Source organism: Chitinophaga arvensicola, assembly GCF_900110835.1.
GTDB lineage: Bacteria > Bacteroidota > Bacteroidia > Chitinophagales > Chitinophagaceae > Chitinophaga > Chitinophaga arvensicola.
The window spans coordinates 3,351,711-3,409,381 of the sequence record NZ_FOJG01000002.1 but is presented as its reverse complement, the minus strand read 5'-3'; the positions used below and the strand labels follow the sequence as shown (position 1 = coordinate 3,409,381).

The following is a 57,671-nucleotide window of genomic DNA, read 5'->3' as shown; positions in this document are numbered from 1 at the left end:
GCTTCCTTTCAAGACCACCAACCACCATTAATTATTATTCTTTTATCAAAAACCACCAGACATTGGAAAGAATATACTTCGACAATGCAGCAACCACATCGCTGGACCCGGCGGTATTGGAAGCAATGCTGCCATTTATGACGGAAAAATTCGGCAACCCTTCCTCTATCTATTCTTATGGACGGGAATCAAGGCTGGGTATCGAAAATGCACGTAAATCAGTCGCCAAAACATTGAACGCGCATCCGGGAGAAATCTTTTTTACCTCCGGCGGAACAGAAAGCAGCAACACCGCCATCAACGCGGCAGTAAAAGACCTCGGTTGCAAGCATATCATTTCTTCGCCGATTGAGCACCACGCCACCCTGCACACCGTAGAGTACCTGCACCACCACGATGGGGTAGCCCTTTCTTTTGTCAATGTGCTGCCTAGCGGCCATATTGATATGGACCACCTGCGTGAACTCCTGCAAAACTCCACAGAGCGTTGCCTGGTGACCCTCATGCACGCCAACAATGAAATCGGCAACCTGCTCGATATGCAGGCTGTAGGTAACCTCTGCAAAGAGTTTGATGCCATCTTCCATTCCGACACCGTGCAAACCGTAGGTCACTATCCGTTCGACCTGCGCAACACCCCCGTACATTTTATTACCGGCGCCGGACACAAGTTCCATGGCCCTAAAGGAGTGGGTATCCTTTATATCAACGAAAACGTTAAAATAACGCCTTTCATCCAGGGAGGCAGCCAGGAACGCAATATGCGCGCCGGTACAGAAAACCTGTATGGCATCATTGGTTTCGCCAAAGCACTGGAACTGGCTACCTTACACCACGACGAACACAGTGCCCATATCAATGGCCTGCGTATGTACATGGCAGAACAGCTGCAAAAACACATTCCGGAAGTGACCTTCAATGGTGATCTCCACGGCCGCAGCCTGTACACCGTCCTGAACGTGGCTTTCCCTAAGTCAGAAAAAACGGAGATGATCCTGTTCAACATGGACATCAACGGCATCTGCGCCTCCGGTGGCAGTGCGTGTACCTCCGGCGCCAATGCCGGATCTCACGTTATTCGCGCCATCAATAGCAATCCTAACCAGATTGCGGTTCGCTTCTCTTTCTGTAAAAATAACACCAAAGCAGAAGTAGACCAGGTAGTAGCCAAACTGACCGAACTGATGTAATCAGCAAAATACCTCATAGCGAAGCCGTCCAGCTACCATGCCGGACGGCTTCGTCGTTTTAGGGCAGGTATCAGCCTACCTCAGATGGCAGTTCCATACCGGTTTACAGCATGATTGTGTATATTTTACATTGATCCCGGTTTGTAATGTTCCGAAATCGTACAACCGGTGTATCAAAACCGTACACGGCGCATAGGCTATGTTATTTACGCTATTTGATTATCAATCATTTGAATACTGGTATTTTTTTTGGCCGGAAATCACATGCTCAAGAACTACCTTACCATCGCCTGCCGCAATTTGTTAAGGAACAAATTGTTCTCTATGATCAATATTATTGGCCTCGCATCGGGGATGGTCATTGCCCTGCTGATTGGCCTGTGGATAACCGACGAGCTCCAGTTTGATCACTATTACGAAAAGCACGATCGCCTGGCACAGGTAGCCGTACAACCCAGCGATAAAGGAATTATCTATACCAATCTGATCATACAGATGCCCCTTGGCAATGAGCTTCGCACGAAGTACGGGAAAGATTTTAAGTATAGCTCGCTGGTAGCCGGGAGAGGGGCGCATGTGCTGGCGGCAGGTGATAAAAAGTTATCCGGTGTGGCAATGTATGCAGAAAAGGATTTCCCGGAAATGTTTTCGCTGCAGATGTTGAAAGGTAACAGAGGCGCCCTGAAAGATCCTTCTACCTGTTTGCTTTCACAATCCAAAGCACTCGCAGTTTTTGGGCAGCAGGATCCGATCAACAAAACTATTCTTATAGATAATAACGTGACATTGAAAGTAGGCGGTGTTTATAAAGACCTGCCGGAGAACACCTCTTTCTATGAAACCGACTGCATCATGCCCTGGGAAAATAAAGCCAACTGGTTTAACTCAGACGACCCGCAGGGCAATTGGTATAACCATTGCGGACTCCTCTATGTACAGTTGGAAGATCATGTGACGATGGAGCAGGCAGCTGCTTCCATAAAAGATGCACCTGTGAGCCATATCCAGGGATATGTGGAAAATGCCACTTTGTTCCCCCTGGATAAACTGCATTTATACAATGAGTTTAACAATGGAAAGATGTCAGGTGGCCGGATCCAGCATGTATGGCTCTTCGGGATCATCGGCGTATTTGTGCTGCTGCTGGCCTGTATCAACTTCATGAATCTGAGCACGGCCAGGAGCGAACGAAGGGCAAAAGAAGTGGGTATCCGCAAAGCCATCGGCTCCCTGCGCGGGCAGCTGATCGGGCAATTCATCTGCGAATCATTGGCTGTGGCCTTCTTATCGTTGTTGCTGGCACTTGTGCTGGTGCAACTTTCACTTCCTCTTTTCAATGCCCTGGCAAACAAACATATGTCCCTGCCCTGGAGCAATATTTATTTCTGGGGATCTCTTTTTGCCTTCACTTTTCTTACCGGCCTCGTAGCGGGCAGCTATCCGGCCTTTTATTTGTCGGCGTTTCAGCCAATCCGCGTACTCAAAGGTACTTTCCGGGTCGGCCGTTGGGCCGCTGTACCACGGAAGGCATTGGTAGTTGTACAGTTTACGGTGTCCGTTACCCTGATCATCGGAACCATCATCGTTTTCCGCCAGATACAATATGCAAAGGACAGACCCGTTGGCTACGACCGGGCAGGACTTATTGCTGTTGAGATGAATACTGACGATCTGCACAATCATGACGAAGCCATCCGCAGGGAATTGCTGCAGAGTGGTGTTATAACAGATATGGGAGAAACCAACAGCCTGCCTACGGAAATATCTTCCGGTAACGGCGGTTTTTACTGGAAAGGTGTTGAGCCCGGGAACAACTTTAACTTCGGGACGCTCAATGTAGACTATGACTATGGTCGTACTGTTGGCTGGAAGGTAGTAGCAGGGCGCGACTTTTCCAGGAGCTTTCCCGCAGATACAGCCAGCAGCATGGGAGGTGTTATCCTGAATGAATCGGCCGCAAAATTGACAGGACTCCAGCATCCTGTCGGGGAAATTATCAACTACAAGGGTACCATCTTTGCCAATGTTCCCCATGTTATTGTAGGGGTGGTAAAAGATATGGTGATGGAATCTCCTTATGGGAAACCTGCACCGGTCATATTTTTTTGCGGGAACAGAAGTTGGATGAGCAGCATGGTGCTTCGTATCCATCCGAAGATACCTGTACGCCAGGCGCTTGCTAAAATTGAGCCGGTGTTCAAAAAATATAATCCCGGAAGTCCCTTCGATTTCCGTTTCATCGATGATATCTATGCAAAGAAATTTGCCGACGAAGAACGTATTGGCAGGCTGGCAGGTATTTTTGCAGCCTTAGCTATCTTTATTTCCTGCCTTGGCCTGTTCGGGCTGGCTTCATTCATGGTGGAACAACGGGTCAAAGAGATTGGTGTACGTAAAGTACTGGGGGCAACGGTTTTCAATTTATGGAAGCTGTTGTCAAAGGATTTTCTGGTCCTGGTTATCTTCTCCTGCGTGATTGCTATTCCGCTAACCTGGTATTTCCTGCACGCCTGGCTGCAGAAGTATGAATATCATACGAACATCAGTTGGTGGATCTTTGCCGCTACAGGAGCCGGCGCCCTGATGATTACGCTATTGACCGTGAGTTACCAGGCTATTCAGGCTGCTCTGGCTAACCCGGTGAAGAGTTTAAGAAGCGAATAATTTTGAAAGAAGCGATGGGAGTATCCCAAAAAGAAAAGCGCCGGTATTTCCTGCGCTTTTCTTTTTGGGCAGAGCGTTTGCAAACTAGTGCATGAACTCCTTGATATCCTGCATGATCCTTTTGGCGATATTATCTGCCGTAGTCTCATTCTGACTTTCTGCATAAATGCGGATAATAGGCTCTGTATTGGAAGTACGGAGATGTACCCAATCCTTGTCGAACTCTATTTTCAGTCCGTCTTCTGTATTCAGCGGTTGGTTTTTATACTTCACCTTGATTTTTTCGAAGATGGTTTTTACATCTACACCTTTATCCAGCTCTATTTTGTTTTTAGAGATGAAGTAGTCGGGGTAGCTGTTGCGCAATGCTTTGATGCTTTTTTTGCTGTGGGCCAGGTGGCTCAGGAATAACCCGATACCGATCAGGGCGTCGCGGCCGTAGTGCAGGTCCGGAACAATGATACCACCATTGCCTTCCCCGCCGATTACGGCATTGGTATCTTTCATTTTCTTTACCACATTTACTTCACCTACAGCAGATGGCGTGTATTGGCCGCCATGCTTCAGTGTAACGTCTTTCAACGCCTGTGTGGAAGACATATTGGAAACGGTGTTACCCTTTCTCTTGCTTAATACGTAGTCTGCTACCGCTACCAGGGTGTATTCTTCCCCGAACATGCTGCCATCTTCGCAAACAAAGCAAAGGCGGTCTACATCCGGATCTACAGCAATACCCAGGTCGGCATTGGATTTATTTACTTCGTTGGACAGGGCCGTCAGGTTTTCTGCCAGTGGCTCGGGATTGTGGCTGAATTTGCCGTTTACTTCGCCAAACAATACTTCCACTTCTTCCACACCCAATGCTTTCAGCAAAGGAGGAACAAATAAAGCACCGGTAGAATTTACCGCGTCTATTACTACCTTGAAATTGCGGGCCTTGATGGCAGGTACATCCACTAAGGGGTAGTTCACCACCAGGTCAATATGCTTTTGCAGGTAAGAATCGTCTACCGTGTAGGTACCGAGCTTATTTACATCCGCAAAATTGAAGTCCTCGCGCTCTGCAATGTCCAGCAATGCAGCACCGTCTTCGCCGGAAATGAATTCGCCTTTGCTGTTGAGCAGTTTCAGGGCGTTCCATTCTCTCGGGTTATGGCTGGCGGTAAGGATAATACCGCCGGCGGCATTTTCCATGGTTACCGCCAGTTCTACGGTGGGGGTAGTGGATAAACCCAGGTCTACCACGTCAATACCCAGCCCGTTCAGGGTGGATACAACCAGGTTTTTTACCATTTCGCCGGAAATACGGCCATCACGGCCTATTACCACCTTACGGTTGTCTGTTTGCTGGCTGAGCCAGGTACCGTATGCCGCTGTGAATTTTACCACATCTAATGGAGAAAGTCCCTCGCCGGGCTTACCGCCTATGGTTCCGCGTATGCCGGATATCGATTTGATCAGTGCCACAAGATTCAATTTTTAAAGGAAGGCAAATATAAAAAAATCCATTCCAGAAATCCTAATTATGAAAAGATGATGCCTTATCCCCCCGGAACATCCCTGTTTTTCAATTTTACCCATTCACTTTTCACTATATTTGCAGCTACGCTTTTTAAAAAACAGCTATACGTTACATGCAATACTCGTGGAAGAATATACCCCGGTATATTCGTTATGTGTTTGTTCAAACGCTTTACCTCTTCCTGCTAATGGTGATGTTCAGGGCTATATTTTACCTGTTCTTCTTTAAAACAACCATTACAGAGCATGCAGCGATCATCAGGGCATGGAACCTGGGACTCAGATTTGACCTCCGGTTAGCGTTGTACCTGATGATTCCCGTACTACTGCTGGCGTTGATTACCCGTAATAAATTTTTTACCTCCCCGGCTATACGTAAATCCAATTTTATCTACTTTTTCCTGGTATACCTGCTGCTCACACTGCTGTATATCCTGGATCTGGGTCATTACGACTACCTCGGGCAGCGGCTGGATCCTTCCGTATTAAGGTTCCTAGCCAAAGGAGAACGGGCAGACAATGCCCGGATGGTGTGGCAGAGTTACCCGGTAGTGAGAGGCGCCCTTGGTATCTTTATATTTATGTTCCTGGTATACCGCCTGCAGAAGGCTACCTGGAAAAAATATGCTGCGCAACCGGTTATTTACCTGCGCAACTGGCCCTATACCGGCTATTTCATAGGAATGGTGTTGCTGTTTGCCGCCGGTATTTATGGAAATATTGCTTATTTCCCGCTCCGCTGGAGCCAGGCCATGTTTACCCGCGACAATGGCGTAACCAGCCTGGGACTCAACCCCATCTTGTATTTTGCCTCTAACTTTTCGGTGAAAGGAGATACTTACGATCTGCAAGCCACTAAAAAATATTACCCTGCGATAGCATCTTACCTGAAGGTAGACTCTACCGATGTGAATGGACTGAACTATGTGCGTACCATTGCTGGTGACAGCGCTAAACCCCGGCTCAATGTGGTGCTGGTAATGCTGGAATCTACCGGCGCCGCCGTTACCAGCATGTACGGAAACCCTATGCAGGCCACCCCTAATATGAAGCGCCTCGCCGATAGCGGTATCCTGTTCAAAAATTTCTATGTGCCAGCCATCAGTACGGCAAAGACAGTATTCGGGGTGCATACTGGTTTACCTGATATCACTGCCGTGAAAACGGCCAGCCGTCATCCCAAAATGCTGGATCAGCGTATCGTGATGGATCAGTTCAAAGGTTATGACCGGCTGTACCTCCTTGGAGGAAATACCAACTGGGCCAATATCCGCGCGGTGTTTACCAACAATGTGGAAGGCGTACGTATTTATGAGGAAGGCATGTATAAATCGCCAAAGGCCGATGTATGGGGCGTTTCCGACTACGACCTGATTACAGAAGCCAGTGGTATTTTTAAAGAAAATAATGATAAGAAGAAGCCCTTTGTAGCTTTCCTCCAGCTGGCAGACAATCATCCGCCTTACACCACCACCAGCGGCGCCGGCGATTTTAAGAAGCTGACGGAGAAAGATATCGACATGAAAAAGTTCAAACAATCGGGCTTTGTGTCGATCGATCAGTTTAATGCCCTGCGGTATGAAGACTATAACGTAGGCCACCTGATAGACATGGCCCGCAAGGACGGTTACCTGGACAATACCATTTTCGTGTTTTTCGGCGATCACAACTGCGTGCTGAATCCTTACAGCTTTATGCCGTTACCGGAATATGAACTGTCTACCGGTGGGGTGCATGTCACTGCGTTTATGTACAGTCCCAAACACCTGGCGCCGCAACAGATCAATACGCCCGGCAGCCTGCTGGATGTATATCCTACGGTGGCAAAGATGGTGGGTATGCCTTACCGGAACTATACCCTGGGTGTAGACCTGTTCGATAGTACCCGGGTGAATGATAAATATGTGTTCATCACTTATTTGCGTAACCAGATGCCTTTTTACGCTACATTAGGCGATCAGTATCTGTATGAAATCAATCTGATCACCAATGCTACGGCAATGTACGACCTGAAGGGCGACCCGTTGAAAAATATCCTTGCACAGCAACCGGATACAGCGAAAAGCCTCGATAATTTAACACGTGGCTTTTACGAAAGCACCCGATATTTGATGTTTAACAATAAAAAATAGCTGCCTTGTTGCTGTCTATAGCTGCACAAAAATATGGAAGTAGATAAACTCTGGTTTAAAGATTGGTTTAATTCGCCCTACTATCACCTGTTGTACAACAACCGGGACGACAGGGAAGCCGCGGCATTTATTGATAAGTTGCTTACCTACCTGCACCCTGCAGCAGACGCGGAAATGCTCGATGTAGCCTGTGGAAGGGGACGTCATGCCAAGTACCTGGCAGATAAAGGCTACTATGTAACGGGAATCGATCTGTCTATCGAAAGTATTAATATAGCTAAAAAGCTGGAAAGCGCTCACCTGAGCTTCTTCCAGCATGATATGCGCCTGCCTTTCCGCGTGAACTACTTTGATGTGGTATTCAATTTCTTTACCAGTTTCGGCTATTTCGAATCCCAGCGCGACAACGACAATGCGTTGAGAACCCTGAAGAATGCCCTGAAACCGGGAGGTAAACTGGTACTTGACTACCTGAACAGTAACTATGTGGCTGCTCACCTGGTAAATGATGAGGTAAAGGAGAAGGACAACGTGGTATTTGATATCCGCCGGGAACTGAAAGCTCATAAATTTATGAAGCAGATCAGTATCCTGGACAAGGAAAAAATGCGTCGTGCTACTTATACAGAAAGCGTGAACGCCTTTACCAGGGAAGAGTTTGAAGTCATGTTTGCCAAACAGGGACTTGAGATAACAGAAATATTCGGCGACTATCACTTTAACAGCTACGATGAACAGCGTTCGCCGCGACTGATCATCATTGCTACAAAATCATAGCCATGCTTGAATCTATACTCCGGGGAGATCTACGGTTATTTTTTCATATCAACGGGCAGTGGTATAACGGATTCCTGGATGTGGTGCTGCCTTTTCTGCGGGAACCTTTTGTCTGGGCGCCATTGTACCTGTTCCTGGGTTTATTTGTAACCATTAACTATGGCTGGAAAGGGCTTTTCTGGATCATGTTCTTCCTCTTGTGTTTTGGATTGGCAGACCAGAGTAGTCTGTATCTGAAAAGCGCTATCGGAAGGGTGCGTCCCTGCCGTGATCCGGTAGTATCGCATTATGCACGGGTATTGGTGAGCTATTGTCCGACGAGTGGAAGCTTTACATCCAACCATGCCGCCAATCATTTTGCGCTGGCTACATTTTGTTTCATAACTTTAAAACACGCATTTCGCCGGTATACCTGGATATTCTTTGCATGGGCCGCTGTGATCGGTTATGCACAGATTTACGTAGGCGTGCACTATCCGCTCGATGTAGCAGGAGGCGCATTACTCGGCATTTTTATCGGATTGCTGAGCGGTAGCTTTTTTCAACGCCGCATAAGACTGGAGTCCGAACTCGCATCATGAACTGGAATTATTTAATACTGATACTGGCCGCGACCATTGCTGGTGGGATTATACCCATGACAGTGAAACGCATCAATGCCAACTTTTCTATTTACCTCCTGGCGTTTACCGGGGCTTTCCTTTTTGGGATTATTATCATGCACCTCCTGCCGGAAGTGTATGAGGAGCTGGGTCATCAGGCCGGCTTGTATATTGTGCTGGGATTTTTCCTGCAGGTATTCCTGCAGCAACTCTCACATGGTATGGAGCATGGTCATACGCATATGCCCCAGGAGGGACATCGTCATATTGCTGTAATGCCGCTGCTGCTGGGCCTTTCCATCCATGCGTTTATGGAAGGGCTGCCACTGGGCTTTAAGTACAACGACCATTCTGCGCTGCCGTCACTCATGGTGGGGGTAGCCGCCCACAAAATTCCGGAAGCCTTAACACTGATCACCGTGATGATGCATGCCCATAAGAAAAGGTCTGAACTGTGGCGGATCCTGATCATATTTGCCCTGGTAACCCCATTGGCCGCAATACTGGCAGGATGGCTGGGCAGCCGTTTTGAAGTGGTGCAACATTACCTTTTATATGTGGTTGCGTTGGTAGTGGGTGCATTTCTGCACATTTCTACCACGATCTTCTATGAAAGTGGTACCAAACATCATGAACTCAGCAGGAAAAAGGTATTGGCAATAGCATTCGGTTTGCTTTTGGCATTTCTCACCCTGATATTTGAATAATTTTTTATTTTTAGGCTTTATATATGGAAGTCGTCATTATCCTCATCCTTATTTTATTGAACGGTCTGTTCTCGATGTCCGAGACAGCATTGATCTCGGCCCGGAAAATCCGATTGGAGAACCAGGCCAATAAAGGGGATGAAAAAGCAAAGGCTGCTTTAAAGCTGGCCAATAATCCGGACACTTTTCTTTCTACCGTGCAAATCGGTATTACCCTGATCGGCATCCTGACGGGTATCTATTCAGGTCAGAACATCAAAACAGATGTGATGGCCTGGCTCAATACTTTCCCTCTCATACAACCTTACAGCAGCATTGTTGCCACTATCCTGATTGTAGTGGCCATCACCTATTTCTCCATGGTATTGGGAGAACTGGTGCCTAAACGGATCGGGCTGGCCAAGCCGGAAGCGATTGCCAAGTTTATGGCAAAACCCATGCAGGTGCTTTCCTGGCTCACTTATCCTTTTATCTGGTTACTCACCGCTTCCTCTGCGGCTATTATAAAATTATTCAATCTCCGGTCAGACGAGGCACATGTCACGGAAGAGGAGATCAAAGCGATTATCAATGAAGGCACCAATTCAGGCGCCATCGAAGAAACAGAACAGGAGATCATAGAAAGGGTATTTCACCTGGGCGACCGGAATATTACCTCGCTGATGACCTACCGCAATGATATTACCTGGCTGGATGTTAACGAAGATCCGGCTACTTATCAGCAAACGATTCACGATAGCCTGCATTCGGTGTACCCGGTATGCGACGGGCAGATCGATAGTATCAAAGGGCTGGTGACGATCAAGGACCTGTATTCCGTATCCGGTAAATCAACACCGCTGACAGACATTATCCGGAAGCCTTTGTTTGTACCGGAAAACAATACCGCCTACCAGGTACTGGAAAAGTTTAAGGAAACGCACTTACACGCGGCCTTTATCGTGGATGAGTATGGCACGTTCCTGGGGATGATCACCCTGAACGATATCCTGGAAGCCATTGTAGGCGATATGCCGGAAACAGCCGAAAGCGATGACTACGAAATGATTCTTCGGGAAGATGGCACCTGGCTGGTAGATGCCCAGATTCCTTTTTATGATTTCCTGGAAGAGTTTGATAAAGAAGACTGGATGGCCGAATTTGAGCAGGATTTTGATACCCTGGCAGGGTTTATTCTTCATCACCTGGAACACATTCCGCAAACCGGAGAGAAATTCATGTGGAGAGATTTTACTTTTGAAATAGTGGACATGGATGCACATCGTATCGATAAGGTTTTGGTTACACCGCCAACGACAACAACAACAGAAGATTAGGCTTTGCTCCCCCACCTGATAAGTAATAACCGCATGCGTAAATACCCGTAATCCGGGTAATGGGGTTTGTTATTTATTTGGATAAATCTAGCTTTATGCTAATTTTGAGCACTTTTTTACATATACAAATAATTTAATTTAAGATAAAATGGTTGCAATAGGAAGTAAGGCGCTGTCCCTGGAAGAAGTGTACAGGGTCCTTTTGGGCGGAGAAGAGCTGACGCTGGAAGCAGCGGCTCTGCAGCAGGTGGAAGCTAGTTTTCTATTCCTCGAAAAGTTTTCGGCAAAGAAACTGATCTATGGTATCAACACTGGTTTTGGACCAATGGCCCAATACCGTATTTCTGACGAAGATACTTTCCAGTTACAGTATAACCTGATCCGCAGCCATAGCTCCGGCGCCGGCAACTGTATGTCGCCTTTACATACCAAAGCCCTGATGATAGCACGTTTGAGCAGCTTTATGCAGGCGCATTCCGGTATTCACCCGGAAGTGGTACACCTGTTAAAAGACCTGATCAATAAAAACGTATATCCCTGTGTGTTTGAACACGGTGGCGTGGGAGCCAGCGGCGACCTGGTACAGCTGGCCCACCTGGCCCTGGTACTGATCGGCGAAGGCGAAGTATGGTATGAAGATAAATACCAGCCTACAGCAGAAGTGTTTGCAAAACTGAACCTGAAACCAATCGGTATTCATGTAAGAGAAGGACTGGCCATTATTAATGGTACTTCCGCCATGACCGGTATCGGCCTGGTAAACCTCATTGAAGCGAAGAAGCTTCTTGGCTGGTCGGTAGTATTATCGGCCATGATCAACGAAATAGTGGAAGCTTTTGATGATCATCTCTCTGAAGAACTGAATGCCGTGAAAAAGCATGAAGGCCAGCAGAAAATAGCCGCCAAAATGAGAGAAATCCTCACCGGCAGCAAAATGGTCCGTCATCGCCCGGATCATCTCTATAAAGAACTGGAAGAAGAAATTTTTAAAGATAAAGTACAGGAATATTATTCTCTGCGCTGCACCCCGCAGATCCTCGGACCTATCTACGATACCCTCGCTCAGGCAGAGAAACTCGTGGTACAGGAACTGAATTCCGTAAGCGATAATCCGGTAGTGGATCATCACCGGGAAAACGTTTTCCACGGCGGAAACTTCCACGGCGATTATGTCTCCCTGGAAATGGATAAAATCAAAATAGCAATTACCAAGTTGTCGATGCTCGCAGAAAGACAACTCAACTACCTGCTGAACGAAAAACTGAACCATAAATTCCCTCCGTTTATGAACCTGGGTAAACTTGGCTTCAATTTTGGAATGCAGGGGGTGCAATTTACGGCTACATCCACCGTGGCGGAGAACCAGACCTTGTCTTTCCCGATGTATGTACACAGTATTCCGAACAACAACGATAACCAGGATATTGTGAGTATGGGATGTAATGCCGCTACTATGACCAGCAAAGTAATAGAGAATACTTTCCAGGTATTGTCTATCCAGGTAATGACCATGTTACAGGCGGTGGACTACCTGAATTGCCAGGACAGATTAGCTGGTTTCTCCCATAAGGTATACCAGGAAGTGAGGGCTATTTTCCCTAAATTTATTGAGGACAGTCCGCGTTATAAGGATCTTCAGCAGATTAAAGCTTACCTGAAAAAAAATGACCCCATTCAGTTCTGATCTGCTGTCGGGAGTTAGCCGTTATTCGTAATTTGTAATTTGTAATCCATGAAATGTGCATTAGTAACAGGAGGGTCCAGGGGAATAGGCAGGGCAGTATGTATCAGGATGGCCGAAGCGGGTTATCATGTACTGATCAACTACAAAGGGAATGAGGCAGCCGCCCTGGAAACACTGGAGGCAGTAAAGGCAAAAGGCAGTACCGGTGAACTGATACCGTTTAACGTAGGAGATGCCGCCGAAGTGCAGCAGGTATTGGGTAGCTGGGTAGAAAATAACAAAGACCAACAGATAGAAGTGCTCGTGAACAATGCGGGCATCCGGGAAGATTCCTTGATGTTCTGGATGAATGAAGGCCAATGGAGTAATGTGCTCAACATCAGTTTGAACGGTTTTTTCAATGTCACCAAACAGGTGCTGAACAACATGTTGCTGAAGCGTTACGGACGTATCATCAATATGGTATCCTTATCCGGGATCAAGGGATTACCCGGCCAAACAAATTACTCTGCCGCCAAAGCAGGGGTAATTGGCGCCACCAAAGCGCTGGCACAGGAAGTAGCCAAAAGAGGTGTAACGGTAAATGCGGTGGCACCCGGATTTATCAGAACAGATATGACCGCAGAACTCAATGAGAAGGAACTGGCTGCACAGGTGCCGATGAACCGTTTTGGTACAGCGGAAGAAGTAGCAGATGCAGTAGCTTTCCTGGCTTCCCGGTCGGCAGGTTATATTACCGGCGAGGTACTTAACATCAATGGAGGGTTGCACACATAATTACGTCAATATTACTGAGCTAAAGGCTAACCGCTAAAAGCTAAGAGCTATGAACAGAGTAGTGATCACTGGGATGGGAATCTATTCCTGCATCGGAAAGGATATGCAGGAGGTGAGGGATTCATTGTATCAGGGGAAATCCGGTATTGTGCTGGATCCTGAAAGAAAAGCATTTGGTTACCGGTCAGGATTGACCGGGTATATAGAGAGACCTGAGCTCAAAGGTCTGCTGGATCGCCGGTCCAGGCTCATGATGCCTGAACAGGCAGAATTCGCCTACATGGCCACCCGTGAAGCCTTGGCGCAGGCGGGTATCACACCTGAATATATTGATTCCACTCCCATAGGACTTTTATATGGCAACGACAGTTCCGCAAAACCAGTGGTGGAAGCCAATGATGTGATGCGGGCCAAGAAAGATACGATGCTGGTAGGCTCTGGTTCTGTGTTTCAGACCATGAACTCTACCGTAAATATGAACCTGGCCACCATTTTTAAGCTGAGGGGCGTTAATTTCACCGTCAGCGCGGCTTGTGCCAGCGGTTCCCATGCTATCGGGCTTGGCTATATGTTTATCCGGAATGGGATGCAGGACGCCGTGATCTGCGGAGGCGCCCAGGAAGTAAATGTGTATGCGATGGGTAATTTTGATGCCATTGCTGCATTTTCTGTGCGGGAAGGAGATCCTACCCGTGCTTCCAGGCCGTTCGACCGGGACCGCGACGGACTGGTACCCAGCGGTGGTGCAGCTACTGTGATCCTGGAAAGCCTCGAATCTGCCCAGCGCAGGGGAGCTACTATTTTGGGAGAAGTGTTGGGCTACGGCTTTTCCTCCAATGGCGCACATATTTCCAATCCAACCGTAGACGGCCCGGTTAGATCTTTACAGATAGCCATACAGGATGCGGGTTTACAGCCGGGGGATATTGAATATATCAATGCGCACGCTACTTCCACCGCAGCCGGTGACGCCAGCGAGGCGAAAGCGATCTACGAAGTATTCGGGGATTCCCGGCCTTATGTGAGTTCAACCAAATCCATGACCGGCCATGAATGCTGGATGGCAGGCGCCAGTGAAATTGTATATTCCATGCTCATGATGCAGAACGGCTTTATTGCGCCCAACATCAACCTGGAGAATCCCGATGACGATGCCGCGAAGCTAAATATTGTAACCAATACAATTAATAAAAATTTTAATATATTTTTGTCGAATTCTTTTGGCTTTGGCGGAACAAATTCTTCTCTTATAGTGAGGGGGTGGAATGGAAAATAAATATCCTTAACTTTGGACCTTGGATCAGGATGGTAGACCAACAGACAGCATAAACAAATTTTAAAACGACCTATATCTGATTTCACACTTTATGGACATTAGAGAGATAATAACTGTTACGAATAAGTTTCTGGTGGAGGAGTTTGAAGCAAACCCCGATACAATCACCCCGGAAGCCAATATGAAATCCACACTGGATCTGGACAGTCTGGATTATATCGACATGGTAGTAGTGATAGAAGATAATTTCGGGTTTAAGGTAAATCCGGAAGACTTCCAGTCTATCGTGACTTTCCAGGATTTCTACGATTATGTAGCCACTCGTGTACAACAAAAAGAACTGGTATAATGCCTTCCTGGCAAGGAAAGTCTAAAGGAAGTAAGTTCGGATATAGTTGTTTTGTTTTCCTGTTGAAGCATGGAGGGGTGGTACCGGCGTATATACTGCTGAGATTTGTCGCCTTTTATTTTTTTGCATTTTCCTGGAGTTCCTCAAAACCTGTCTATCATTATTTCCGCACAAAAATAGGTTACAGCAGGCTGCGTGCCTTGTTGAGTTTGTACCGTAATTATCATGTATTTGGCCAGACGTTGATCGATAAAGTGGTGGTCATGGCCGACATGTCCAATAAATTTACTTTCGAGTTTGAGGGAGAGCATCATCTGCGTGAGATGATTGCTGGTGGTAAAGGTGGCATCTTACTGAGTGCGCATGTGGGCAACTGGGAAGTAGCCGGTCACCTGTTCAAGCGTTTGCAGACCCGTATTAATATTGTCATGTTTGATGGAGAGCATCAGCGCATCAAGGATTACCTGTCTGGTATTACCGGCGACCGTAACATGAATATTATAGTGATAAAGGAGGATAATTCCCATATCTATGCCATCAACGATGCGTTGAGTAACCAGGAGTTGGTATGTATGCATGCCGATCGCTTTTTGCCGGGTAATAAAACCGTAACGGTTCCCTTTTTAGGACAGGAAGCCCGTTTTCCGATGGGGCCTTTCCTGTTAGCCGCCACCTTCCGGGTACCTGTGTCAGTGGTGTTCGCCTTTAAGGAGTCGGCTACCCATTATCATTTTTTTGCCACCGCACCGCGCCAGTATCACGGCCGGCGGAACCAGGGCGTGGAAACGGCACTGCACGATTTTGTGGAAAGAGTAGAAGAAAAAGTGTACCGTTACCCTGTACAATGGTTCAATTATTACGATTTTTGGGAATAATGCGTGTTTTTACTGTTAATAATTTCGTATAATTCAATTTATTTCGTGTTTCATTTATAATAATAACTTGTGCAGATGTTTATTCATTCAGATGATATTACCGCTTATATTCCCCAGCGTACCCCGATTGTGATGATCAGTGGTATCCTGGCTGTAGATGGCCCTATTACACGTACCGGGCTGCATATTGCTGCAGATAATATTTTTGTGGAAAACGGCGTGCTGACTGCACCCGGCCTGATGGAAAATATTGCGCAAACCGCTGCCGCCCGTATCGGCTATATTGCCAAACAGGAAAATAGCCCGGTGCCACTGGGATTTATCGGCGCGGTAAAAGACCTTGAAATCCTCGAACTGCCGCCGGCAGGACAGATGATAGAAACCACTACCGAGATTGGTGGTGAAGTGTTTAATGCCACCATGGTGACTGGAAAAGTGATGTTTGAAGGACGCCTGATGGCACAATGTGAAATGAAAATATTCATCAATCCCCAAATTTAATCACACATGAACTGCAGAAAATTACTTGCACTTCCGATGCTGATGTTGAGCATGATGGCTATGACAGCTAATGCGCAAACACTTAAGAACTTCCTGGACAGCAAAGACTCTTCCTTTACCTGGCTGGGTGTGGATTTTACACAGGCCAAACTGATAGGTGATGCTGCTGCCAAAACAGATGCCATCGTTGAACATGATTTTACTTCTCTGAACCAGGCGATAGTAAATGAACAGAAGAAATACGATGTACCCGGTACCCTGCACAAGGATAAATACAATACCAGTATTGGTCTGGTGAACAAGCGTAATGAATCCATGAACAAAGATGGCCTGAAATCTGATGACTCAGTCGACTTTGAGCGCCTGAAAGCAGACGACATCGTGAAAGTGGTGAAATCGTACGATTTTTCCGGAAAACACGGTATTGGTGTATTATTGATGATGGAAGCAATGAGCAAAACGAATAAAAATGCCGCCATGTGGCTCACCATCGTAGACATGGATAAGAAGAATGTACTGCTCACTGAACGCTACATTGGTAAAACCCAGAAAATAACTTTCGGATTCCGTAACCTCTGGTTGTCTGCCGTTAAAGATGCGTTGGGCAACATCGAAGATGACTACAGCAAGCTGAAAACAAAATATGCAGAAGCCAAAGATCCGGAAGAACCAAAACCGGTAGTTGCAGCACCTGCACCAGCACCAAAGAAAGACACCAAAGCCGCTACTACTACACCAGCAGCAAAGAAACCAAAGAAGAAAGGATAATATGATACTGACCGAGTGCACGAACATACTGATAAGATTTAATGAAGCAGATCCGCTGGGGATAGTATGGCACGGGCATTATGTGCGGTATTTTGAAGACGGCAGGGAAGCCTTCGGCGAGAAATACGGGTTGAAATACCTGGATATTTTTGAAAAAGGTTTCACCGTTCCCGTTGTGAATGTGCAATGTGATTACAAACGCTCTTTGCGCTATGGCGACAGGGTAGTGGTAGAGACAAGGTTCGTGGACGACCTGGCCGCCAAAATAAAATTTGAATACATTCTGACTAATCCGGCAACAGGTGAGGTCGTAGCAAAAGGTTCTTCCGTACAGGTATTCCTGGACAAGGAAACTTCTTCGCTGCAACTGATCACACCCGCTTTTTTCATGGAATGGAAAAAGACGCATGGACTGGTATAACAAAGGGTATTATGCAACAGGTGTATGTAGTCGCAGACAATATTGTGGGGCCGTTAGGCAGTACTACCCGGGAAAATTTTGACCAGGTTTTATCTGGCAACAGTGGCATAGCTCAGCATCACCATGCTGGTTATGCCGCTGCTCCGTTTTATGGAGCTATGATCGCGCCGGGCCTGCTTGATCAGTGGGTAGCGGGCGATAACGCAGAAGGATATACGCGGTTTGAAAAACTGCTGACAGCCTCTGTAAAAGCGGCATTACAACAAACGGATATCACGCTCACGGATGCACGCACCGGCTTTATTGTTTCCACCACAAAAGGAAATATTGAATTGCTGGAGCAGCAGCCGGAAGGCGCGGAACCACCGGTAACAGACATGCAGTTGTATACCACCGCAAAGAAAATTGCAGGGCATTTTGGTGCCGTGAATGAACCGCTGGTGATCAGCAGTGCCTGTATTTCCGGTCTGGTAGCCATTTTAACCGGTAAGCGGCTCATCGCATCCGGCCGTTACGACCACGTTGTGGTTACCGGCGCCGATGTACTGACCCGCTTTGTATTATCTGGTTTTCAATCATTCCAGGCAGTAAGCGCCGTTCCCTGTAAGCCGTTTGATGCTAACCGCACAGGCGTTACTTTAGGAGAAGGCGCCGCTACGGTGATCCTGAGCAAAGAAAAAGGCGCCGCGCTTTTTTCTCTGGGAGCAGGCGCCATTAGCAACGATGCCAATCATATTTCCGGCCCTTCCCGCACCGGTGAGGAGCTGGCAGCAGTGATGCAACTCGCAGTGAGTGGCAGTGGCTTAACCACTGCAGACATTGGGTTTGTATCGGCACACGGTACCGCCACCCTGTACAATGATGAGATGGAAGCAAAAGCCCTGCATCATGCCGGTCTGGCTGATGTGCCGGTAAACAGCCTCAAAGGTTATTACGGCCATACCCTCGGTGCGGCCGGTTTAATTGAGGCTATTATCAGTATGCAGGCCATGAAAGCAGGTGTGGTACTGCCCACAAAAGGATTTGAAATACCCGGTGTGAGTATGCCGGTAAATGTTCATAACACCCTGGTGCAAAAAACATCCCGCCATTTCCTGAAAACAGTATCAGGTTTTGGTGGATGCAACGCCGCCATGGTCTTTAATCTTAACAGTTAAACAAAGTTATTGTCGTGTTTAATAAAGAAACAAAAACAGCACTCGAAGCGAAAGAAGCTGCATTGCGTCTGGCATTTGCGCCCGTTGCCTTCCAGGCTACCCGGGCATTACGTGATATGGGCATTTTGACCGCAGTCAGCAACAGCCGTTCTGCCGGTATTACCATTGAGGAAATCATGGAACAGACAAAAATGTCGCGCTACGCAGTAAGAGTATTGCTGGAAGCAGGTTTGGGAATGGAACTGGTGATCGTAAACGACAAACGGTATACCCTCACCAAAACCGGTTACTTTATTTTACATGATCAGCTCACCCGTATCAACATGGACTTTTCACAGGATATCTGCTACAAAGGCATGAATCATCTGCAGGAAAGTCTGACCGAAGGAAAGCCCGCCGGCTTACGCGAACTCGGCCCCTGGGATACCATTTATCCCGGCCTGTCGCTGCTGCCCCCTGCAGTAGGTAAAAGCTGGTTCGACTTCGACCATTACTATTCAGACCTCGCCACCCCGCAGGCGCTGGATATTGTTTTTGAAAAGAAACCAAAACGTTTACTCGATATCGGTGGTAATACCGGTAAATGGGCCCTGGCCTGCACCGCCAAAGATCCGGAAGTGGAAGTTACTATCTTCGACTTACCAGGTCAGGCCGGGCTGGCACAACAGAAAATGAAAGACGCCGGTGTGGAAAACCGTGTACATTTTCATATTGCCAACATCCTTCATGAAGAACTGCCTTTCCCACAGGGCTTTGATGCCATCTGGATGAGCCAGTTCCTGGATTGTTTCTCCGAAGCAGAAATTGTGTCCATCCTGAAACGTTGCCGCGAAGCGCTCAACGACGATGGTATTGTATATATACTCGAACCCTTCTGGAACCGTCAGCAGTTTAAATCAGCAGCTTTCTGCCTGCAGCAGACTTCCCTGTACTTTACAGCCATGGCCAATGGTAACAGCCAGATGTATCATACAGATGATTTCTTCCAGTGCATTGAAGATGCCGGGTTGAAAATCATTGAAGAGAACGACCAGATGGGAATGAACTATACATTGTTAAAGTGTCAGAAAAAGTAATAACCCAATAATCACATAATCAATAACTCCCAAAATCGTCACTTATGAAAACTGAGCAAGTTGATGTACTGGTAATTGGCGCAGGCCCGGCAGGAACGGTAGCCGCGTCTATTATTCACCAGGCCGGGTATAAAGTTAAAGTGGTAGAGAAACAAAAGTTTCCCCGTTTTGTGATCGGTGAGAGCCTGTTACCCCGTAGCATGGAAGCTTTGGAAGAAGCAGGCTTTATAGATGCTATCAAAGCAAAAGGTTTTCAGGAGAAGTTTGGGGCAAAGTTTGTAAAGGGAGATGCGCTTTGCGACTTTACCTTCCAGGAGCAATTTACGCCAGGCTGGACCTGGACCTGGCAGGTAACCCGCGCCGATTTTGATAAAACACTGGCGGATACCGTGGAAAGTATGGGCGTGCCGGTGGATTACGAAACAACGGTAACGGACATACGCTTTAATGGCTCAGATTCAGTGACCACCGTAGAAGATAAAAACGGGGAGCAATCGCAGATCGCTGCCCGCTTCATTGTGGATGGCAGCGGTTATGGCCGGGTAATCCCTAAATTATTCAACCTGGAGAAAAACTCCAACCTGCAACCCCGCAAAGCATTGTTTGCTCATACGGTAGACGTACGCCGTTCTATGGCGGATGAGCCTAACCGTATTACGGCAGTAGTACATAAAAAAGGGGTATGGATCTGGATTATTCCGTTTGCCACGGGAGTTACTTCCCTGGGCTTTGTGGGAGATCCTGAATTTTTTGAACAATATCCGGGCACCGATGAGGAAAAATACCGTGCCCTGCTGGAAGCAGAACCCTATACCAGGGAGCGTTTCCGCGATGTGGAGCTGGTATTTGAACCAAGAATACTACAGTCGTGGTCGGCTACTACCGATAAATTTTATGGCGATGGATTTGTGCTTACCGGCAATGTGACAGAATTTCTGGACCCGATTTTCTCTTCTGGTGTAACTTTGGCCTGTGTGTCGGCTCAAACCGCCGCAAAACTGGTGATCCGGAAATTGAAAGGCGAAGCAGTGGACTGGGAAAAAGAATACATGGAACCAACCATGCAGGGCGTGAATACCTTCCGTTCTTACGTAATGGCGTGGTATGAAGGCACCCTGGACACTATTTTCTTTAAGAAGGACGCCGATCCACTGATCAAAGGACAGATTTGTTCTGTATTGGCTGGTTATGTGTGGGATATGAGCAATCCATTTGTGAAAAACCACGACACCGCGTTAAAACGCCTGGCCAGAACGATAGAATTAACAGAAAAATTAAAAAGCAGTTCGGAGATTGAATAGCGGAGCAACATATATTACAGGTAGTTGTATCATACGCCATAACAGGGTTTATTTAAACGGATCCCTGTTGTGGGAAGCAGATCCAGCGTTGGAATTGCCGGAATTTCTGCGGGCGGGATATGACCGTTTTTCCGGTCAGTATCCCAAATTTCATAAGATGGATGCCCTCAGCAAGCTGGGCTGGCTGGCGGCGGAAGTGTTACTGAAAGATACCGCCATTGCAGCGTTACGGCCGGAGCAAACCGGCATGGTGTTATCAAACCGCAGCAGCAGTCTGGATACAGATCTGCGCTACTATGCCACTGTAAAGGATTTTGCAAGTCCTGCACTGTTTGTATATACGCTGCCTAATATAGTGATGGGAGAAATTTCGATCCGGCATGGTTTTAAAGGAGAGAATACTTTTTTTGTATCTCCCGCTTTTGATACCGCGTTAATGAGCAGTTACCCGGCACAGTTGCTGGCAGAAACACCTTTGGCCGCCTGTATCTGCGGGTGGGTAGAAGTAATGGAGCAACAATACGAGGTGGCATTATTCCTCGTGGAAAATATACAGCGCCCCAACAGCATCCTCTTAACGGAGGCGGCTTTAACGGCGTTATATCAACAAAATAACAGTTAATCACTTTAATTAAACGACAGTGGAAAAGTTGATGGCGGATCTGAAAGCGCAGATCATAGAACAATTGAATTTGCAGGAAGTAGCGCCCGAAAGCATTGGCGATGATCAGCCATTGTTTACCAAAGAGGGACTGGGACTCGATTCTATCGATGCGCTGGAACTGATTGTATTGCTGCAACAGCATTACAGTATCCGCATAGCAAATCCTGAAGAAGGACCAAAGATCTTCCATTCTGTACGCACAATGGCGACTTACATTACTGAAAATCAAACCGTGAAGGCATGAGTGAAAAGGTGTGGATAGCAGGCGGTGGGGTAATCAGCGGCATTGGGCTGGATGTACCGGCCTGTATACAATCGTTCCGGGACATGCAACCCGGTATGACGGCCATGCAGTACCTGCCTTCTGTTCATCGCAATACCTTTCCGGTGGCAGAAGTGAAGGCCGATAACGCCACCCTCGCTGATATGGCACGTATGCCGGAGAATATCAGCAGAACCGCTTTACTTAGTATGATTGCCGCCCGTGAAGCGTGGCAGTCCAGCGGCCTGGGCGATATTTCCCAGTACCGCGTGGGTTTTGTTTCCGGTAACACAGTGGGCGGTATGGATAAAACGGAAGATTTCTTCGCGGATTATCTGGCTAATCCCCGTGGTGGCCGTTTACAGCAACTCCTGCACCATGAATGCGGCAGTATTACCGAACTGGTCGCTGATCAGCTGGGTGTGCGGCATCATGTATCTACTATCAGTACTGCTTGTTCTTCCGGCGCCAATGCACTGATGTATGGCTCCCGCCTGATCCGCAATAACATTGTGGACGTGGTGATTGCCGGAGGAACGGACGCACTGACCCGCTTTACCCTCAACGGTTTCAATACGCTCATGATCCTGGATCAGCAGCCCTGCCGCCCGTTTGATGATACCCGTACCGGGCTAAACCTGGGCGAAGGCGCAGGATATGTGGTGCTGGTGTCTGACAGCCTGGCTGCCCGGTTGCAGCCCTGGTGCCGCTTCAGCGGTTTTGCCAACGCCAACGATGCCTATCACCAAACGGCTTCATCGCCCGATGGTACCGGTAATTACCTGGCTATGAAAGGCGCGCTGGATATGAGTGGATTGCAACCGCAACAAATTGGTTATATTAACTTACATGGAACCGGTACACAGAACAACGATGTATCGGAAGGAATCGCTATAAACCGGCTCTTTGCACCGCATTTCCCGGCGATGAGTTCTACCAAGTCTTTCACCGGTCACACGCTGGGCGCCAGCGGTGGCATAGAGGCCGTATTTTCGGCGTTGTCGGTGAAAGAGGGTATCATCTATCCGAATGCACGTTTTGAGCACCAGATGAAGGAATTACCATTTGCACCCGCTACCGCTTTTTCTGCGGGACATGACCTGCAACACGTCATGTCCAACTCTTTTGGTTTTGGAGGCAATTGTTCCAGTCTGGTATTTTCAAAAAGCTACTAGCTTATGAACATCTACATAAATGGCACCGGTTGTATTTCTCCGCAGGAAACTGCGCAGGGAGGCCTTTTGCTGGCTACTCCCCGGGAATACGAAACAGTGCGCCTGGCGACAGTGGATCCGGATTACAAACAATGGATCGATGTAAAACAGATCCGTCGTATGAGCCGGGTAGTGAAAATGGGCGTTGGTGCAGCCAACCTGAGCCTGGAAGCTGCAGGCCTTACCGCACCAGATGCTATCATTACCGGTACCGCTTACGGCTGCCTCGATGATACCGGCGTGTTTCTCACCAAGATGGTCAATCAGCAGGAAGAAATGCTGACGCCTACGGCGTTTATCCAGAGCACGCACAACACCGTAGCCGGACATATTGCCCTGCTGCTGGGATGCAACGGTTATAACAACACCTTCGTGCATCGCGGATTTTCATTCGAAAATGCGCTGCTCGATGCCATCATGATATTGAAAGAAGGCTCCGCACAACATATTCTCGCCGGCGGACTGGATGAAATAACGAATCATAGTCACCAGTTACTGACCCGTTTTGGTCTCTATAAGAAAGAACCGGTAAAAACGATGGAACTGCTGAACAGCCCTTCCCGTGGCACTATTGCCGGAGAAGGCGCAGCTTTTTTCAGCCTGGGTATTACCAAACAACCCGGTACGGTTGCAGAATTATCCGGAGTGAGTACTTTATACAAGCCACTCTGGGAAGGAGAAGTGATCGGTCATATCATGAAGTTCCTGGAAGATAATAATTGCACGCCCGCAGATATCGACCTGATTGTTACCGGCAGAAATGGTGATATTGATCACGATGAAATTTATGAAGAAATAGCCGCTGCCCTGTTCCCGGAAACGGCGGAAGCCAGCTTTAAACATCTCTGTGGGGAATACCCTACTGCCGCTGCTTTTGGAGTATGGATGGCCAACGCCATCATCGCAGAACAGCAAGTGCCGGAAGCCGCCGTATTTTTTGGAAAGGCGCCGGAGCAAATTAATAAAGTGTTAATCTATAATCATCACCAGGGTACCCATCATTCCCTGGTATTACTGACCGCATGCTGAATAACCGGGTTGTAAATATCATTGCGCTGATCAGTTTCCTGGTACTACTATTCCTTGATAGGATCATGAAGTATGATGTACCTGTGTGGACATACGTAATACCGTTACTGATTTTTTTACCGGTAACTGTTTACGGGGCGATGAATATAGAATCGGGTTTTTTTTTGAAAGCATATTGTCAGGCCGATACCACGGAAAAAGTGGTAGCGCTTTCTTTTGATGATGGCCCGGAGCCGGAGTTGACGCCGGAAATACTGAATATCCTGCAGGAGGAAAAGGTGCCTGCCGCCTTTTTTTGTATCGGGAAGAATATCTCCGGTAATGAGCACTTACTGAAACGCATATATGAAGAAGGACATGTAATAGGCAACCATACCTATTCGCATCACTTCTGGTTCGATATGAAATTGTCGGGTAATATGCTGAAGGATATGCAGGAAATGGATGCGGCTACGGTAAATGCTACCGGCCTTTATCCACGGCTGTTTCGCCCACCTTATGGCGTCACGAATCCGAACCTGGCAAGGGCGGTAAAAGCAGGTAACTATCTGCCGGTAGGCTGGAATATCCGCTCACTGGACACGGTAGCAACAGATAAAAATGCCTTGCTGCAAAGAATTATGCAGCAGCTGAAACCAGGTGCCGTGATCTTATTGCACGATACCTGCAGGATTACGGCCGATATATTGCCACAACTGATCCGCGATATCCGTGAACAGGGATACCGCCTGGAAAGAATTGATAAAATGTTAAACGTTCGCGCATATGTGTAAATGGCTGTTAGTTTTGATGAGTTGTGTAGTGAGCCTGCAAATACAGGCGCAGACCGGGTTTAAACCGGTATCAGATATGGCTGCTGTAAAGCAGCAGTTTGCAAAAGCCGCACAGAACACGCAAAGTATCCACTGCGATTTTGTACAGGAAAAGAACCTGAGCATGCTGTCTGACAAGATTGTATCCAAAGGGGAATTCTGGTTCCAGAAAGACAATAAAGTAAGAATGGAATACAAGCAACCTTCCCGTTACCTGCTGGTGATCAATGGAAAGGATATACGGATCAGGGACGCACAAAAAGAAAGCAAAGTTTCGGGGAAGAGTAATAAGTTGTTTGAGCAGATCAATAAAATTACGATCGACTGTGTAAGAGGAACGGTACTGGATAACGCCGACTTCACTACCAAAGCGACAGAGAATGCACAATACTACCGCCTGGAAATGACACCGGTGAACAAGGTGATGAAGGAATATTTCCAGACGATCGTGTTGCTGGTAGATAAACAGGATTATTCAGTGTCAAAAATTACCATGGCAGAATCGTCCGGAGATGATACTACCATCAGCTTTTTACATAAACAACTGAATACAACCATCCCGGATGCGGTATTTTCTCTTAAGTAGTTTTGTAGCGCTGGTGTTGCTGGTGGGCAGCTGCCGCTCGGTATACAAGGAGTTACAGCCTGCCAGCGGCAATGTGCAGTGCATCCGTCAGTTTAGTCCGCAGTTTACCTCCACGCTGTACAGCACACAGGTGGATATATTGAAACATCATCTCAGCGGGCTATTGTTTTTTAAGCAGATGCCCGACAGCAGCATCCGCGTGGTGTTTGCAAATGAGATGGGTTTTAAGTTCTTTGATTTTGAATTTGATCAGCAGGGGCGTTTTACCAAACATTACCTGATGCCTAAAATGGATAAGAAAGCGGTCGTGAAAACGTTGCAGCAGGATTTTGCACTGGTATTGCTGCATCCCGATCTGCAAGCGGCGCATATGGCTACAGATAACCGCTATCGTTATGTAGTAGTACCCACAGAAAAAGGGAATAATTACTATATCACGGATACCGCCTGTACGCAGTTGATACGGATAGAAAAATCGTCGAAGCGCAAACCCGCTGTTACCGTATGGATGCAGCATTATAACAACGGCATTCCGGACACGATCAACATCCGTCATGAGCATTTCAAATTTAATATCTCTTTACAGAAAGTAGAAAAATAACGTATTCATATATAACAACTGTCCAAATGTTAGCAGGAAATTTTTATACCGTTACCGTACAATCCCAGGAGCCAGGTCAGGTGACCACCACTATTGAACTGAATGCGGCACATGCCATTTTCCAGGGGCATTTCCCGGAGCAGCCGGTAGTGCCGGGTGTTTGCATGATGCAAACCATCACGGAATTACTGGAAACAGCCCTGGAAAAGAAAGTAGCGTTGAAAAAAGCTACGCAGATGAAGTTCCTGCAGATGATAGATCCGGTAAAACAACCACTGGTAGATGTAACAGTAACCTATAAAGAAGACGAAGCCGGCTGGAAAGTGAATGCAACGCTGAAGCGCGATGACAAAACATTTATGAAGTTCCAGGGTATATTTAACTAAGTGACAAACACTCCCACACATAACGCACACTTTGAACGTCACCGCGCAGCGGTGCTCATTCCTACCTATAACAACGCCGGTACGCTCGGCGCTGTACTGTCTGATGCCCTTACCTATACCGATCATATAATTGTAGTAAATGATGGTGCTACAGATGAAACCCTTGCTGTGCTGGAACAATTTCCTTCCCTGCAACTGGTTTCGTATAGCCCAAACCGTGGTAAAGGCGTGGCCTTGCGCCGTGGCTTTGCCTACGCATTGGAACAGGGTTACGACTACGTCATCACCATGGATGCAGACGGGCAGCATTTTGCCACCGATCTGCCGGGGATGCTGCAACAGATAGAAGAACAACCAGGCGCCCTGATCATAGGGGCGCGTAACCTGCACCAGGAAAACATGCCGGGCAAAAGCACTTCTGCCAATAAGGTGTCCAACTTCTGGTTCCAGGTAACTACCGGTTTAAAAGGACCAGATACGCAATCCGGTTACCGCCTGTATCCCCTGCAACGCATGGGGAATATGCATTACTTCTGTACCAAATATGAATTTGAAATAGAAGTACTGGTACGCAGCGCCTGGAAAGGTATTAAGGTAGACTGGACCCCCGTTCGTGTTTATTATCCACCGCCGGAAGAGCGGGTATCGCATTTCCGCCCGGTGAGGGATGTTTCCCGCATCACGGTATTGAATACTGTGCTGGTGCTGGTAACCTTCCTGTATATCAAACCACGGGATCTGATCCGTTATTTTTTGAAAAAAGAGAACTGGAAAAAGATGTGGAAGGAAGAAGTGCTGAAAGCAGATGAATCCAATATGCGGAAAGCGGCTTCCATTGGCTTTGGTATCTTCATGGGGATTGTGCCCATCTGGGGATTCCAGCTGCTGGTATCCATCCTGCTGTCGATAAAATTTAAACTTAACAAGGCGCTGGTATTACTGTTTGCACATATCAGCACGCCGCCGCTCACACCGTTTGTGATCTTTGCCAGTTTCCTCGCCGGCCGTATCTGGATGGGGCAAACAGCCAAGGACCTGGTATTTTCAAACGGGATCAACTTTGATACCATCAGGGATAACCTGTTGCAATATGTATTTGGTAGTATCACACTGGCCATAGCAGGCGGATTATTCGCGTGGGCCACCAGCTGGGGGATACTGACTATTTTCAGAAAAGGACGAAGAAATGGGTAATCTTTTTGTAGCCATCTATAATTTTTTTGAACGGCACAAGATATGGCTGTGGTGTTGTACTATTGCCAGCTTTTTGCTGGTAGGTTTTTTTGCCCGACAGATAAGGCTGGAAGAAGATATCACCAAAATTTTACCGCAGGATAAGAAACTCGACAAACTGCAACAGGTGTTCCAGGATTCGAGGTTTGCGGATAAGCTGATCGTTACCATCTCCCAAAAAGATACGACAAAAGAAGCCCAACCGGATAGCCTCACTGCTTATGCTGCGGCCTTGTCCGGCAAGGCCGGTGAACAGCTTTCACCTTATATCCGGCAAATCCAGTCGCAGGCAGACGACGCCATGGTAATGGGTTTGATGCAGGTGATTCAACAACACCTGCCCATCTTCCTGGAAGAAAAAGACTACACAAAAATTGATAGTTTATTGCAGCCCGCACAGCTGCAGCAGTCTTTGCAATATGACTACAACACGCTGATTTCTCCCGCAGGCCTGGTACTGAAGAAGATGATCCAGGCAGATCCGGTGGGGATTTCCTGGATAGGCGTAAAGAAACTGCAGCACCTGCAATATGACGACCAGTTTGAGTTGTATGATAACTACGTTATCACGAAAGATCATAAACATGTGATGATCTTTATTACCCCGGCGAATCCGCCGGGATCCACAAAAATCAATGCGCAGTTCCTGCAGGGACTGGACAAGATAAAAGACAGCCTGGATCAGCAATACCCGGGTGTGGCGGCTTCATACTTTGGAGGTACAGCCGTTTCCGTGGGTAATGCCACGCAATTGCGGCAGGATACCTTCCTGACCCAGGGGATTACGGTCGTATTACTGATAGCCTTGATAGCGCTGTTTTTTAAGAAAAAAAGAGCGCCGGTGCTGGTGATGCTGCCCGTTATTTTCGGCGGCCTGTTTTCACTGGCATGGATATACGTGATCAAAGGACATATTTCTGTAATGGCGATGGGCGCGGGCGCCGTAGTACTCGGTATTGCGGTGAATTACTCCCTGCATGTATTCAATCATTTCCGCCATTCGCAGGATATCCGCGAAGTAATCGACGACCTGGCGACGCCGATGACGCTGGGTAGCTTCACCACTATCGGTGGCTTCCTCTGTTTGCAGTTTGTACATTCACCCATGCTGAAAGATGTAGGGCTGTTTGCGGCATTCAGCCTGATCGGCGCTGCATTGTTTTCACTGATTTTCCTGCCACACTGGATCGTGATCGGGCATAAACCGGATCAGGAAGTTGCGCATCACAACAACTGGCTGGATAAACTTTCTGCACATACGCCGGAGAAAAATAAATTCCTGGTAGGTGGTATTTTCCTGCTCACCATCGTTTTTTTCTATACTGCCCGCAACGTATCGTTTGAAAGCGATATGATGCGTATGAATTACATGACGCCACAGTTGAAAGCCGCAGAGGCGCAGCTTAACAGTGTGAATTCCTACATCGCACAGTCGGTGTATGTAGTGTCTGACGGGCATGACCTGGAAAGCGCGTTGGAGAATGGAGAAAAATTACTGCCCGTTATTGAGCAATTACAGGAGAAAGGCATTGTGAAAAAATATGCCGGCGTACAGGCGTTGCTGTTATCCAATAAAGAACAGACGGAGCGTATCCAACGCTGGAATAATTTCTGGAAAACTCAGGACACTGATAAAAGAACTGCTTTACTGGCCGACCTGCGTAAACAGGGCGCTGCGTTTGGTTTCAGCGCTACTGCTTTTGATAGCTTCGACCAGTTGGTGCATAAAGATTTTCAGCCGCTCAGTCCGGATGCCATGAAAGTATTGCGCAGTGGTAACCTGGGTGATTTTATTATCGATAAGAACGGAACGCTGTCGGTGGTTACGCTGCTGAAAGTAGATCCTGCCCATAAGCAGGCGGTATACGAGGCATTGGAAAATATCCCCAACACCACGGTGCTGGATAAGCAATATGCAGCTAACAGGCTGGTGGAAGTCATCAAAGATGAATTCAACAGTATTGCCTGGATGACTTCTTTACTGGTATTCGCTGCGCTGCTGTTGTCTTACGGCCGTATTGAACTGGCGCTGATCACCTTTATCCCGATGGCTATCAGCTGGGTATGGATCCTGGGAATTATGGGGCTGTTTGGTATTAAATTTAACATTGTAAATATTATCCTGTCCACGTTTATTTTTGGTTTGGGAGATGACTACAGCATCTTTATGATGGATGGGCTGTTACAGGAATACAGAACCGGGAAGAAGACTTTATCTTCTTTCAAATCCTCTATTTTCCTGTCTGCCATTACCACTATTCTCGGATTAGGGGTACTCATTTTTGCACAGCATCCTTCCCTGAAATCTATCGCATTAATTTCCATTATTGGTATTGGTACGGTGGTATTGATTTCGCAGGTGATGATCCCGTTTCTGTTTAATTGGCTCATCACAAACCGCGTGTGTAAAGGATATGCACCGTGGACACTGAAAGGATGGACATTCGCTGTTTTCTCTTTTACTTATTTCACATTGGGATGCTTTCTGTTAACAGGCATCGGTACCCTGCTGATCCGCTGGAACCCCTTTGATAAGGAGCGGGGAAAAGTATTGTATCACCGTATTCTTTCTGCCTATACGCACAGCGTGTTGTACATTATGCGCAATGTGAAGAAACGCATTATTAATCCTGAAAATGAACAGCTGCAAAAGCCGGCAGTCATCATCAGTAATCATCAGTCGTTCCTGGATATTCTTGTCTCCACCATGCTGCATCCGAAGGTGATTTTGCTCACCAATCAGTGGGTATGGCGTTCTCCGGTATTTGGCTCTGTGGTGCGGTTGGCTGATTATTACCCGGTGGCCGACGGTGCGGAAGGTGCGATAGAAAAACTGCGCGAAAGAGTAGCACAGGGATATTCGATAGTTGTATACCCGGAAGGTACCCGCTCTCCGGACCCGGCTATCAAGCGTTTTCACAAGGGCGCATTTTATATTGCCGAGCAGCTGGGGCTGGATATTTTGCCGATGGTGATTCACGGTACTGCCTACACGATGAGTAAAGGCGATTTTCTGTTGAAAGATGGAACGGTGTCAGTAAAGTATCTGCCACGTATAAAGCCACAGGATACTTCCTGGGGAGATAACTACAGCACACGTACGAAATCCATCAGCCGATACTTTAAGCAACAATACGAAATACTGCGTGCGGAAACAGAAGTACCAAAGTATTTCCGCGAGCAGCTGAGATATAATTACATCTATAAAGGACCGGTGCTGGAATGGTATATGCGTATCAAAACAAAGATGGAAAACAATTATGAATTGTTCCATCAGTTGTTACCCAAGGAAGGGCGTATACTGGATATTGGCTGTGGATATGGTTTTATGGATTATATGCTTACCTGGACTGCTCCCGGCAGAGTGATCACTGGTATTGATTATGACGAAGACAAAATAGCTACAGCGGCCTGGTGTTATAATAAACCCGCACAGCTGCAGTTTATACATGGCGATATTTCTACTACGGCAGTAGGTGAATACGATGCCTTTATTCTCAGTGATGTATTGCATTATTTATCTGCTACAGAGCAGGAAGCGCTGCTACAGCAATGTATTGAGCGATTAACACCGGATGGGGTCATTGTGGTAAGGGATGGCGACAGCGATATGACCAAGCGGCATGAGGGTACCCGGTTTACAGAGTTTATGTCTACCAAAGTAATTGGGTTTAATAAAACGAAAGAACAGCCATTGTCGTTTTTCTCAGCGGCGCATGTGCGTGGCCTGGTGAACAAATATGGTGCAGTAGCGGAAGAGATAGATAATACGCGATACACATCGAATGTAATATTTGTGATCAAAAAACTCCGGCAGGAAAATTATGCACCACTATGATGTAATCATTATAGGCAGCGGCCTCGGCGGTTTGGTATGCGGAGCTATCCTCAGCAGGCATGGGTATCGTGTATGCATATACGAAAAGAACCGGCAAACCGGTGGATGTCTGCAAACCTGGTCCAGGGATAAAGTCATCTTTGATTCCGGGGTACATTATATCGGCGGACTTGCGCCCGGTGAAAATCTCTATCAGCTTTTTAAATACCTGGGTATTTACGATCAGCTACGGCTGAAACGTATGGATATGGATGGTTTTGACCATATCAGTTTTGCCGGCGATGATAAAGTGTACCGCATAGCACAGGGGGAAGAAAATTTTATCCGTACCCTTTTGGAAGATTTTCCGGAAGAGGAACCCGCATTGAGGGCATACTGTGACAAGATCCGCGAAGTGTGCAGCAAGTTTCCGTTGTACAATCTCCGTACGGGCGACTATGAAGAGAAACGCCAGGTACTGCAATTGAATACTGCGGATTATTTGCGCAGTATCACCAGCAACGAAAAGCTGCAACAGGTGCTGGCAGGCAATAACCTCCTATACGCCGGTGTGGCAGAGAAAACACCTTTTTACGTACATGCGTTGGTGCTAAACAGCTATATGCAGAGTTCCTGGAAATGTGTGGATGGCGGCTCCCAGATCGGTAAGCTGCTATGCCGGCAGATCCGGAACCACGGCGGTGAAATTATCCGGAATATGGCGGTGACTGCCATCCAGGGCGCTGGCGATAAAGTAGATCACATCGTATTGCAGGATGGTACACAGGTACAGGCCACACATTACATCTCCAACCTGCATCCGGCGCAAACCCTGGCGATGACACACAGCGATGCCCTACGGAGTGCTTACCGCAACCGCATACAGGGACTGGAAAATTCAATAGGTACGTTTGTACTGAACGTAGCCCTAAAGCCAGGTACTTTTAAATATCTCAACTATAATCATTATTACCATGCTACTCCCAACGCCTGGGAGGGCATCGCCTATAAAGAAGAGGACTGGCCACAGACTTATGCCATGTACGTTTCTGCCAGTTCGCAGGACGAAGTATGGGCAGATAGTTTGTCGGTCATGACTTACATGCGCTATGAAGAAGTGGCGCCCTGGCAACATACTTTTAATACCGTGCTGGAAGCGGGACACCGGGGAGCAGATTACGAAGTTTTTAAGGAGAAGAAAGCCAATCTGCTGATCGATTGTGTAGAAAAGCAGTTTCCGGGCTTCCGGGATTGTATTAAGTCGTACTACGTGGCTACGCCATTGTCGTACCGCGATTACATCGGTACCGGCGACGGAAGCATGTACGGCATCCTCAAAGATAGCGCAGATCCGCTACGGACTATGGTTTCGGCCCGTACCAAACTATCCAATTTGTATCTTACCGGTCAAAACCTGAACTTGCATGGAATTTTGGGGGTAACCATCAGCAGTGTAATCACTTCAGCGGAATTGCTGGGGATGGATTTCCTGGTAGATGACATTCATCAGTCAACACATATTTGAAAGTGAAAAATAAGAAGCGCAGCGGCTGGAGAAGATTTGGACGCATACTATTATACATCATCGGTTTTTTTATCCTGCTTTTTGTAGGGTTGGGAATTTACCTGGTAGCCGTAAGCAAAATGCCGCCACCGGAAATTGCGGATCAGCGTGCTTTGCAGCTGCAACGTAAACCGCTTGACAGCACCGCCTATACCCTCGGCAACAACTGGTTCCGCAAGAGTAACAGCGGCTTGTATGAAATGTATGTGGAAGGCGCTCCTTTTGAAAGAGGCGTCATCAATGGTAAGTTATCCGGTGAATTGATCCGTCGCCAGGAAGATGTGTTTGTGGCGCAGTTCAGCAAAATGGTGCCATCTACTTTTTACCTGCATTTCCTGAAATATTTTATCGGCTGGTTTAACCGCGATCTGGCTGATCATGTGCCGGAAGAATTTAAAGAAGAAATTTACGGGGAGTCTTTTTCTGCTTCTCCCAACTACGATTATATCGGGACCAACTATGCCCGCCTGATGAACTATCATGCGGCGCATGATATCGGTCATGCGCTGCAAGGCATGATGCTGGTGGGTTGCACGTCTTTTGGCACCTGGAATGACCAGTCGGCCGATAGTAACCTTATCATTGGCCGCAACTTCGATTTCTACATGGGCGATGCTTTTGCAGAAGAGAAAATGGTCGTATTTTATCATCCTGAGAAGGGCCACAACTTTATGTTTGTGACCTGGGGAGGCTTTACCGGAGTAGTATCCGGTATGAATGACAAAGGACTCACCGTTACCATCAATGCAGCTAAAACCAGCGTGCCTACTGCTGCTGCCACGCCGGTATCGCTGGTAGCCAGGGAAATTCTTCAATATGCAAAGAATATTAATGAAGCCTGGGAGATTGCCCGCAAGCGGAAGATGTTTGTGTCAGAATCTTTCCTGGTAGGTTCTGCGGAAGATAATAAAGCAGTGATCATTGAGAAAACGCCGGAAGGGATGGATATGTACAGCTCCGGTAAAAATTTTATCACCTGTACCAACCACTTCCAGGGCGATTCTCTCGGTATTCTCGCTTCCAATAAATTACAGATAAAAGAAAGTGCTTCTGAATACCGCTACGAGCGGCTGACAGAGCTGATGAAGGAGAATGGTCCCAATACCGTGCAGAAGACCGTTAGTATATTGCGCGATCGTGGCGGTTTACATAACGCCAATATTGGTATGGGCAATGAAAAGTCTATCAACCAGCTGATAGCACACCATTCTATTGTATTTGAACCAAAGAAAGGACTGGTATGGGTATCTACCGCACCGTGGCAGTTGGGGCAGTTTGTAGCGTATGATCTGAATAAGATCTTCAGCATGAAAGGCCTGCACACAGACCATGAAGTATACGAAGATGCCCTGAATATCGCTGCAGATACTTTCCTGTTATCAAAAGATTACCAGGCTTTTGAAACTTACCGCAAGTTGAGAGATCAACTCAAAGAAGGACAGCCGGTAGATATTAACGCATTAGTAGCTTCCAATCCCGCATATTATCATACGTATGTATTGGCAGGAGATTATGAATATAAGCAACGGGCCTTTGCCAAAGCAAAAGCCTATTATGAAACAGCCTTAACAAAGGTGATTGCTACCAAAGGAGAAGAAGATCATATCCGTAAACAACTGGCATTGTGCAATACTAAATTAAAAAGTTAACTGCCATGATCATCGGTATCGGAACAGACATAACAGAAGTGCCGCGCATTGCCGCCAAGCTGGCCAAAGGCGATGGATTCCGTAACCTGGTGTTCACTCCTTTTGAAATCAGTTATTGCGAACAACAGGCGATGCCTGCGGAAAGTTATGCCGCACGTTTTGCTGCCAAAGAAGCGGTGCTGAAGGCTTTTGGTACCGGCTGGGGCAACGGGGGCGTTAACTTCGATGAAATAGAAATACGGAATGATGCTGCCGGGAAACCGGAAGTATTTTTAATAGGCAACGGCGCCGCCAAATACGAGCTGCTGGGTATCAAAAAAATATGGGTTTCCTTATCCCATGAAAAAAGTGCCGCAGTAGCCATGGTCATTATTGAAGGATAAATTTATAGCAGATGTATATACCGGATATTGAACTACAGTCGAAAGCAGCTATCAGGGCTTACCAGGAAAAGGAAGTAATGCGCCTGCTGGGTTACCTGCGTGAGTTTTCACCATTCTATAAAGCATGGTTTAAAAAACACGGCATTGCGGCAGACCAGGTTCAATCGCTGGAAGCCTTCTCACAGATTCCACCGGTAACAAAAGAAGATCTGCAGGAACATAACTGGGAATTTCTTTGTGTAGATAAAAGTAAAATAGCCGAATACACCACTACTTCTGGTACTTTAGGCCGGCCGGTGATTATTGCTTTAACGGAAAAAGACCTGCAACGGCTCAGCTATAACGAATACATTTCTTTCTGCTGCGCCGATGGTACTGATAGCGATATTTACCAGCTCATGCTCACACTGGACCGTCAGTTTATGGCAGGAATGGCTTATTACAACGGTATCCGCAAACTGGGCGCCGGTGTATTACGTGTAGGGCCTGGTGTACCGAGCATGCAATGGGAAAATATCCAGCGTATTCAACCAACCACCATCGTTGGTGTTCCTTCCTTTATCGTGAAACTGATTGCCTACGCCAAGGAACATCACATTGATGTAAACCAGACTTCTGTTAAAAAGGCGGTATGCATCGGAGAAAATATCCGCAATACCGATTTTTCGCTGAACGTACTGGGAAAGAAAATAACCGAGCAGTGGAATATCCAGCTTTATTCTACCTATGCTTCCACAGAAATGCAGACGGCATTTACCGAATGCAAAGCCGGCCACGGCGGGCATCATCACCCGGAATTACTGTATGTGGAATTGCTCGATGAAAATAATCAACCTGTTGCACCAGGTGAAGAAGGAGAGGTAACTATCACTACACTAGGCGTAGAAGGCATGCCCCTGCTGCGTTACAAAACCGGCGATATCTGCCAGTATCATCACGAAGCCTGCAGCTGCGGACGACATACGCTTCGTCTATCTCCCGTAATAGGACGTAAAAAACAGATGATCAAATACAAAGGTACTACCCTGTATCCACCAGCGCTTTTTGATTTGCTGAATGATATGGAAGATGTGAAAGAGTTTGTAGTGGAAGTATTTTCCAATGAACTCGGTACTGATGAAATACTATTGCACCTCTGGCCAAAGGAGGAATCTGAAGAGATGGACCGCAAAATAAAATCATATCTGCAGGCAAAGCTGCGCGTGATTCCGCAGGTGAGATATACCAGTCAGCAGGAGATTATGCGGATGCAGTTTCCGGAGAACAGTCGTAAGCCGGTGAAGTTTCTGGATAACAGGAGTTAGGCTAAAACCCCATCACCGCCATATCCTTCGGGTTATCCAGCTTCGTACTCTTCCGCTCGCCACCTACTAATACATGAATCATATTGGTCTGTGTAGGATGCCGTTCATATAACACATCATTCTTCACCTGCACCTTCTTTGGAACCGGCACATTTTCCGCTTCCAGGAAGCTCCATACTGCATCTTCTTCTATCTTATATCCGATAAAATGCAGGGGTACATTTTTGCCATCCAGTGTTACTGCAAGATGTTGAGAAAGATAAGCAGCGATGTAGCCCTCTACCTGCTTGCGATTGGCAGGGCGGGTAATATCAAAGGAAGTTTTATACTGTGCTTTGAGGGTATTTTCCAGGTCGTCCGCGAAAATGCGGCAACTGACCTGTAGCTCTTTTTTGCCCGCATCATGGGAAATCTCGGTAACGCTGGCATAGAAAGGGTGGAAGGCGGTTAGCCATAAAGTCATCCACCATTTACATAATAATAAACCCACTGGACTAATATTTTTTAAAAAATTAACTTTTACTTTCTATTATTACCCGAAATTAAAGAAAAGCAGTGGCAATGGATGGATTGTATTTTGAGCTGGGGTGGCAACATATTATTAATTGGGATGCTTATGATCATATTCTCTTTGTAATAGCGTTGAGTGCCATTTACCTGCTGCGCGACTGGAAAAAAGTGCTGGTATTGGTCACCGCATTTACGGTAGGACATTCCATTACCCTGGCGTTGAGTGTATTACATATTATCCGTATACCGGCGGCACTGATTGAGTTCCTGATACCGGTCACGATCTGTGTCACCGCCCTGTCGAATATTATCCGGAAAGACGAAGCACCGCAAAACCTGCAGCTCAACTACTTTTACGCTTTATTTTTCGGTTTGATCCATGGACTCGGTTTTTCCAATTACCTGAAAAGTTTGCTGGGAAGCCAGGCAAACATCGTTAAACCACTCCTGGGATTCAATTTGGGGCTGGAATTCGGACAGATCATTATCGTGATGTGCATACTGCTCATCTCCACCTGGATCGTGCAATTTGGGCGCGTAAAACGCCGCGACTGGAATATGTTCCTTTCTTCGGCCACTTTTGGCGTTGCTTTTTTAATGGTGATACAAGGCGTTAGAGCGCTGTTTATATAAACTGTTTATGAGAAAACAACTTTACCTCGCCGGGGTATTGTGTTGCAGCGTGTTGTCGCTGCAGGCGCAAAACAACCCGGGCTCCAACCATGGCAACCGTTTCGAGCAGCTGGGAACGATGTTGCAGACACCGAATATGTACCGCTCCGCTTCCGGTGCGCCCGGACCAAAATACTGGCAGCAACGGGCCGATTATGATATAGAAGCGCAACTGGATGATGAAAAGCAAAAACTGACGGGTGCAGAAACGGTTACTTACTTCAATAACTCGCCCGATCCGCTCACCTACCTCTGGTTACAGCTCGATGAAAATGAGCATGACGCCAAAGGCGATAACCAGCAGTTCAATGAAAGCCGGATGTCGGATAAAATGACCATGGCTACGCTCAACAGCCTCCTGCCTTCTGGTAAGGACCTGGGCGTAAAGATTGTAAAACTGACCGATGGAGATGGAAAAGCATTGCCCTACACCATCAATCAGACCATGCTCCGCATCGATCTGCCTAAGCCATTGATGCCGGGAGAGAAATATAAATTCAAAGTAAACTGGTGGTATAACCTGTCCGACCGGATGACCGTTGGTGGCCGGGGCGGATATGAATATTTCCCGGAAGATAAAAATTACCTCTACACCATTTCCCAGTGGTACCCGCGACTGGCCGTATACTCTGATTTCCAGGGATGGCAGAACAAGCAGTTTACCGGCCGTGGTGAATTTGCCCTCACCTTTGGCAATTTCCGTGTGCGCATGACCGTACCATCGGACCATGTGGTAGGCGCTACAGGTGAATGCCAGAATTACAGGGAAGTGCTTTCTCCTGCGCAATTCCAGCGCTGGCAGCAGGCACAGAACAGCAAGGAGCCGGTGGAAGTGGTGAGCCTGGATGAAGCAAAGAAAGCCATACAGGGACATGCCGGCAAAACCACCACCTGGGTATATGAGGCACAGAATGTGCGCGACTTTGCCTGGGTATCTTCCCGCCGCCTGGTGTGGGATGCCCTCGCTACCAACGTGGAAGGCAATAAGGTAATGGCCATGTCGTATTATGGTCCGGAAGCTTATCCGCTGTATCGCCGTTATTCTTCCAAAGTAGTAGCACATACGCTGAAATCATATTCAAAACATACGATTCCTTATCCTTACCCGGTGGCCATTTCGGTGGAAGCCGCCAACGGTATGGAATATCCTATGATCTGCTTCAACTATGGCCGCGCCGATAAAGATGGTACCTATTCTGAAGCTACCAAGAACGGTATGATCGGGGTTATCATCCACGAAGTGGGACATAACTTCTTCCCGATGATCGTCAACTCCGACGAAAGACAATGGACCTGGATGGACGAAGGACTGAATACCTTCTGCCAGTTTATGGCCGAACAGGAATGGGACAGTAACTTCCCTTCCGGCCGTGGCCCTGCACATAAGATCGTGGATTATATGAAGATGCCGAAAGATCAGCTGGAACCTATCATGACCAATTCTGAAAACATTGTGCAGTTTGGGCCCAATGCCTATGCTAAACCGGCTACAGGACTGAATATCATGCGGGAAACCATTATGGGGCGTGAGCTGTTTGATTTTGCCTTCCGTGAATATGCACGCCGTTGGGCATTTAAACATCCTACTCCGGCCGACTTCTTCCGCACTATGGAAGATGCCTCTGCGGTAGACCTGGACTGGTTCTGGCGCGGCTGGTTCTTTGGAACTGAACCGGTGGATATTTCCATCGACAGCCTGAAATGGTATCGCATGGATGGCAAAAATCCGGAAGAAACCGCCCAATCGGCCAAAGCTGCCTACGATAAAAATATGGATCACGTGGCCAGGCAGCGGAACAAAGCAGCCGGCGTGAAATATGCCGTGGATCAGGATACCAGCCTGCAGGATTTCTACAGCAAATGGAACCGCTTTGAAGTAAGCCCGGAAGATAAAGCTGCTTATAATGAATTTTACAACGGTTTAAGCAAAGAAGAAAAAGCATTGTACGATAGCAAAAAGAATTTCTACCAGGTAACTTTCTCCAATAAAGGCGGCCTGGTAATGCCACTCATCATTGAATGGACTTTTGCCGATGGTACAAAAGAAACCGACCGGATCTCCGCCTATATCTGGCGTAAGAATGAAAATGAGGTGACCAAAGTATTTGCAAAGGATAAAGCCGTAGTGTCTGTAAAGCTCGATCCGTTGCGCGAAACCGCCGATATTGACGAAAGCAATAACAGCTGGCCACGTACCGCTTCACCTTCTAAATTTGAGTTATTCAAGGCGGCCGGTACCATTCGGGGCGCTTCTACCGGTGATAACCCGATGAAGAAAGCAAGTACAAAATAAACCAGCTATTTTATATTTTGTGGCGGCTATCATCTCCGGATGATAGCCGCCTTACTTTTTAAGATCCTTTTAAAAGTCAATGTTATGAAACAACTAGCCCGGTTATTACTGTTGATCTGCCTGGTGCAAACAGCCAGGGCCGCCGATGTGGATACCGTTTCCATTCACAGCCAGAAAATGCGTCGCGCCTATAAATGCGTAGTGATCAAGCCTGCCTCCTACAAAAGCGGTACACAACGCTACCCGGTGGTATACCTGCTGCATGGCGCCGGTGGTAATTTCGCCAACTGGGTCACCAATGTGCCTGTTATCAAGGAACTGGCCGATACTTATCAATGCATGATCGTTTGCCCGGATGGCGCGGTGACCAGCTGGTACTTCGACAGCCCGGTAGATAGCAGCATGCGTTTTGAAACCTATGTGTCCAAAGAAATCCCGGCATACATAGACCAGCATTATCAGACTTTACCGGAACCCGCTCACCGGGCCATCGCCGGCCTGAGCATGGGTGGCCACGGCGCCCTGTTCCTGGCGATCCGTCACCAGGATGTATTCGGCGCTGCCGGGAGTATGAGTGGTGGCGTGGATTTTCGGCCGTTTCCCAAAAACTGGGATCTGAAGAAACGCCTGGGAGAACCAGGTACGGACGGTGCCAACTGGTACGACTATACGGTTATAAAACAGGTAGATAGCCTGAAACCGGGTGCCTTGTCTATTATTGTTGATTGCGGTGTAAAGGATTTCTTTATTGATGTAAACCGGGATCTTCATAAAAAATTATTACTGGCGGGTATCAATCACGACTATACGGAACGGCCAGGAGAGCACAACTGGCAATACTGGGCCAATGCGGTCAAGTACCAGTTGTTATTCTTCCAGCAGTTTTTCAATAAGTAAAAAGGTATTATAAAAAGAAAGGCCGGTCTTTGGTAAGACCGGCTTCTTTTTGTCCAATTCCTATGAAAATCCAGAAAATTTGTTCTCTAAAAAGTGCCGTCAGCAGGAATACCAACGGCGGTAATCTTTGAATGTGACCTATGTTGATTGAAAAATATTATTTATTCTTCCTCGCGTTTGTTGAATGAATGCCGGTCCTCAACAGGACCGGCCTTTTTTATGCACGCGATTCAAAATAAGAATGTTATTATTTTTTCGGATCCCACCACAGATGGGTACCACCTACGTCTTTTGGTTCGCTGAGGGTAGTCACCGCCTTTGCAACTCCAGCGCCATTGGTAGCGTATTCGTTGCTTGGGAATGGTGCTCTGCGTACAAAGTCCGTGGTGCTTACTTTACCACCACTGTTGTTTACTACAACCGGAAACAGTTTAGGGTAACCGGTTCTGCGGAATTCAGCCCATGCTTCTTCTCCTTCAGGGAAATTGGCAATCCATTTCTGGGTAATGATACGTTCCAGTTTCCTGTCTACTGACACACCTTCTTCCCATTTGATGGTAACGGTGCTCAGGTATTGGGAACCAGCTTTGATATCATTCTGGCCGGCAGTGATCGCCTTTGGATCGATGTATGGTGCTGGCAGTGAAGCGTTATCATTGTAATAAGTACTTGCATCTCCCAGTTTATATTGATCGAAGGAAGTCTGGATACCGGTTTCGTAATTGGTTTGCGCATTACCTGCACCTGCCCATTGGCGGATAGCCGCTTCTGATTTCAGGAACCAGGCTTCAGCAGCCGTTACGAGCTGTAATTTACCAGGCAGTTCCACCAGTTTGGAGAAGCTACCATAACGTGCTTTACCATCGATATTGATACCATTACGGATACCGATATACTGGTCTTTCACAGCAGGATCAGTTGCTTTCTCGAAGTACAACGGCAAACGGGGATCTTTATAACCGTTCATGTAAGTACCTACGGGAGCACCCATCAGGATATCGCCCCATGCACCACAAACGGTGTTCAGCGGGTGAGTGGTAGTTCCGATATCCACCGTGAAGTTATCCTTGTAGCTTTGCAGTAATCCACCAGCATTTGCCAGTGCGGCTTCACCTTCCAGTTTAGCTTTTGCAGCATCTACGTTTACTACACGTAAAGCGAGTCTTAAACGCAGGGTGTTGGCAAATTGTAACCATTGTTTGTAGCTACCACCGTAAACGAGATCGGATTTTTTGAACAAGGCAGATGATTCTTTGCCGGCCAATGGTGTCAGGATATCGATAGCGGTTTTCAGTTCATCAAAGAACATATAGTACGCATCTTTCTGGCTGTCGTAGTCGATAGAACCATCCGGGTTAGGAGTATTGTATTTGCTGTAGATGATCGGGCCAAAGATATCGGAAGTCCGGTGCATGGCTTCCACTTTGATGATCAGCGACATGGCATAGCTATCAGGTACTTTTCCTTTGGTGAACGCAGCTACTTTGTAGCAGGGATTCATCACATTGGTATAACCGGTGCTGAAAGTAGTATTGATCCATCCATCTACAAAGCTGTAGGTGATGTTATTGATGTTACCGCCAAAGGGGGTAGGCGACATCATATAACCACTGTAAATATCACTCAGCAGGTTTTGTTGCAGCTGGAAGGTAGGTGCCGGCTGATAGAGATAGATGCTGCGTTGTGCCTGTTGCAGCAAAGCCGGAACCAGTGCAAAATCCGCCGCTAACTCTTCATCCGTAGAACCATATGGGTTTTTGTTGATGTCTTCAAAGTTTTTGGTACAGCTGCTGAAGCATAGTGTGGCTGCCATGGCCAGACTCGCTATTTTGAATATTTTATAATTCATAGCTCTTGTTTTTGTTGTTCTTAATCAGGTTAAAATGCACATTTCAGGTTCAATCCAAAGCTGCGGGTAGATGGTAAACCAAATACATCCACACCTTGCACACCGTTACCGGTACTCATACTCAGTTCAGGATCGTAAGGCGCTTTTTTAGTGATAAAGAACAGGTTACGTGCTACCAGTCCAAGCTTCAGGTCTTTGAAGAATCCTGGTTTCAATGCGAAGTTGTAATTAACAGATAACTCTCTCAGGCGGATGTTAGTGGCATCATACATATAGAATTCGGTGATACCGGCACGGCCGCCGATACCTGCATAGTACAGGTCAGCAGGGATTTTACCGGTATAGGCTTTACCGCTGGCGTATACAGCAGGAACATCTACACCACCATTTTTACGTGCATCGCCGGTGGCTTTTGATACACCATACTGGTCCATCATAGCTTGTGTGATACTCATTACTTTACCACCAAAACGGCCATCGATCAGGAAGTTGATGCTGAATTTGTGCAGGTTGATAGTATTGCTCCATCCCAGCAGGAAGTCTGGTGTTGGATTACCGAGGTAGGTTAATTTACCGTCTTCTGCTTTAGGCTTGCCGCTTTCATCATCTATCACCAGTTTACCGCTTTCGTCACGTACGGCTTTCTTACCGTAAATGTCGCCATAGGCACTTCCTTCATGGAGCACCAGCGCATAGGTGTTAACGTTATCGCCTCTTGGAGTCAGGGTATAATCACCATTTAACTGCGGCGCCAGTTTGATCAGCTTGTTCCTGTTACGGGTGAAGTTGAATGCTGTGTTCCAGCCGAAGTTCTTTTGTTTTACTACCTGGTAGCCCAGTGTTGCTTCTATACCGGTGTTTTGTACATCACCCGCATTCAGGTAAGCGTTTGGATAGAGGTAGCCTACAGATACCGGGAAATCGAAGTATTGATTTTTAGTGTGTGAGTTGTACCAGGTTACATCCAGGTTCAGGCGGTTATCCATGAATCTCCATTCTGTACCTACTTCTACGGAAGTGGTGATTTCAGGTTTCAGTGCTACGCCGTTAAAAGGTCCAGCAATGTTGGAGATCAAAGTACCGGAAATGATCTGGTTGGTAGGTCTGGTTACAAACTGATCTACGTCATTACCTACTTTTGCATAAGATGCACGGATCTTTGAGTAAGTGATGGCGGCTGGCATTTTAAATACTTCGCTCAGGATGGTATTTAAACCGGCGGAATAATACAGGTACCCTTTTTTCATGGTAGGTGTGTATGCCAGGGTAGATGACCAGTCGTTACGGGCGGTCAGGTCCAGGAATACTTTTTCACTCAGGTTAATACCAGCGGTAGCGAATAAAGACTGGATCTGTCTTCTGGAACCGGTGGGTGTTATTTTCGCAGCCGGGCTCAGGTTAATGTTACCGATATGGAATACATTGGCGAAAGCCAGGTCTGCATCTTTGGAGTCAATAAAATTATGATCCTGTTTGAGGTCGTTGATACTGGTACCGGCAGTGAAGTTGAATCCGAGTTTATCAGACAGCTTTTTGTTACCGGATACCAGCAGGTCACCATAATATTGGGTGCTGGTCAGGTAATCGTTGGTATAGCGGCCGTTGGCATCTGCAATGGTAGTTTGTGTACCGGCATATGCTTTCAGTTCGTATTTATCCCAGGCTTTGTTGGCGTTACCACGAATCTGTACGTTCAGCCAGTCGTTGATCGCATAACGTAAGCTCAGGGATGCGATGAGATTGTCTTTCCTGTTTTCGGTAACGTTTCTGTTCAGCACCCAGTATGGATTCTGCTGGAAGTCTTCCCCTGCCTGGCTTTTATCGAAATTAATATTCCACCAGTTCTGCATGTTTACGTTACGTGCAGCGGAGAAATATTCGTAGTTATTTTTATAGCTGTCGAAATCCAGTCCTCTGGGGAAAATATACAAACCGGTAAGCGGGTTGTAGTATAAGCCGGAAGTAGGACGGTTATGTGCATTCTGGGTGGTCATCTGCACGTTCGCATCTATATTCAGTTTATCGTTCAGGAAGGTACCTGTTTCACGGAAGTTGAGGGTATGCTGACCATACTTCGCAGTAGGCATTATTCCTGTATTCGCGGTGTTGGAATAAGAGAAATAAGTCTGTGCTTTTTCAGTACCACCGGCTACGTTAACGGAGTTAATAAAAGTAGTACCGGTTTTAAAGAATGGTTTTACAATATCCTTGCTGCTGCCTTCTTTGCCCCAGCTGTCGATGGTACCGGGACCTGTTTGCAGATAGGAGTTCTGTGATTCAGGAAGATAAGCAGGTTTGTCGAGCGTGAAGCTGGAGGCGAAGCTTACTTTTGCCTGTCCTGCTTTACCTTTTTTAGTGGTGATGATGATTACACCGTTACCTGCCTGGCTACCGTACAATGCAGAAGCCGAAGCTCCTTTCAGTACGTTGATACTTTCGATGTCATCCGGGTTGATGGTACTTAAGATATCACCACCATCACGACCGCCGGAAGAAGCGCCGGAAGCCTGTCCCCAGAGATCGCCGGGTTGTGCACTGGTGAAGTTGGCGATAGGTACACCATCTACTACATACAGCGGTTGATTCTCCCGGATAGATTTCTGTCCGCGTAAAATCACCCTGGCAGAACCACCCACACCGGAGGCACTGCGGTTAATCTGCAGGCCGGATACTTTACCGGACAAGCTATTGATCACGTTTGTTTCTTTCACATTGGTCAGATCTTCACCTTTTACCTGTTGGGTTGAGTAGGTCAGATCTTTTGCTTTACGCTGGATACCCAACGCAGTTACTACCAGTTCATTCAGTCCTCTTACATTGTCTTCCAATGTGGCGTTGAGGGTAGCGCTGCTGCCAACAGTACTTTCTTTAACGGCAAAACCAACATAGCTAAAAACAAGTACATCACCTGCTTTTGCGTTGATATGATACTTACCTTCTGCATTGGTCTGGGTGCCTTTTGAAGCCCCTTTGATCTGTACGGTAACACCAGGAAGCGGAGTGCCTTTGCCATCCTTTACGGTGCCGCTGATTTCTTTTTCCTGGAAAGCGCTACGGAATGAAGATGCGGGCAACCAGGTATAGCTGGCGGCCTTCACATATGCACTGTCTGCTAATATGGAAGTGAGGGCCAGACCGGTCATAGCACACACTTTCATAAGGCGTAGGTTTTTTTTCATACTTGCCTTTTTTTTGGTTAATAAATGGGATTTGTATTGTTGAATTAAACTGACCATTTTAAAGCGTGCATTATTTTTGAAAAATGAGTGGTCCGTTAGCATGGCGTGCACCATCCTTTAAGGACTGTTTTTCTTCGTTTTTTATGCAGTTACCCGTCTATAGGGGCGTGCAAGGCCTCATCGCTGTTCGCGATGTGTGATCCGGGTTGAGCAAAGCAGTTTGTTGTTATGTGTTTTTCTACATGAAATGTTGTTTTTAATAACGTCTGTTTGTTACAGGCTGCATAGCATAGAGCGCTGATATGTTGCGCTACAGAAAAGGAGTCGTGCGTACTTATATTTAGTACTATGCTGTTTTAAATTATTTTTAACTTTTTTTTGAAACTTACCGGAGATCCCACCAGAGCGGTGTTCCACCGTTATCCAATCCTTTTAACGTGGTAATGGCACGGGCCAGTGCCTTCGGATTAGTGACCTGTTCTATCTGCGGCATAGGTAACCGGCGGATCATTTTTTCTGTGGAGATAGTATTGCCACTATTATTAATAACTACCGGGAACAACTTGGGATAGCCCGTTCTGCGGAATTCACTCCAGGCTTCCTGTCCTTCCGGAAACATGGCGATCCATTTCTGCGTGATGATTTTTTCCAGTTTCTCTGCTACCGGCGCGCCTTCTTTCCATTTAATGGTAATGGTGCTCAGGTGCGGATCACCCGCAGGTACATTGTTGTCGCCGTTTTGCGGATCGATATATGGACGGGGTTTGTCGGTATCGTTATTCATATATGCGTCCACGTTAGTGATGTTGTACTGGTTAAAAGAAGTGCTGATGCCGGTGGCATAATTGGTAGCGGCATCTCCCGCACCTTTCCAGCCATATACGGCGGCTTCGGCTTTCAGGAACCAGGCTTCTGCGGCTGTCATGAATAATATCCTGCTGTCAAATTTCACCAGGGGAGAAAAACCGCTATATTCTTCTTTCGCAGAAATCCGGATACCGTTCCGGATGCCATGGTATACATTCACGCCATCATCGGTGGGTACAAAATAGTGGGATAGCCTGGGATCTTTATAACCGGTCAGGATAGATTCCATGGGAGCGCTCATTCTCAGGTCGGCCCAGGTATAGCACATGATATTCAACGGATGTGTTACCGGGGAAATATTCACATAGAAATTATCAGCAGGAATAGTGAGCAACCCCAATGGATGGCTAAGTGCGGCTTCGCCTTCTTCTCTAGCCTTTTGGGGATCCACTCCTGAAATACGGATGGCTAAGCGCAACCGCAACGTATTGGCAAATTTAACCCATTGGGTATAATCGCCTTTGTATACCAGGTCGAATGCGGCGAAACGCTGTGTGGCACCAGTGTTGATAAAATGAGTCAGGGTATCGATGGCTTCTTTGAGGTCTTTGAAGAAGGCATAGTAAGCCTGCTGCTGGGAGTCGTAATCAATGCCCATTTCATTGTTCAGCTGGCCGTAATGTGTATAGATCACAGGGCCATAGATATCGCTGATGCGATGCATGGCTTCCACCTTGATGATCTGTGCCCATGCATAGAAATCACTGTAATGATCTTTCGCCTTTGTTTGTGCGAAGTCGCAGGTTTTCATCACATTGCTGTAGGTTACCTGCCAGGGCTTATTATTCCAGTAATAAAGGAGGCCGTAATTGGTATTATTGATATTGCCTTCAAAGGGAGTAGGGGCCATCATATAGCCGGAAAAAACATCGGCGTTGAGGTTCTGCTGTAATTGTGCAGTGGGCGGATCGTTATAGATGAGCAGGTTGAGTTGCGCCTGTGATAAAGGTTCCCCCATCAGCCGGTAATCGGCTCTCAGTTCTTCTTCCGTGAAATCGAAAGGATTTTTGTTAATCTCATCAAATCTCTTCGTACATGCACTTGCCAGCATAATTGCCACGACGGCGAATAATGTGGTGATTTTCCAGCTTTTCATTGGTGAGTATTTTAAAGTCCTAATCTCAGGTTGATCCCCATGCTGCGTACAGGTGGCAACCCGAATACATCTACACCCTGCAGCCCGTTGCCGGTACCCATGGATACTTCCGGATCAAACGGCGCATGCAGTTCAAAAAAGAAAAGGTTCCTGCCTACTATTCCTACGCGCGCATTGCGCACCCATTTCCATTTCAACGGGAGGCGATAGCTCAGGCTCAGTTCCCGTAAACGGATGTTGGTAGCGTCGTACATATACATCTCCCCAATGCCGGCCCTGCCGCCGATGGTGGTGTAATATGTTTGTGCATCAATTTTTCCGCTATAGGCGGTACCATTGCGGTTCACGGCATTGATTTTTACGCCGCCATTGTCACGGGCTTTGGCACTTTCTTCACTTACGCCGTACCAGTCCAGCACGGCCTGCGTTACACTCATTACTTTACCGCCAAACCGACCATCTATCAGGAAGCTCAGGTTAAAGTTTTTATAATCGATACTGTTATTCCATCCCAGGGTGAAATCCGGGTTCGGATTACCCACTTTCTTGAATGCGTTGCGGGTCTGCAGTTTACCGGCAGCGTCCAGTACATATTCCCCTTTGCTGTTCTGCACCAGCTCTTTGTTGGAATAAATATCGCCCCAGGAGCCGCCTTCCATGATAAAAGAGCCAAACATATTCACCCCGAAATCAGTGAGAATAAACATATTACTGGTATCGGCCCCGATGATCCGGGAATTGGAAAGGGAAATAATTTTATTCCTGTTGGTGGCAAAATTTACGGTACTGGTCCAGGCCACGGCCTTATTACGTATAGGCATCAGTGTAAGCGTGGCTTCCCATCCCTGATTCTGTATATTACCCATGTTGAGGTAATAGGTATTATACCGGTTACCCAGCGGGGCCGGTACTTCCATGTATTGTTTATAATTATTGTTTTTGTAGAAGGTGATATCTGCGGTGATCCTATTTTTGAGCAGATGTGCTTCCAGGCCTACTTCAAAAGAACGGTTGTCTTCCGGCTCCAGGTGGAGGCCCGGATACAATGTGTCCTGGTTGAGTACCACACGCGTTACGCCTGCAATGGTTTGCAGGGTGAAGGAGGCAGGGCGCGAAGAGTAGGGGGCTATATCATTTCCCACTTTTGCATACGAGATGCGGGAGCGGAGGAAATCGATGGATGCAGGCATTTTAAACATCTCGCTCCATACGGCCGACAGTCCCGCAGAATAATAGAAATATCCTTTATGCAGAGTTGAAGTATAGGCGAAGGTGCTGGACCAGTCGTTGCGCCCGGTGAAATCGAGGAACAGGTAATTGTTGATCCCTACCTGTGCATTGGCAAATACTGCCTGTAATTGTTTGCGTTCTATATTATGCTGTGCATCCAGGGAGGTGTTGAGAATATTGGAAACAGAAAATTTATTCGGATAATTCAATCCCGGATCTGCATTGGGGTTGGAGCCGTTGAAATTCCGTTCATGCGCTTTGGTATCGGTGATGCTGGCGCCTATATTGCCGGCCAGGTGCAGCCATTTATTCATTTTGTGGCTGGCGTTAAGCATCATGTCGCCGTATAGCTGGGTGTTGAATTCTTTTTCCAGTGTATATCTTCCGTTGGAGCCTGCCAGTACGATCTGTGTGCCGGCATAGGCTTCCAGTTCGTACTGGTCGAGGGATTTATCGAAGTTGCCCCGGCTTTTCAGTGCCAGCCAGTCGTTCAGCTGCCAGGTGAGCGACAGCGTAGCGAGGCCCCGGTAGCGGGAATCGAGGCGAAGGTTGCGATTCAACGCCCACATAGGGTTTTGCTGATCATCCTGGCCTATCCACTTTTTATCATTCCGGATATTCCACCAGTTCTGCATGTAGAGATCGCGGCCCTGGTCGTAGTATTCAAAGTTGTTTTTGTAGTAGTCGAAATCCTGTCCGCGCGGAAAGGTATACAGGCCGGAAATGGGGCTGTAATACAAACCGGATGACAAGCGGTTGGTAGTGCTTTGTGCAGTGAAAGATACGTTGGCATCCATCACCAGTTTATCGTTGAGTAGCTTTAATGTTTCGCGCAGGTTAACGGTATGCCGGTCGAATTTATTGGTGGGCAGAATACCTTTGTTGGTGGTGTTCGCGTAGGAGAAATAACTTTGTGCGGTTTCTGTACCACCGCTGAAGGCAATAGTATTGGTAAACGTGGAACCGTTGTTATAAAAATCTTTTACGTGGTCGGGTGCATTGATCGGGCGGCCCCAGCTACCCAGTGATCCGGGTTGTGGCGTACCTACTTTATCTACGCCGGGTGTATCTGTTTGTGCATAGCGGTATTGAAGCGGTGGGAGGAGTGCTGGTGTTTCCTGTGTGAAATCGGAAGAAATATCAATTTTGCTTCTGCCGGGTTTTCCTTTTTTGGTGGTGATGAGGATCACGCCGTTGGCGGCCTGGCTACCATATAAAGCGGCGGCGGAAGCGCCTTTCAGGATACTGATGCTTTCAATATCGTCCGGGTTGATGTTGGAGATACCATCGCCGCCATCGCGGCCACCGGCGCCGATGATGTTGTGGGATTGTCCCCATACATCGGAAGGTTGTGCCGGTGTGTAGTTGGCGTAAGGCACGCCATCTACGATGTACAGCGGTTGGTTTTCCCGGGTGGATTTATTGCCACGCAGCACTACCCTTACAGAACCGCCTATGCCGGAGGCGCTGCGGACAATGGTGGCGCCGGCTGTTTTGCCGTTCAGGCAGTTGATGACATTGGCGTCTTTTACCAGTTGCAGATCTTCTCCATCCAGCTGCTGGGTGGAATAGGGGAGTTCCCTGCTTTTTTTCTGGATGCCGAGGGCAGTTACTACCAGTTCGTTGAGGGCTTTTACATTTTCCTGCAGGCGTACCACGATGCTGGAATCTGTGCCTACGGTTACTTCCCGGCTGATGAAGCCTACGGAACTAAAAACAAGCATATCGCCGGTGCTGGCTTTTATGGTAAAACCAGCATCGGCGTTAGATTGGGTTCCTTTATTGGAATGTTTGATCTGAATAGTGACTCCCGGGAGTGGCGTGCCTTTGTTATCGCGTACAATTCCACTGATATCTCGCTCCAGGGACACATGATTCAGAAGGTCAACAGTGGGTGAGGGTCCGGTGTCACTTTCTGCGCCTACTATAATTTTATTGTTAATGCGGGTAAACTTTAGTCCTGCCTGAAGGGATAATAAACTGAGTACTTCATCGATGGGTGTTTTCGTACAGTTTAACGTAATCTTTTTCTTCAGGTTCAGATCAGTTTTGTCATAATGAAAGTTTAGCCCTGTTTTTACCGAAATTTCGGTCATTACTTCTTCCAGGTTTTTATTTTTTACCTGGATGGTGACAACTATTCCTGCAGGCGGGTCGGGTGTTTGCGTGATTGCGCTAGTCGTTGTGTTCAAGCTCCCCGCCAACAGTAGTGTCAGCATCAACCCCATGGATACAAACCACATCCTGGGGTAAGGCTTTACCCTCATATGGACTAGTTTTTATTTTGCAAGTAAACGGTGTCTTTTTTAATGGTATAAGAAAGGGATTTCGCCAGGCAGATAATGTCCATTACGTCTTTGAGGCTTTCATTTTTAAAAGAGCCATTGTAGTTCCATGCTGTTTTGTCGCTTTCGTTAATAACGGTGACGCCATAACGATTTTCTATACCGGTTACTATCTCATTATAGGGTGCATCTTTGAATATCAGGTAGCCCTGTTTCCAGCCGTTTACCTCTTCGGCTTTGCTGAAAGCAGTTTTCACGGGGCTGAGGGAAACGCGGTCGTAGCTGAGTTGTTCGCCGGGCAGCAGGATCTGGGAGGGGGCCGACTGGCTGCTCTGGTTCAGTTGGTCTACCTTTACTTTACCGGTTACCAGTGCCACAATCACTTTATGTTCGCGGGCATAGGCGCGGATATTGAAAGAGGTACCAAGTGCGGTGGTGGTTAGTTCACCGGTATTGACACTGAATTTCCTGGCAGGATCTGCTGCTACCGTGAAGAACGCTTCGCCTTCTTCCAGGGAAATGCTGCGGCTGTTTTCTCCGAAGTGAAGAGGGTAGCGTACTTTACTACCGGCATTCAGTTCTATGGTGCTACCGTCTTCGAGGGTAATACTTTCTTTATGTGCTTTAGGAGTGGTGATTTCGATGAATCCGTCTTTTACGATGCGGTTGCTCTGGTTGGCTGCAATGGGAGCAGCAGCTGCCGGATGTTTGTCCGGAGCGGATTGATTCCACCAGAAAAGGCCTGCTGCGAGCAATACCACTGCTGCTGCAGCGGCATACCAGTAACGGGCGTATATGGAGCGCACTTTGGGCGCTGGTGCGATGTGTGCATTCAGGTTTGCGCGGATGCTGTCGAGTTCACGGTCTAGTGCTGCATCTTCCGCATAAGTGGACTGGTGACGATTGATATTTTCAAACCATTGATCTACAATAGCCGCTTCCTCCGGTGAGCAATTCCCCTGGTTATACCGCTCCAGCAATATTTTTATCTGTTCTGTGTCCACCTGTTGGCGTTTTATGTGTTCTTAAGTCGTAATAACGTGGAAAAGGTACCATGTACATTTAATTATTTTTTAGCTGGTCAGCGGGTTGCCTGACTAGATAAACAAATACATCAATACCAGGAGGACGGTGAGGTCTGTTCTGGCGTAGCTGGTCCTTAGTATCTTCAACGCTTTTGTGATCTGGTTTTTAACGGTTTGCTGGGAGAGGCCGAGATGGGTGGAAATCTGTTCTACACTGAGGTTTTCAAACCTGCTGAGCATGAAAATTTCCTTCATGCGGTCGGGCAGGTGATTAATTGCCTCAAACAGTTCCTGGGTCCTGGCTTTATTGTCCACTGTTTCCGTAATGGAATGCGGCTGGGCATCGAAATGTTCGATCAGCTGCTGCAGGTACTTGCGGTACGTGGCATTTTTCCGGTAAATATCAATGATTTTGTGGCGGGCCACCTGGTACAGGTAAGCCTTCAATGATTCTTTGAGGATCAATGCATGTCTTTTCTCCCACAGGGAAATAAAGAGCTCCTGCAGCACATCTTTGCTGATCTCGGTGGCGTCCAGTTTGCTGTGTATAAACAAATACAACAATTTACTGTAGCGGTCGTAGATGGCATTGAAGGCGGCAGTGTCGTCGCTTTTTAGCAGCGATATTAATTCGTTATCGGAATAACTGCTGTACATCAAATTACAGGAGTAATTAAGCGTTTTGGTTGATAATTACTGAAATGAATGTAAGAAGAAAATTTTGATATTCCGACATTTGGCTACGTACTTTTTAAAATAACTGAATAACCAAATGATAAAATAATTACATTTTTTATCATGCTTCCTTCAAACGCAGCTCGTTCTTATACTCTTTAGGTGTTTTCCCTACAATTTCCTTGAAGAACCGGTTAAAGTTCGACAGGTTCTTAAACCCGCAGGAATAGGCGATTTCGGCGATAGACCAGTCTTCTTCCGTGAGCCGTTTGCAGGCATGGCCGATACGTACTTCATTGAGAAACTGTACAAATGATTTCTTGGTCCGGTTTTTAAAGAAGCGGCAGAACGATTGTGGCGACAGGTTGGTGATGCTGGCTACATCCTGCAGGGATATCTCTTTCGAGAAGTTATTCATGACGTATTTGAATACTTCATCAATCTTATGATTATCCTTTACATTATACGCATGCGAATAGCCGGTGCTGGCGAGGTAATAACAGTCGCGGGTTTCCGACAGCGTTTTTAAGATGTGCAACAGGGATATAATGCGGTCCAGTCCTTCTTTCCTTGGCAATGCCAGGATCTCAGGTTTCAGCAGTTCATGCGTAGCGCCCGTGATTTTCATGCCCCGCTGTGCCCGGTGAAATAACTCACTGAGCGCTTTTGTTTCGGGTAATCCGTAAAACTTCTCCCCAAAAATGTCTTTGGGAAAATAGATCACTACAGAGCGCGCTTTCAGATTTTCATCTCCCTTATAATATTCCTCCTCATTATACCATACATGCGGTATATGAGGTCCAAGAAACACCATGTCGCCTTCTTCAAAGCTTTCGATGCTGTCGCCCACTATTCTCTTCCCGTGGCTTTCCGTAACATATACCAGTTCACATTCCGGATGAAAGTGAAAAGGTGTATTGAAATAAGGATCACTTCTTTCTATAATCGTGATCTGATTATCGGCAAAAGCCCCCACTTTAATAAGGATGGGTTTCATTCAAGTATTAATTTAAGCTGCTATATTATGGTGAATGCTTCCTATACTTTATTACCACGACCATTATCACAACGTGAAAGAACCGGATGCAGGCAGGTGATTAGTATTCAGATTGTCCTATGATTGTTGCCAAATTATTAAAAATTGGTTAAAAAAATATCATTTTCCTCAAAATAACCTTTTTATGTGATAGAAAACGGGTGAGGAGGAAAGGAATACTTTTAGGCCGTTACTTGGAATAATTAACGCAACAATGTAATTTCCAACTTCATTTTGTAAATTACGTCCGGCTAAATCGATGTAGCATTTTGTCTATGAAAGGGATCTCTATTAAAGATATTGCAAAACAAGCCGGAGTATCTCCCACAACGGTATCTTTTGTACTCAACGGAAAAGCAAAAGAAAAAAGAATCAGTGAGCAGGTTGCCAAAAAAATACAGAAAATTGCCACACGGCTGAAATATAAACCAAATCAGCTCGCCCGTGGTCTGCGCACCGGTAAAACCAAAACCATTGGTTTAATTGTGGAAGATATTGCCAACAACTTCTTCGCCACACTCGCAAAAGTAGTGGAAGATGAAGCTGACAAGCACGGCTATAAAGTACTTTACGGCAGCACAGAAGATAATACCGAAAAAGCAAAAGGACTGCTCGAAGTATTGAAATACCGGCAGGTAGACGGCTATATCATAACGCCTACCAAAAACCTGGATAAAGAAATAGAACTGCTGCAATCGGCGGCCAAACCAATTGTGCTGATGGACCGCTATTTCCCGCATGTGGAAAGCCATTACGTAGTGCTCAACAACTACCAGGGCGCCTACGATGCCACCACACACCTTGCGGAAAAAGGCTATCAAAAAATCGCCATCGTTACCATCGCTTCCGATCAGACGCAGATGAAAGAACGACTCGAAGGTTTCACCGCCGCACTGAAAGACAATAAACTTCCTTTTAATAAATCACAGGTAAAGCGCCTGCCTTTCGACCTGGACCGGGAAAGTTTCATCAATGAAATAAAAAAATTCCTGCTCTCCGTAAAAGATCTCGATGCCGTATTCTTTGCCACCAACTATCTCGGTATTGCCGGCATTGAAACCATCCGTGGCCTGGGATGGGAAATAGGAAAGGATATTGGTCTTATCGGCTTCGATGACCATGACCTGTTCCGCCTGCACAGTCCTTCTATTACCTGTGTTTCGCAACCCATTGCAGCCATCGGGAAAAGCATCGTGGATATCCTGATGAAAGAATTAAATCATCCTACACCAGCACCCGCTACACCGTATCAGCAGGTGCGACTGGAGCCTGAACTCATTATCAGGGACTCTTCTTCCCGTGATTGATTTTTATCGATATAAATTTTTTTTAGAAAGACGCCGGTACACACCGGCGTTTTTTTATGCAAACACCCAACACTTTTTATCTGACAATTGTTATTCCCTCTTATTAGCATTTTAATCACCAAAATAACCTTACAACAAAACAACCATGTAATTCAACCATCAACCTGCTTCCTGTTTCCCTAACGCTATGGCATATACCCCTTTTTTCTTCACCTTATTCATTTAAGCATGAACCGGAATTCTATTGCTCCAATCCTGCTTGCCGTTTTATTGCTGTTGCTAACCCCCGCTGTGTGGGCGCAACAGGCAGTTATCGGTAAAGTAACCGACGCCGCAGGTCAACCCCTGAACGGTGTAAACATCCTTGTAAAAGGCACGTCCAAAGGCACTGTTACCACCGCCGATGGAAGCTTCTCTCTCTCCGTAACACCGGGAAGTACACTGGTGTTCCGCTACCTGGGATATTTATCACAGGAGGTACCCGCTGATAATTCACCCCTCAGCATTGTACTCAAAACAGATGAGAAAAGTTTGAGTGAAGTGGTCGTTACCGCGCTGGGCATCCGCAAGGAAAAGAAGGCGCTGGGCTACTCCGTCTCTGAAATCAAAGGTGATGAGCTTACACAGGCCCGCTCCACCAACATCGCGAATACCCTCAGTGGTAAAGTCGCCGGCCTTAACGTTACCTCCACGGCTACCGGTCCGGCCGGTTCCAGCCGCATTATCCTGAGAGGAAATACCTCTATCGACAAAAACAGGAACAATCAACCCCTGATCGTAGTAGATGGGATTCCTATCAATAATGACAACCTCGGTACCGCCAACGAATATGGTGGTACAGATGCCGGCGATGGTATTTCCAGTATCAACCCCGATGATATTGCCACCATGTCGGTGCTGAAAGGTGGAAACGCTGCGGCCCTATACGGATCGCGGGCTTCCAACGGCGTGATCCTCATCACCACCAAGAGCGGCGCCAAAAGAAAAGGCGTAGGCGTGGAATTCAGCAGCAATATCGTTATTGACCGGCCCGTTGTGGAAAACCTCGACTGGCAGTACGACTACGGCATGGGCACCAATGGCCTGAAACCACAAACCGCAGCAGAAGCACAGTCGAACGGATTGTTCAGCTGGGGCGCCAAATTAGACGGATCTCCCGTAATACAATACGATGGCAAAAGCCGCCCTTATAGCGCGGTGAAGGATAATTTCAAGAAGTTTTACAAAAGTGGTTACACTTTTACCAACTCTGTAGGCATGAGCGGTGGCACCGATAAAATCAATTACCGCTTTGGCGCTACAGATATGAAGAACGAAGCTATCCTGCCCAATTCAGGCATCAGGCGGGATAACCTTTCGCTGAATGTATCCGCCCTGTTAGGAAAGAAACTTACCCTGAATGTATATTCCAAATATATCCGGGAACGTACCTACAATCGCCCGAGGGTATCCGACTCTCCCGGTAACGCCAACTTCGCATTGTATATGCTGCCTACCAGCCTGGCTGTGCAAACACTGAAAGACAGCAAGCTGAATCCCGATGGCAACGAGTTTCGCTGGAATGCCAATCAGTATATTACGAATCCCTGGTTCTCAGTATACGATTTTGAACAGAATGATAAGAAAGACCGCTTTATCAATTCCGCAGAACTGCGTTACGACATCCTGCCGTGGCTGTATGCTAAAGGCCGCATAGGGGCAGATATGTACAACCGGAGCAACTTCGCTGTAACCCCTACCGGCACTGCCTATGTGCCAGGCGGACAAATCAACGACCAGACCCGGCAAAATTTCTATGAACTGAATGCGGATGTAATGCTGGGTGTAGACCGGCAGTTTAGCGACGACTGGCGCCTCACCGCTTTTGTAGGCGCAAACGTGATGCACAACAAAAATGATAAGCTATACCTGAACGGTAACACGTTCAACATTCCTTACTTCTACGATCAAACGAATCTGCAGACAAAGACCGTAACAAACGATATCTTTGAAAAGAAGATCAACTCCGTATATGCGTCTGCGGAAGTATCGTTTAAAAGTTACCTGTATCTCACGTTAACAGGTCGCAACGATTGGTTCTCTACACTGCCCACCAACAGCAACAGTATTTTCTATCCTTCCGCAGGATTGAGCTTTGTGCTGTCGGATGCCG

The 57,671-nt window shown here is 47.0% G+C and carries 46 protein-coding genes (1 of these 46 only partly in view); 37 read left to right on the top strand and 9 right to left on the bottom strand.

The window, feature by feature from the left end:
* The first annotated feature begins 62 nt into the window (after positions 1 to 62).
* Together BMW79_RS30775 and BMW79_RS30770 are read left to right on the top strand one after the other, a co-directional pair.
* Positions 63 to 1,190: a cysteine desulfurase family protein gene (locus BMW79_RS30775; protein ID WP_089902637.1), complete on the top strand. Its 1,128-nt coding sequence runs from the start codon at positions 63 to 65 to the stop codon at positions 1,188 to 1,190.
* Between the two features lie 324 nt (positions 1,191 to 1,514).
* Positions 1,515 to 3,854 (top strand): ABC transporter permease, encoded by a 2,340-nt coding sequence (locus BMW79_RS30770; RefSeq protein WP_245752752.1) that lies wholly within the window; start codon positions 1,515 to 1,517, stop codon positions 3,852 to 3,854.
* A gap of 84 nt (positions 3,855 to 3,938) precedes the next feature.
* Here the strand turns inward: BMW79_RS30770 and glmM are convergent, their stop codons facing one another.
* Complete coding sequence (gene glmM, locus BMW79_RS30765) at positions 3,939 to 5,321, bottom strand: phosphoglucosamine mutase (RefSeq protein WP_089902631.1); 1,383 nt, start codon at positions 5,319 to 5,321, stop codon at positions 3,939 to 3,941.
* Between the two features lie 167 nt (positions 5,322 to 5,488).
* On the opposite strand from glmM, the gene BMW79_RS30760 reads away from it, so the two are divergent.
* The 30 genes from BMW79_RS30760 (at position 5,489) to BMW79_RS30615 (ending at position 36,598) form a co-directional block, all read left to right on the top strand.
* Positions 5,489 to 7,507 (top strand): LTA synthase family protein, encoded by a 2,019-nt coding sequence (locus tag BMW79_RS30760; RefSeq protein ID WP_089902626.1) that lies wholly within the window; start codon positions 5,489 to 5,491, stop codon positions 7,505 to 7,507.
* 33 nt (positions 7,508 to 7,540) lie between these two features.
* Positions 7,541 to 8,284, top strand: coding sequence for a class I SAM-dependent methyltransferase (locus BMW79_RS30755; protein ID WP_089902623.1), 744 nt, complete (start codon positions 7,541 to 7,543; stop codon positions 8,282 to 8,284).
* 2 nt (positions 8,285 to 8,286) lie between these two features.
* The gene (locus BMW79_RS30750; RefSeq protein WP_089902620.1) at positions 8,287 to 8,865 is read left to right on the top strand and encodes a phosphatase PAP2 family protein; all 579 of its coding nucleotides are present in this window, start codon (positions 8,287 to 8,289) and stop codon (positions 8,863 to 8,865) included.
* Positions 8,862 to 9,593, top strand: coding sequence for a ZIP family metal transporter (locus BMW79_RS30745; RefSeq protein WP_089902618.1), 732 nt, complete (start codon positions 8,862 to 8,864; stop codon positions 9,591 to 9,593). The genes BMW79_RS30750 and BMW79_RS30745 overlap by 4 nt, the downstream gene beginning before the upstream one ends.
* 23 nt (positions 9,594 to 9,616) lie before the next feature.
* The gene (locus BMW79_RS30740) at positions 9,617 to 10,909 is read left to right on the top strand and encodes a hemolysin family protein (RefSeq protein WP_089902615.1); all 1,293 of its coding nucleotides are present in this window, start codon (positions 9,617 to 9,619) and stop codon (positions 10,907 to 10,909) included.
* 148 nt (positions 10,910 to 11,057) lie between these two features.
* Positions 11,058 to 12,593, top strand: coding sequence for an HAL/PAL/TAL family ammonia-lyase (locus tag BMW79_RS30735; RefSeq protein WP_089902611.1), 1,536 nt, complete (start codon positions 11,058 to 11,060; stop codon positions 12,591 to 12,593).
* Positions 12,594 to 12,641: 48 nt separating this feature from the next.
* The gene (gene fabG / locus BMW79_RS30730; RefSeq protein WP_089902608.1) at positions 12,642 to 13,370 is read left to right on the top strand and encodes a 3-oxoacyl-ACP reductase FabG; all 729 of its coding nucleotides are present in this window, start codon (positions 12,642 to 12,644) and stop codon (positions 13,368 to 13,370) included.
* A gap of 49 nt (positions 13,371 to 13,419) precedes the next feature.
* Positions 13,420 to 14,646, top strand: a complete 1,227-nt coding sequence (locus BMW79_RS30725) for a beta-ketoacyl-[acyl-carrier-protein] synthase family protein (RefSeq protein ID WP_089902605.1) — start codon at positions 13,420 to 13,422, stop codon at positions 14,644 to 14,646.
* 91 nt (positions 14,647 to 14,737) lie between these two features.
* Positions 14,738 to 14,995 (top strand): phosphopantetheine-binding protein, encoded by a 258-nt coding sequence (locus BMW79_RS30720; protein ID WP_089902602.1) that lies wholly within the window; start codon positions 14,738 to 14,740, stop codon positions 14,993 to 14,995.
* Positions 14,995 to 15,870: an LpxL/LpxP family acyltransferase gene (locus BMW79_RS30715; RefSeq protein WP_089902599.1), complete on the top strand. Its 876-nt coding sequence runs from the start codon at positions 14,995 to 14,997 to the stop codon at positions 15,868 to 15,870. The genes BMW79_RS30720 and BMW79_RS30715 overlap by 1 nt, the downstream gene beginning before the upstream one ends.
* A gap of 75 nt (positions 15,871 to 15,945) precedes the next feature.
* Positions 15,946 to 16,371, top strand: coding sequence for a hypothetical protein (locus BMW79_RS30710; RefSeq protein WP_089902596.1), 426 nt, complete (start codon positions 15,946 to 15,948; stop codon positions 16,369 to 16,371).
* 6 nt (positions 16,372 to 16,377) lie between these two features.
* On the top strand, positions 16,378 to 17,139 hold the full coding sequence (locus BMW79_RS30705) for a hypothetical protein (RefSeq protein WP_089902593.1): 762 nt from the start codon (positions 16,378 to 16,380) through the stop codon (positions 17,137 to 17,139).
* Between the two features lies 1 nt (position 17,140).
* Complete coding sequence (locus tag BMW79_RS30700; RefSeq protein WP_089902589.1) at positions 17,141 to 17,560, top strand: acyl-CoA thioesterase; 420 nt, start codon at positions 17,141 to 17,143, stop codon at positions 17,558 to 17,560.
* 11 nt (positions 17,561 to 17,571) lie between these two features.
* The gene (locus BMW79_RS30695; protein WP_089902586.1) at positions 17,572 to 18,717 is read left to right on the top strand and encodes a beta-ketoacyl synthase N-terminal-like domain-containing protein; all 1,146 of its coding nucleotides are present in this window, start codon (positions 17,572 to 17,574) and stop codon (positions 18,715 to 18,717) included.
* Positions 18,718 to 18,731: 14 nt separating this feature from the next.
* A complete protein-coding gene (locus BMW79_RS30690) occupies positions 18,732 to 19,793 on the top strand; it encodes an SAM-dependent methyltransferase (protein WP_245752751.1) in 1,062 nt (353 codons plus the stop codon).
* 44 nt (positions 19,794 to 19,837) lie between these two features.
* A complete protein-coding gene (locus BMW79_RS30685) occupies positions 19,838 to 21,094 on the top strand; it encodes an NAD(P)/FAD-dependent oxidoreductase (RefSeq protein WP_089902580.1) in 1,257 nt (418 codons plus the stop codon).
* 67 nt (positions 21,095 to 21,161) lie between these two features.
* Positions 21,162 to 21,716, top strand: a complete 555-nt coding sequence (locus BMW79_RS30680) for a beta-ketoacyl synthase N-terminal-like domain-containing protein (protein ID WP_089902576.1) — start codon at positions 21,162 to 21,164, stop codon at positions 21,714 to 21,716.
* A 19-nt stretch (positions 21,717 to 21,735) separates the two neighbouring features.
* Entirely contained in the window at positions 21,736 to 22,002 is a 267-nt protein-coding gene (locus BMW79_RS30675; RefSeq protein WP_089902573.1) for a phosphopantetheine-binding protein, read from the top strand.
* Complete coding sequence (locus tag BMW79_RS30670; RefSeq protein WP_089902570.1) at positions 21,999 to 23,195, top strand: beta-ketoacyl-[acyl-carrier-protein] synthase family protein; 1,197 nt, start codon at positions 21,999 to 22,001, stop codon at positions 23,193 to 23,195. The genes BMW79_RS30675 and BMW79_RS30670 overlap by 4 nt, the downstream gene beginning before the upstream one ends.
* A 3-nt stretch (positions 23,196 to 23,198) precedes the next feature.
* On the top strand, positions 23,199 to 24,263 hold the full coding sequence (locus tag BMW79_RS30665) for a beta-ketoacyl synthase N-terminal-like domain-containing protein (RefSeq protein WP_245752750.1): 1,065 nt from the start codon (positions 23,199 to 23,201) through the stop codon (positions 24,261 to 24,263).
* Positions 24,257 to 25,036, top strand: a complete 780-nt coding sequence (locus BMW79_RS30660; RefSeq protein WP_089902567.1) for a polysaccharide deacetylase family protein — start codon at positions 24,257 to 24,259, stop codon at positions 25,034 to 25,036. The genes BMW79_RS30665 and BMW79_RS30660 overlap by 7 nt, the downstream gene beginning before the upstream one ends.
* Positions 25,037 to 25,052: 16 nt before the next feature.
* Positions 25,053 to 25,661 (top strand): outer membrane lipoprotein carrier protein LolA, encoded by a 609-nt coding sequence (locus BMW79_RS30655; protein ID WP_245752749.1) that lies wholly within the window; start codon positions 25,053 to 25,055, stop codon positions 25,659 to 25,661.
* Positions 25,639 to 26,262 (top strand): hypothetical protein, encoded by a 624-nt coding sequence (locus BMW79_RS30650; RefSeq protein ID WP_089902561.1) that lies wholly within the window; start codon positions 25,639 to 25,641, stop codon positions 26,260 to 26,262. Before BMW79_RS30655 ends, BMW79_RS30650 begins: the two co-directional genes overlap by 23 nt.
* Positions 26,263 to 26,288: 26 nt before the next feature.
* Complete coding sequence (locus BMW79_RS30645; RefSeq protein ID WP_089902556.1) at positions 26,289 to 26,648, top strand: hotdog family protein; 360 nt, start codon at positions 26,289 to 26,291, stop codon at positions 26,646 to 26,648.
* Positions 26,649 to 27,842, top strand: coding sequence for a DUF2062 domain-containing protein (locus BMW79_RS30640; protein WP_089902554.1), 1,194 nt, complete (start codon positions 26,649 to 26,651; stop codon positions 27,840 to 27,842).
* Positions 27,835 to 31,719, top strand: coding sequence for a trifunctional MMPL family transporter/lysophospholipid acyltransferase/class I SAM-dependent methyltransferase (locus BMW79_RS30635; RefSeq protein WP_089902552.1), 3,885 nt, complete (start codon positions 27,835 to 27,837; stop codon positions 31,717 to 31,719). Before BMW79_RS30640 ends, BMW79_RS30635 begins: the two co-directional genes overlap by 8 nt.
* Entirely contained in the window at positions 31,706 to 33,223 is a 1,518-nt protein-coding gene (locus tag BMW79_RS30630; RefSeq protein WP_089902549.1) for a phytoene desaturase family protein, read from the top strand. The genes BMW79_RS30635 and BMW79_RS30630 overlap by 14 nt, the downstream gene beginning before the upstream one ends.
* Positions 33,224 to 33,225: 2 nt before the next feature.
* Positions 33,226 to 34,911 (top strand): C45 family autoproteolytic acyltransferase/hydolase, encoded by a 1,686-nt coding sequence (locus BMW79_RS30625; protein WP_245752748.1) that lies wholly within the window; start codon positions 33,226 to 33,228, stop codon positions 34,909 to 34,911.
* A gap of 5 nt (positions 34,912 to 34,916) precedes the next feature.
* Positions 34,917 to 35,294: a holo-ACP synthase gene (gene acpS / locus BMW79_RS30620; RefSeq protein WP_089902546.1), complete on the top strand. Its 378-nt coding sequence runs from the start codon at positions 34,917 to 34,919 to the stop codon at positions 35,292 to 35,294.
* An 11-nt stretch (positions 35,295 to 35,305) separates the two neighbouring features.
* Positions 35,306 to 36,598 (top strand): phenylacetate--CoA ligase family protein, encoded by a 1,293-nt coding sequence (locus BMW79_RS30615; protein WP_089902543.1) that lies wholly within the window; start codon positions 35,306 to 35,308, stop codon positions 36,596 to 36,598.
* A gap of 1 nt (position 36,599) precedes the next feature.
* On the opposite strand, the gene BMW79_RS30610 is transcribed toward BMW79_RS30615, so the two are convergent.
* Positions 36,600 to 37,088, bottom strand: coding sequence for a DUF6702 family protein (locus BMW79_RS30610; protein WP_089902540.1), 489 nt, complete (start codon positions 37,086 to 37,088; stop codon positions 36,600 to 36,602).
* Positions 37,089 to 37,159: 71 nt separating this feature from the next.
* On the opposite strand from BMW79_RS30610, the gene BMW79_RS30605 reads away from it, so the two are divergent.
* The 3 genes from BMW79_RS30605 (at position 37,160) to BMW79_RS30595 (ending at position 40,970) form a co-directional block, all read left to right on the top strand.
* Positions 37,160 to 37,741, top strand: coding sequence for a HupE/UreJ family protein (locus BMW79_RS30605; protein WP_089902537.1), 582 nt, complete (start codon positions 37,160 to 37,162; stop codon positions 37,739 to 37,741).
* A 7-nt stretch (positions 37,742 to 37,748) separates the two neighbouring features.
* Positions 37,749 to 40,073: a M1 family metallopeptidase gene (locus BMW79_RS30600; RefSeq protein WP_089902534.1), complete on the top strand. Its 2,325-nt coding sequence runs from the start codon at positions 37,749 to 37,751 to the stop codon at positions 40,071 to 40,073.
* A gap of 84 nt (positions 40,074 to 40,157) precedes the next feature.
* Positions 40,158 to 40,970, top strand: coding sequence for an alpha/beta hydrolase (locus BMW79_RS30595; RefSeq protein WP_089902531.1), 813 nt, complete (start codon positions 40,158 to 40,160; stop codon positions 40,968 to 40,970).
* 247 nt (positions 40,971 to 41,217) lie between these two features.
* Here the strand turns inward: BMW79_RS30595 and BMW79_RS30590 are convergent, their stop codons facing one another.
* The 7 genes from BMW79_RS30590 to BMW79_RS30560 all read right to left on the bottom strand — a co-directional run bounded on the left by BMW79_RS30590 (position 41,218) and on the right by BMW79_RS30560 (position 54,173).
* Positions 41,218 to 42,819, bottom strand: coding sequence for a SusD/RagB family nutrient-binding outer membrane lipoprotein (locus tag BMW79_RS30590; RefSeq protein ID WP_245752747.1), 1,602 nt, complete (start codon positions 42,817 to 42,819; stop codon positions 41,218 to 41,220).
* Positions 42,820 to 42,848: 29 nt separating this feature from the next.
* The gene (locus BMW79_RS30585) at positions 42,849 to 45,998 is read right to left on the bottom strand and encodes a SusC/RagA family TonB-linked outer membrane protein (RefSeq protein ID WP_177192395.1); all 3,150 of its coding nucleotides are present in this window, start codon (positions 45,996 to 45,998) and stop codon (positions 42,849 to 42,851) included.
* Between the two features lie 385 nt (positions 45,999 to 46,383).
* Positions 46,384 to 47,961, bottom strand: a complete 1,578-nt coding sequence (locus BMW79_RS30580; RefSeq protein ID WP_089902525.1) for a SusD/RagB family nutrient-binding outer membrane lipoprotein — start codon at positions 47,959 to 47,961, stop codon at positions 46,384 to 46,386.
* Between the two features lie 11 nt (positions 47,962 to 47,972).
* On the bottom strand, positions 47,973 to 51,458 hold the full coding sequence (locus BMW79_RS30575) for a SusC/RagA family TonB-linked outer membrane protein (RefSeq protein WP_089902521.1): 3,486 nt from the start codon (positions 51,456 to 51,458) through the stop codon (positions 47,973 to 47,975).
* A 5-nt stretch (positions 51,459 to 51,463) separates the two neighbouring features.
* Entirely contained in the window at positions 51,464 to 52,480 is a 1,017-nt protein-coding gene (locus BMW79_RS30570; protein ID WP_089902518.1) for a FecR family protein, read from the bottom strand.
* Positions 52,481 to 52,573: 93 nt separating this feature from the next.
* On the bottom strand, positions 52,574 to 53,158 hold the full coding sequence (locus BMW79_RS30565) for an RNA polymerase sigma factor (protein WP_089902515.1): 585 nt from the start codon (positions 53,156 to 53,158) through the stop codon (positions 52,574 to 52,576).
* Positions 53,159 to 53,297: 139 nt separating this feature from the next.
* On the bottom strand, positions 53,298 to 54,173 hold the full coding sequence (locus BMW79_RS30560) for an AraC family transcriptional regulator (protein ID WP_079470510.1): 876 nt from the start codon (positions 54,171 to 54,173) through the stop codon (positions 53,298 to 53,300).
* Positions 54,174 to 54,487: 314 nt separating this feature from the next.
* On the opposite strand from BMW79_RS30560, the gene BMW79_RS30555 reads away from it, so the two are divergent.
* Together BMW79_RS30555 and BMW79_RS30550 are read left to right on the top strand one after the other, a co-directional pair.
* Entirely contained in the window at positions 54,488 to 55,519 is a 1,032-nt protein-coding gene (locus BMW79_RS30555) for a LacI family DNA-binding transcriptional regulator (protein WP_089902512.1), read from the top strand.
* 228 nt (positions 55,520 to 55,747) lie between these two features.
* Positions 55,748 to 57,671, top strand: partial view of a SusC/RagA family TonB-linked outer membrane protein gene (locus BMW79_RS30550; protein WP_089902509.1) — the 5' portion only. Its footprint extends 1,187 nt past the window's final position; 1,924 of the gene's 3,111 nt are visible here — the first part of the coding sequence; the start codon lies at positions 55,748 to 55,750; its stop codon lies beyond the right edge, outside the window.

Coding starts and splice junctions, on each gene's coding strand:
- BMW79_RS30745 (WP_089902618.1), top strand. CDS start 8,862: ATGAACTGGAATTATTTAATACTGATACTGGCCGCGACCATTGCTGGT.
- BMW79_RS30685 (WP_089902580.1), top strand. CDS start 19,838: ATGAAAACTGAGCAAGTTGATGTACTGGTAATTGGCGCAGGCCCGGCA.
- BMW79_RS30735 (WP_089902611.1), top strand. CDS start 11,058: ATGGTTGCAATAGGAAGTAAGGCGCTGTCCCTGGAAGAAGTGTACAGG.
- fabG (WP_089902608.1), top strand. CDS start 12,642: ATGAAATGTGCATTAGTAACAGGAGGGTCCAGGGGAATAGGCAGGGCA.
- BMW79_RS30760 (WP_089902626.1), top strand. CDS start 5,489: ATGCAATACTCGTGGAAGAATATACCCCGGTATATTCGTTATGTGTTT.
- BMW79_RS30580 (WP_089902525.1), bottom strand. CDS start 47,961: ATGAAAAGCTGGAAAATCACCACATTATTCGCCGTCGTGGCAATTATG.
- BMW79_RS30615 (WP_089902543.1), top strand. CDS start 35,306: ATGTATATACCGGATATTGAACTACAGTCGAAAGCAGCTATCAGGGCT.
- BMW79_RS30695 (WP_089902586.1), top strand. CDS start 17,572: ATGCAACAGGTGTATGTAGTCGCAGACAATATTGTGGGGCCGTTAGGC.
- BMW79_RS30755 (WP_089902623.1), top strand. CDS start 7,541: ATGGAAGTAGATAAACTCTGGTTTAAAGATTGGTTTAATTCGCCCTAC.
- BMW79_RS30665 (WP_245752750.1), top strand. CDS start 23,199: ATGAACATCTACATAAATGGCACCGGTTGTATTTCTCCGCAGGAAACT.
- BMW79_RS30645 (WP_089902556.1), top strand. CDS start 26,289: ATGTTAGCAGGAAATTTTTATACCGTTACCGTACAATCCCAGGAGCCA.
- BMW79_RS30750 (WP_089902620.1), top strand. CDS start 8,287: ATGCTTGAATCTATACTCCGGGGAGATCTACGGTTATTTTTTCATATC.
- acpS (WP_089902546.1), top strand. CDS start 34,917: ATGATCATCGGTATCGGAACAGACATAACAGAAGTGCCGCGCATTGCC.
- BMW79_RS30705 (WP_089902593.1), top strand. CDS start 16,378: ATGAACTGCAGAAAATTACTTGCACTTCCGATGCTGATGTTGAGCATG.
- BMW79_RS30565 (WP_089902515.1), bottom strand. CDS start 53,158: ATGTACAGCAGTTATTCCGATAACGAATTAATATCGCTGCTAAAAAGC.
- BMW79_RS30715 (WP_089902599.1), top strand. CDS start 14,995: ATGCCTTCCTGGCAAGGAAAGTCTAAAGGAAGTAAGTTCGGATATAGT.
- BMW79_RS30660 (WP_089902567.1), top strand. CDS start 24,257: ATGCTGAATAACCGGGTTGTAAATATCATTGCGCTGATCAGTTTCCTG.
- BMW79_RS30630 (WP_089902549.1), top strand. CDS start 31,706: ATGCACCACTATGATGTAATCATTATAGGCAGCGGCCTCGGCGGTTTG.
- BMW79_RS30770 (WP_245752752.1), top strand. CDS start 1,515: ATGATCAATATTATTGGCCTCGCATCGGGGATGGTCATTGCCCTGCTG.
- BMW79_RS30670 (WP_089902570.1), top strand. CDS start 21,999: ATGAGTGAAAAGGTGTGGATAGCAGGCGGTGGGGTAATCAGCGGCATT.
- BMW79_RS30725 (WP_089902605.1), top strand. CDS start 13,420: ATGAACAGAGTAGTGATCACTGGGATGGGAATCTATTCCTGCATCGGA.
- BMW79_RS30605 (WP_089902537.1), top strand. CDS start 37,160: ATGGATGGATTGTATTTTGAGCTGGGGTGGCAACATATTATTAATTGG.
- BMW79_RS30710 (WP_089902596.1), top strand. CDS start 15,946: ATGTTTATTCATTCAGATGATATTACCGCTTATATTCCCCAGCGTACC.
- BMW79_RS30720 (WP_089902602.1), top strand. CDS start 14,738: ATGGACATTAGAGAGATAATAACTGTTACGAATAAGTTTCTGGTGGAG.
- BMW79_RS30650 (WP_089902561.1), top strand. CDS start 25,639: ATGCGGTATTTTCTCTTAAGTAGTTTTGTAGCGCTGGTGTTGCTGGTG.
- BMW79_RS30555 (WP_089902512.1), top strand. CDS start 54,488: ATGAAAGGGATCTCTATTAAAGATATTGCAAAACAAGCCGGAGTATCT.
- BMW79_RS30655 (WP_245752749.1), top strand. CDS start 25,053: ATGAGTTGTGTAGTGAGCCTGCAAATACAGGCGCAGACCGGGTTTAAA.
- BMW79_RS30585 (WP_177192395.1), bottom strand. CDS start 45,998: ATGAAAAAAAACCTACGCCTTATGAAAGTGTGTGCTATGACCGGTCTG.
- BMW79_RS30600 (WP_089902534.1), top strand. CDS start 37,749: ATGAGAAAACAACTTTACCTCGCCGGGGTATTGTGTTGCAGCGTGTTG.
- BMW79_RS30575 (WP_089902521.1), bottom strand. CDS start 51,458: ATGAGGGTAAAGCCTTACCCCAGGATGTGGTTTGTATCCATGGGGTTG.
- BMW79_RS30740 (WP_089902615.1), top strand. CDS start 9,617: ATGGAAGTCGTCATTATCCTCATCCTTATTTTATTGAACGGTCTGTTC.
- BMW79_RS30560 (WP_079470510.1), bottom strand. CDS start 54,173: ATGAAACCCATCCTTATTAAAGTGGGGGCTTTTGCCGATAATCAGATC.
- BMW79_RS30635 (WP_089902552.1), top strand. CDS start 27,835: ATGGGTAATCTTTTTGTAGCCATCTATAATTTTTTTGAACGGCACAAG.
- BMW79_RS30590 (WP_245752747.1), bottom strand. CDS start 42,819: ATGAATTATAAAATATTCAAAATAGCGAGTCTGGCCATGGCAGCCACA.
- BMW79_RS30700 (WP_089902589.1), top strand. CDS start 17,141: ATGATACTGACCGAGTGCACGAACATACTGATAAGATTTAATGAAGCA.
- BMW79_RS30595 (WP_089902531.1), top strand. CDS start 40,158: ATGAAACAACTAGCCCGGTTATTACTGTTGATCTGCCTGGTGCAAACA.